Here is a 49,569-nt window from a genome sequence, read left to right as displayed (position 1 = left end):
CGGACGGTCCGGCGGCGCTCACGGCGTGGCGGCTCGCGTCGCTGGCCTCGTGGCGGGCGGAGGTCGCCGCGACCCTGGCGGGGGCGCCGTCCGGGGGAGCGCCGGTGCTCGGCCGACTCGACGTCGCGCTCGCGGACACCCGGGTGCGCGACGCGGTGCTCGTGAGCCTCGTGCCCGGCCCGCAGGACCTGCCGGAGCGGTCGCTGCGCGAGGCGCCCGGTGCGACCGACGCGCTCGTCGCCGAGGCGGTCGCCGGGATCGTCGACCAGCATCGCGGCGTCGTCCCGCCGCCGGGGCTCACCGCGGCGCACGTGACCGTGCTCGAGCGCGTCGTCGGGCACGGCCGGCGCGGCGCCCAGGCGCCGGCGTGCACCCTGCTCGCCCTCCTCGCGTGGTGGCAGGCCGACGGGGCGCGCGCGGGCCTGCTGCTCGAGCGCGCGCTCACCGAGGACCCCGACCACCGGCTCGCCCGGATCCTCGACCGCACGCTCGCGGTCGCGATGCCCCCGGGGTGGGTCCGGCGCGCCGGTTGACCAGGTGCGTCGTCCGGGGTGCGTTCGTCGCGGGGCCTGCGCTCCGGTAGCGTCACGGCAGGGGCAGGACGTCAGTGCGTCGAGAGCGGAGGACCGATGGGCATCGTGGTCGGGTACCTGGCAACCCCTGAGGGGCGTGCGGCGCTCGAGACGGCGTCGGGCGAGGCCGAGCGGCGTGGCGAGTCGCTCGTCGTGGTCGTGAGCGAGCGTGGTGACGAGACCGACGAGCACCGTCAGGAGACCCAGACGGCGCTCGACGCGGTCCGGTCCGAGCTGACGTCGCGCGGCATCGAGCACGACGTCCGCGTCCTCGCCCGGGGGCGCGACGTCGCGGAGGACCTCATCGGCACGGCCGAGGAGGTCGGTGCGGGGCTCATCGTCATCGGGCTGCGCCGCCGCAGCCCCGTCGGCAAGCTCATCCTCGGCGCGAACGCCCAGCGCATCCTGCTCGACTCCCCGTGCCCCGTGCTCGCGGTGAAGCCCGCCGCGAGCTGACCGCCGCGGTCGCCCGACCGAGGTCGCCCCGCGTCGGGCGGCGGGACCGCGTCGACGGCGCCCCCGGCGGGCGTTCGTCGGACGACGCCGCAGCGACGTGCCCCGCACCGCCCGGAGCGGGGGACGGTGCGTCCCTGCGGGAATCATTTCCGGCACCCGCACGTTGTCACCCTCGTCAGTCTCGAGAGAGTGGCGGGCACCGGGCCCGCGCACGATCCTCGAGCGTCGCGTCTCCGCGCCGTCTGCGCCGGGACCCCGCCCACGCTGACCCGAACGGCCCTCTCGGCCCGCTGTGCCGAGGTGCGGCCGGTACAATATGGGAGCACCCGCCGATCTGATCCGGGTCTCTCGCTGCCGAAAGGTCGTTTGTGTCGCTCCAGCCTTCGCACCCCGCACTCCCGCGTGAGTTCGAGCATCCCGCCATGCAGGAGCTCGTCCGTCGTGGCCGGACCCACGGAAGCGTCGACGCGGTCGCCCTGCGCACGGCCTGCGAGCAGGCCCAGGTCCAGGACGCCAAGCGTCTCAAGGCCGTCGTCCGCGGCCTTGCGACCGCCGGGATCGCCGTCGAGGAGCCGGTCCCCGCTGCGCGCGCCGTCGCCGCCACGAGCGCGAAGACGCGCCCCGCCGCCAAGGCCGTCGTCGCCGACGGATCCACCGAGGCCCCCGCTGCGCGCAAGCCGGCCCGCGCCAAGTCCGCCCCCAAGGCTGCGCCCGCCGCCAAGGCCGCCGCCGGCGCCAAGGTCGCGTCCGCCAAGGTCGCCGCACCGAAGACCGCCACGCCCGACGGCGAGGTCGCCGAGGACGAGGTCGTGCTCGAGGACGTCGAGCTCGAGGACGTCGAGCCGGCCGTCGCCGAGGTCGAGGCCGTCGCCGGCGAGCTCGAGGAGGACGCCGACAAGCCGGCGAAGCCCGCGGCCGCCGCCGACGAGGCGACCGAGGAGAGCGTCGGCTTCGTCTACTCGGACGCCGACGACGACGACGCCCCCGCCCAGCAGGTCGTCACCGCGGGCGCGACCGCCGACCCGGTCAAGGACTACCTCAAGCAGATCGGCAAGGTCGCGCTGCTGAACGCCGAGCAGGAGGTCGAGCTCGCCAAGCGCATCGAGGCCGGCCTGTTCGCCGAGGAGCGCCTCAACGCCGGCATCACGATGGAGCCCAAGCTCCGCCGTGAGCTCGAGTGGATCGCGTCCGACGGCCGCCGCGCCAAGAACCACCTGCTCGAGGCCAACCTGCGCCTCGTGGTGTCGCTCGCCAAGCGGTACACGGGTCGCGGCATGCTCTTCCTGGACCTGATCCAGGAGGGCAACCTGGGCCTCATCCGTGCGGTCGAGAAGTTCGACTACACCAAGGGCTACAAGTTCTCGACGTACGCGACGTGGTGGATCCGTCAGGCCATCACTCGCGCGATGGCCGACCAGGCCCGCACGATCCGCATCCCCGTGCACATGGTCGAGGTCATCAACAAGCTCGCGCGCGTCCAGCGCCAGATGCTCCAGGACCTGGGTCGCGAGCCCACGCCCGAGGAGCTCGCCAAGGAGCTGGACATGACGCCCGAGAAGGTCGTCGAGGTCCAGAAGTACGGTCGCGAGCCCATCTCGCTGCACACGCCGCTCGGCGAGGACGGTGACAGCGAGTTCGGTGACCTCATCGAGGACTCCGAGGCCGTCGTCCCGGCCGATGCCGTCAGCTTCACGCTCCTGCAGGAGCAGCTGCACCAGGTCCTCGACACGCTGTCCGAGCGGGAGGCCGGCGTCGTCTCGATGCGCTTCGGCCTGACCGACGGCCAGCCGAAGACCCTCGACGAGATCGGCAAGGTCTACGGGGTGACGCGCGAGCGGATCCGGCAGATCGAGTCCAAGACGATGTCGAAGCTGCGTCACCCGTCGCGCTCCCAGGTGCTGCGCGACTACCTCGACTGAGTCCCGCCCGCAGCAGGGACGACGAAGGCCCGGTGCACGCGCACCGGGCCTTCGTGCTGCCGGGACTCCCGCGCGTCAGCCCGCCGGCTCGCAGTGCTCAGCCCGCCGGCTCAGCCAGCGGCGGGGCCCTGACCGGGGCGGAGGAGCGGGCGCAGGTGCTCGTGCGCCCAGGCGGCGAGCGTCGTCGGCGTGGTCGTCAGCGCCGAGCGGCGGTCCTCGGGGACGAAGTCGCCGCGCAGCCCGCGGGACATGCCCACGACCGCGTCGACCTGGGCGTCGGTGAGGCCGAACCCCCGGAGCTCCCCGGCGACCTGCTCGTCGGTGACCCGGGTCGCGACCACGGTGTGTCCCGTGGCGTCGGTCAGGACGCGCGCGACGTCGTCGAACGACAGGTCGGCCGGCCCGTGCACACCCTGCGTGGTGCGTCCCGCCCACGTGGTCGAGAGCACGCGTGCCGCGGCGACGTCGCCGATGTCCCGGGGGTCGACCCAGGGGAGGGGCTGGTCCAGCGGGAGGGTCGTCGTCAGCGTCCCGGACCGCAGCCCGTCGACGTCCATGAGCAGGTTCGTGAAGAAGTAGCCGCATCGCAGGTGGGTGACGTGCGCGCCGGTGGCGTCGAGCAGCTCCTCGGTGCGCGCGAGGCCGTCGATGTCGCCGAAGCCGTGCCGGGCCTCCGCGCCGACGCTGCTCTGCAGCACGACGCGCGGGATGCCGTTCGTGCGGACCGCGTGGGCCGCCGAGGCGCCCATGCGCTCGTGGCCGGCGACCGGGTCGTCGTCGGTCGTCGGAGGGTCCACCCAGTACAGGGCGTCGGCCCCGGCCGTCGCACGCGCCACCGCGTCCGCGTCGCCGAGGTCGAGCTCCACCACGTCGCAGAGCTCACGGAGCCCGGCGTCGAGCCGGGTGCGGTCCCGCAGCAGGACCGTCGGGCGCTCGCCGGCCTGGGCGAGCAGCGTCGTCACGCGGGAACCCACGTGGCCCGTCGGTGTCGTCACCACGATCGTCATCGGTCCGCCTCTCGTCGCCGGGTGCGTACCGCACGATCGTCGCGCGAGGCACCGACATCGCCGCCGGCGTCACGCACCTCCGCGGGGCCGGGCGCACCGGCAGCGCGCTCGGCAGGGGACGGACGGGGCCGACGTCCCGGGGCAGCATGACGAGAGGGCGCCGCCCGGGGTGTCCCGGTCGGCGCCCTCTCGAGGGTCGAGGTCAGCGCGCGGCTGCTGCTCCTGCACCTGCTCCATGCTCGGCAAGAAGGCGGTCGGTCTCGTCCTGCACGTGAGTCGCCACATCGGCGAACTTCGGCGCGTGCGCGCGGTAGTGGTGCGCGCAGAAGAGCAGCTCGCCCACGGGAAGCAGCACACGGACGTAGGCCTGCGCGCCACAGCGGTCGCAGCGGTCGGCTACGGTCAGCGGTTCGGTCGTCGTCACATAGACATACAACCATCCGGACCGGGGAAACTTCCCCTCGAGGGCGGGTGGTTCGCTCCCCGCGTACACGACCCCGCCCGGGAACACCCCAGATGTCCCGGAACGGGCGGGGTCGACGGCCCGGCGTGCGGCCGGTGTGGGCCCTGACGGTTAGCATCGGGCCTCGTGTCGACAGCATCCGCGGAGTCCAGCTACACGGCGCGCCACCTCTCGGTCCTCGAAGGGCTCGAGGCGGTGCGCAAGCGCCCCGGCATGTACATCGGGTCGACCGACTCGCGCGGCCTCATGCACTGCCTGTGGGAGATCATCGACAACTCCGTCGACGAGGCCCTCAGCGGCCACGGCGACCGGATCGAGATCGTCCTGCACGCCGACAGCTCGGTCGAGGTCCGGGACAACGGCCGCGGTATCCCCGTGGACGTCGAGCCCAAGACGGGCCTGACGGGCGTCGAGGTCGTGTTCACCAAGCTCCACGCGGGCGGCAAGTTCGGCGGCGGCTCCTACGCCGCGTCGGGCGGCCTGCACGGCGTCGGCGCATCGGTCGTCAACGCGCTGTCCTCCCGCCTCGACGTCGAGGTGGACCGCGGGAGCAAGACGTACCGGATGACCTTCCACCGCGGCGAGCCCGGCACGTTCGCGGACACCGGTTCGCCGAGCCCGGAGGCGCCGTTCGAGCCGTTCGTGTCGGGCTCCGAGCTCGCGGTCGTCGGCAAGGCGCCGCGCGGGCGCACCGGGACCCGCGTGCGGTACTGGGCGGACCGCCAGGTCTTCCCGACGAGCGCGGTGTTCTCCTACGACGAGCTCGTCACGCGCGCCCGCCAGACGAGCTTCCTGGTGCCCGGGCTCGCGATCACGGTGCGCGACGAGCGGCGGGTCCCCGGCACGCCGGGGGAGCACGGGCCGCACGAGGAGACGTTCCTGCACGCCGGCGGGACGGTCGACTTCGTCGAGCACCTCGCGCCCGACGCGCCGGTCACCGACGTCTGGCACCTGACGGGCGAGGGCACCTTCACCGAGACGGTCCCGGTGCTCGACGGGCGCGGCCACATGTCCCCGCAGGAGGTCGAGCGCCGCTGCGAGGTCGACGTCGCTCTGCGCTGGGGGACCGGGTACGAGACCGAGGTCCGCACCTTCGTCAACATCATCGCGACGCCCAAGGGCGGCTCGCACCTCGCGGGCTTCGAGACGGCGCTCCTGCGGACGCTGCGCAAGCAGGTCGAGGCGAACGCGCGCCGGCTCAAGATCTCGACGCGTGACACGAGCGAGCGCATCGAGAAGGAGGACGTGCTCGCGGGGCTCACGGCCGTCATCACGGTGCGGCTCGCCGAGCCGCAGTTCGAGGGCCAGACCAAGGAGGTCCTCGGGACCGCCCCGGTGCGCGGCATCGTGGCCAAGGTCATCGACACCGAGCTCGGCGCGATCTTCACGTCGACGAAGCGCGAGCACAAGGCGCACTCGGCGCTGCTGCTCGACAAGGTCGTCGGCGAGATGCGGGCCCGGCTGTCCGCGCGCAAGCAGAAGGAGATCTCCCGCCGCAAGAACGCGCTCGAGTCCTCGTCGCTGCCCGCGAAGCTCGCGGACTGCCGCAGCGACGACGTCGCTCGCAGCGAGCTCTTCATCGTCGAGGGGGACAGCGCGCTCGGCACCGCCAAGCTCGCGCGCAGCTCGGACTTCCAGGCGCTCCTGCCGATCCGCGGGAAGATCCTCAACGTCCAGAAGGCCTCGATCACCGACATGCTGAAGAACGCCGAGTGCGCGGCGATCATCCAGGTTCTCGGGGCCGGGTCGGGGCGCACGTTCGACCTCGAGGCGGCGCGCTACGGCAAGGTCGTGCTGATGACCGACGCCGACGTCGACGGCGCGCACATCCGCACCCTGCTGCTCACGCTGTTCTTCCGGTACATGCGCCCGCTCGTCGAGGCCGGCCGGGTCTTCGCCGCGGTCCCTCCGCTGCACCGCATCGAGACGGTCGCCGTGGGCAGCCGCAAGGGCGAGTACCTGTACACGTACTCCGAGGCCGAGCTCGCTGCGACGCTCAAGAAGCTCGACAAGGCCGGGCGGCGGTACAAGGACGACATCCAGCGCTACAAGGGCCTCGGCGAGATGGACGCCGACCAGCTCGCGGAGACCACGATGGACCCGCGCCACCGCACGCTGCGCCGCGTCACCGTCGAGGGTGCGCAGCGGGCCGAGGAGGTCTTCGAGCTGCTCATGGGCTCCGACGTCGCGCCGCGCAAGGACTTCATCATCGCGGGCGCCGACGAGCTCGACCGGAGCCGCATCGACGCGTGACACGGCGCGGCGGACGCAATCGTCTTGCCCGTCGACGGGCAGCACCGGCATCGTGGCGCGGTGAGCACTCTGTCCCTCGCCCCGATCGCCGTCCGTGCCGCTGCCCCCGCGGAGCCGCCCCGGCCCCCAACTGAGCTCGGCCTCACGTGGCGTGCGCTGACGCCCGACGACGCCCCCGCGCTGTTCGAGCTCGTCTCCGCGGTCGAGGAGGCCGACGCGCTGCCGTTCCGGCGCTCCCTCGAGGAGGTCGTCGAGATGTTCGAGGGCGACTGGAAGGACCACGCGCGCGACACGCTCGTCGGTGTCGACGACGCCGGTGTGATGCGCGCCTACGCGCAGGCCACGACCGCGCCGGGTGACGAGTCGCTCGTGCGGGCGTTCCTGCTCGGCGGCGTGCACCCCGCGTGGCGGGGACGCGGGGTCGGTCGGGCCGTCGTCGCCTGGCTCGAGGGGCGCGGCCGGCAGCTGCTCGCCGAGTCGGGCAAGGACGTGCCGGGCCGGCTGGCCGCCTACCTCGAGGACGCCGCGCCGGTCTCCGCCCGCGTCTACGCGCACGCGGGCTTCGCGCCGGTCCGCTACTACTCCGAGATGCGGCGCCCGCTGCGGGACGGGGTGCCCGCCGTGCCGCACGTCGACGGCGTCCGGATCGTGCCCTGGGCGCCGGAGCTCGACGAGGCGGTTCGCGTCGCGCACAACGAGGCGTTCGCCGACCACTGGGGCAGCCAGCCGCGGAGCGCCGAGGCGTGGAGCCACGGCCGGAGCATGTTCGCCCCGTCGTGGAGCTTCGTCGCGGTCGACGACGCGACCGGGGAGGTCGCGGGGTACCTGCTCTCGGGCCGGTACGAGCAGGACTGGGCCGTCGCCGGGTACCCGTCGGGGTACACCGAGCTGCTCGGCGTACGGCGCGCGTGGCGCGGGCGGGGGCTGGGCGTCGCGCTGCTCACCGCCGCGATGCACGCGTACGCCGCGGACGGCATGCACTACGCCGAGCTGGGCGTCGACACGGAGAACCCGTCGGGCGCGCACGGGCTCTACGCGAGCCTCGGGTACGAGGTCTTCCAGGGCTCGACGATGTGGTCGATCGAGCTCTGACCGCAGGCTCGTGCGCGGAAGGCGGGCCCCGCGACGCCGCGGGACCCGCCTCGGGCTCTGCCGCGGAGCATCAGCCGATCGCGTGCACCGGCGCCGCGAGGGGCACGCCGGACCCGTCGCGTCGCGTGTCGACCGCGGGCAGCTCGACCGGCTGGCCCGCGGACGTCGTCGCGTGCGGCGGCACGGGGCCGACCCACGCGAGCAGCAGCGTGTCCTCGCCCTTGAGGAAGCGGTGCGCGCGGACCCCGCCCGTCGCGCGTCCCTTCCCGGGGTAGACCTCGAACGGTGTCGTCTTGACCGAGCCGGCCTGCGTCCCCGGCAGGGCGGTCGACGTGCCGGCGATCGTCACGACCGCGGCCTCGACCCCGGGTCGCACCGCACCGAAGTGCACGACGCGCTGCCCGGCCGCGAGCTTGATCCCGGCCATGCCGCCCGCCGAGCGGCCCTGCGGACGCACGGACGACGCCGCGAAGTGCAGGAGCGAGGCGTCGGACGCGACGAGCACGAGCTCGTCGGCGTCGGTCACCTCGACGCAGCCGACGACCTCGTCGAGCTGCCTGAGGGCGATGACCTCCCACGCGTCCCTGTTGCCCGGGACGTCGCCGGGGGAGACGCGCTTGACGACGCCCTGCGCGGTCCCGAGCGCGAGGGTCGGCGCGTCGGGCGCGAGCGAGGTGAGCCCGACGACCCGCTCGCCGGCCTCGAGCGTGACGACCTCCGCGAGCGGGACACCGCCCGAGAGCGTCGGTGCGCCGTCGGTCGGCGGGAGCGAGGGCAGGTGCAGCACCGACACGCGCACGACGCGGCCGCGCGACGTCACGGCACCCACCTCGGCGCGGGCCGTCGTCGCGACCGCGCCCCGCAGCACGTCGTGCTTGGCGCGGCGCACCCCGGCCTCGGCACGCAGCGGCGCGTCCGGACCCGTGGTGCGGGCCAGCAGACCGGTCGCGGACAGCAGCGCCCAGCACGGCGAGTCCTCGATCTCGAGCGGCGTCGCCGAGCGGGACGCGGCGGCGGCGCCCGTCACGCTCGTGCCCCCGGCCGACTCGAGCAGGACCGTGCGGCGCGGGGTCCCGTAGGTCGCGGCGACGTCGGCCATCTCCTCGGACACGACGCCGCGCAGGCGCTCCTCGTCGGCCAGGATCGTCTCGAGGTCCGCGATCTCGCGCTGGAGCTGCTCCTGCTCCTTCTCGAGCTCGATGCGCGAGAACTTCGTCAGGCGACGCAGGCGCAGCTCGAGGATGTACTCGGCCTGCGGCTCCGACAGGTCGAACACGTCGCGCAGCCGGGTGCGCGCGGTGTCCGAGTCGTCGGAGGTGCGGATGACCTGGATGACCTCGTCGATGTCGAGGATCGCGACGAGCAGGCCCTCGACGAGGTGCAGGCGCTCACGACGCCGGGCGAGGCGGAACGTGGTCCGCCGGCGCACGACGTCGATGCGGTGCGCGACCCACACCTGGAGCAGCTCGCGCAGCCCGAGCGTGCGGGGCTGACCCTCGACGAGCGCGACGTTGTTGATCGAGTACGAGTCCTCGAGCGGGGTGTACCGGTAGAGCTGCTCGAGCACCGCCTCGGGGTTGAAGCCGGTCTTGACCTCGATGACGAGCCGCAGGCCGTGCTGACGGTCGGTGAGGTCGACGGCGTTGGAGATCCCGGAGAGCTTCTTGGACTGCACGCCCTCCTTGATCTTCTCGATGACCTTCTCGGGGCCGACCGTGTACGGCAGCTCCGTGATGACGATGCCCTTGCGCTTCGCGGTGACGTTCTCGATGCGCGCGGTGGCCCGCGTGCGGAACGCCCCGCGGCCCGTGCGGTACGCGTCACGCACGCCGTCGAGGCCGACGATCTTGCCGCCCGAGGGCAGGTCGGGGCCAGGGACGAAGCGCATGAGGTCGTCGAGCGTCGCGTCGGGGTGCGCCACCAGGTGACGTGCCGCGGCGACGACCTCGACGAGGTTGTGCGGGGCCATGTTCGTCGCCATGCCGACCGCGATGCCGCTCGCACCGTTGACCAGCAGGTTCGGGATGGCGGCCGGGAGGACCTCGGGCTGCGTGAGCTTGTTGTCGTAGTTCGGCACGAAGTCGACGACGTCCTCGTCGAGCCCGGTCGTCATGGCCGCCGCCGCGGGGGCGAGGCGGGCCTCGGTGTACCGGGGCGCGGCCGGGCCGTCGTCGAGCGAGCCGAAGTTGCCGTGGCCGTCGACGAGTGGCAGCCGCAGCGAGAACGGCTGGGCCATGCGGACCATCGCGTCGTAGATCGCGGTGTCGCCGTGCGGGTGCAGCTTGCCCATGACCTCGCCGACGACGCGCGCCGACTTCACATACGGGCGGTCCGGGCGCAGGCCCATGTCCGCCATCTGGTAGAGGATCCGGCGCTGCACGGGCTTGAGGCCGTCGCGGGCGTCGGGCAGGGCGCGCGAGTAGATGACCGAGTAGGCGTACTCGAGGAACGAGCCCTCCATCTCGGTCGCGACGTCGATGTCGACGATCCGCTCGACGACGTCCTCGGCCGGGACGTCGGGGGTCGCGTTGCGTCGCGCCATGGGTGAGCGGCTCCTCGGGGGGACGTGCGGACGGGCGGGTCGTGCGCGGGCGTGCGGGTCCAGCGGGGTCGTGCGGCGTGCCGGCCGGCGGCGCACGTGCGCACGCGGCGCCGCCATTGTCGCGCGTCGGGCGGCGTGCACGAACCATGCCACGCGGGTCGGACACCCGCCGCGCGGCGGGCGACGGGCCGGGTCCGGGCGTGCGGCGGAGGTCCACCCGCGGTCCGCGGCGCCCGCGCACTAGCCTGGACGCCATGGCTGAGGTGACCGGCGGCGACGCGGCCGCGACGTCCCCCGTGCCGGCGCCGGCGTACCCGGCCGGCTGGGAGGCGGACGTCGTCCTGCGGGACGGGTCGACGACGCACGTGCGGCCGATCCGGCCGAGCGACGCCGAGGCGCTGCAGGCGTTCCACGTCGCGCAGTCCGAGCGGTCGACCTACCTGCGGTTCTTCGCCAACCTCGACCGGCTCTCGGACCGCGACCTCGCCCGGTTCACCGTCGTCGACCACGCCGACCGCGTCGCGCTCGTCGCGGTCACCGCGGACGACGAGATCATCGGCGTCGCGCGGTACGACCGCATCGCTCCCGACGCCGCCGAGGTCGCGTTCAACATCGCGGACGCCCACCACGGGCGCGGGCTCGGGTCGGTGCTGCTCGAGCACCTCGCCGCGGCCGCCCGGGAGCGCGGGGTCCGGCGGTTCACCGCCGAGGTGCTGCCGCAGAACGGCCGCATGATCGCGGTCTTCCGCGAGGCCGGGTACGCGGTCCGGCAGTCGCTCGAGGACGGCGTCGTGACCGTCGAGTTCGACATCGACCCGACCGGGCGCTCGCTCGCCGTGATGGCCGACCGCGAGCACCGCGCCGAGGCCCGCAGCGTGCAGGGCCTGCTCTCGGCGCGCTCGGTCGTCGTCGTGGGCTCCCCGGACGTCGCGCGCGGCTCGATGGACGACCTGCTCGCGCGGCGCGTCGTGGCGGACCTCGAGGCCGGCGCGGACGGTGACCTCGGGCTGCACGTCGTCGCGCTGCCGCCGGACGACCCGGACCACCTGGACCTCCCGGGCGGCCCGGGGCGCGCGCCGGGCGTCGCGACGCAGCACTGGCCCGACGTCGCGTCCGTGCCCGGACCGGTCGAGCTCGCGGTCGTCGCGGTGCCCGCGGCCGAGGCCGTGGCCGCCGTCCGGGCGCTCGCGCGGCTCCAGGTCCGCGGCGTCGTCATCCTCTCGGACGGGTTCGCGGAGACCGGCCCCGAGGGGCTCGCGCTGCAGCGGGCCCTGCTGCGCACCGCGCACGCGGCGGGCATGCGCGTCGTCGGGCCCAGCTCGTACGGCGTGCTGTCCTCGACCGGGGGCCGGGTGCTCAACGCGTCCCTGGCCGCCGACCCGCCGCCGCCCGGCACGATCGGGCTGTTCTGCCAGTCGGCGCCCATGGCGGTCGCGCTGCTCGGCTCGGTGCGCCGGCGCCGCCTCGGCCTCTCGCACTTCGTCTCCGCGGGCCACCGGGCGGACGTCTCGGGCAACGACCTCATGCAGTTCTGGCGCGACGACGACGCGACCGAGGTCGTCGGGCTCTACCTCGAGTCGATCGGCAACCCGCGCAAGTTCTCGCGCGTCGCCCGGCGGCTCGCGGCGGTTAAGCCGGTCGTCGTCGTGACCGCGGGCCGCTCGGGGCAGGTCGTGCCGCCCGGGCACGCGGTGCGCGCCACCCGGGCCCCGCGGCGCACGCTCGAGGAGGTCATGCGCCAGTCGGGCGTGATCCGGGTCGAGAACACCCACCAGATGCTCGAGGTCGCCCAGGTGCTCGCGCTCCAGCCGCTGCCCACGGGCCGGCGCGTCGCGATCGTGGCGAGCTCGGCGCCCATGGCCGCGCTCGTCGCCGAGGCCGCCGCCGCGGTCGGGCTCGTCGTCGGGGGGCAGGCCGCGATCGTCCGGGAGGACGCCGAGGACGAGGCGCTCGCCTCGACGCTCGCGAGCCTCTACGAGGACCCGGCCGTCGACGTCGTCGTCGCGGTGCACGTCCCGACCGTCGGGCACTCGCAGGTGCGGGTCTCGCGCGCTCTCGCCGCCGTCGCGGCCGGCTCGGGGCGCACGACCGTCGCGTGCATGCTCGGGCTGCACGGCGCGACCGACGACCTGACCGCCGAGGACGACGACGGGCGGCGCTGGACCATCCCGGCGTACACGACCCCGGAGGACGCGGTCCTCGCGCTCGGGCAGGCGGAGCGCTACTCGGCGTGGCGCTCGGCGGACCGCGGCACCGCGGTGCAGCCCGCCGGCGTCGACACCCGGGCGGCGCGCCGGCTGGTCGCCGCGCGGCTCGCGGGCGTGACGCCGGGGGACGTGGTCGACCTGAGCCCCGCCGAGACCGCCGAGCTCCTGGCCTGCGCCGGGGTCGCGGTGCTCGAGTCGGTCCCGGTCGCGACGCCCGACGAGGCCGTCGAGGCCGCGCACCGCATCGGCTGGCCCGTCGCGCTCAAGACGACCGTCCCGGCGCTGCGCCACCGCGCGGACCTCGGTGGGGTGCGGCTCGACGTGCACGACGAGGCGGAGCTGCGCGCCGACGTCGAGCAGGTGCTCGCGCTCGCGCAGGGCCACCCGCTCGAGCCCGGGCGCGCGCCGCTCGAGGTCCAGCGCATGGCCCCGCTCGGTGCCGCGTGCGTCGTCCGGTCCGTCGAGGACCCGCTGTTTGGGCCGGTGCTCAGCTTCGGCCTCTCGGGCGACGCGTCGGACCTGCTCGGGGACATCAGCTACGCCGTGCCCCCGCTCACCGACGTCGACGTCGCCGAGCTCGTGCGGGCCGCGCGTGCCGCACCCCGCCTGTTCGGGTATCGCGGGCTCCCGCGGCTCGACGTCGACGCGCTCGAGGACGTCATCGCGCGGCTGTCGGTGCTCGCGGACGACCTGCCCGAGCTGCGCAGCCTCGAGCTCAACCCGGTCGTGGTCTCCGAGCACGGCGCCACCGTGCTCGGCGCACGCGCCCAGCTCGGGACCGCCGACCGTGCCGACGGCTCCCGGCGCGCGCTCCCGACGTGACGACGGGCCGGCGGGGCCGCGCGGGGTGGGAGGATGGACCCGTGCCCGCTGCGTTCACCGAACTCCGCCACGACCTCCACCGGGCCGGGTACTACCCGGACCTCGTCGCCGACGTGCTCGACGTCGCGCTCGCCGACGAGCCGGTCGTGGCGCACCTGGTCCATCCCGAGACGACGTTCGACGACGCCGAGGTGCGCCGGCACGTCACGGTGCTCGTGCTGACGCCGTCGCGGCTCGTCGTCGCGCACGTCGACGACCACCCCGCGGACAGCGAGAACCCGTCGGCGAGCGCGTCCGCGACGACCGAGTCGGTCCCGCTCGCCGAGCTGCGCTCGGTCGCCCTCACGCACGTCGTCGCGAAGCCCGAGAAGCACCGCACGGGCGACGCGGCCTCCGAGCTCACGCTCGCGATCGGGTGGGGGGCCGTCTCGCGCGTCGACCTCGAGCCCGCGACGTGCGGGGACGCCGGCTGCGAGGCCGACCACGGGCTCACCGGCACGCTCACGCCCGACGACGTCGTCGTGCGCGTCTCGGCGGTCGCCGAGGGTGCGGGCGCCGTCCGGGCCGCCTCGACGTTCGCCCGCGCGCTGTCCGCCGCGACGTCCCGCCCGCGATGACCGAGCCCTCCTCGTCGCCCCTGACGGGCGCGACGCCCGCTGACGCGCCCGCGCCGGACGCGCGGGTCGACCCCGCCGCCGAGGTCGGTGCGGCGCTGTCGACCGCGGGGCTGCTCGCGCCGGCGTTCCCGGGCCGTCACCTCGGTGCGGTGCTCCCGGCGGTCGCCGCGGCGATCGGGGCCCGCGGTGTGCGCGGTTCCGCCGACGCGCGCGGCCGGCTCGGGCTGCCCGGTGCCCGGCGCGCGTGCGTCGTGCTGGTCGACGGGCTCGGCCGGAACAACCTGAGCGAGCGCGCGGGCCACGCGCCGTTCCTGCGCTCGCTCCTGCAGGGCTCGCCCGCGCTGCGGTCGGGCTTCCCGTCGACCACGGCGGCGTCCATCGCGTCGTTCGGGACGGGGACCCCGCCCGGGCGCCACGGGCTCGTCGGTTACAGCGTGCGTGTTCCGGCGACGGGGGCGCTCGCGAACATGGTGTCCTGGAACGACGGGGTCGACCCGCACGCGTGGCAGCGCGAGCCCACGGTCTTCGAGCAGCTCGGGGACGCCGGCATCCCCGTGACGAGCGTCGGGCCCGCGCGGTTCGCCGGCTCGGGGCTCACCGAGGCCGCGCTGCGCGGCGCGCGCTACGTCGGCGCCGAGTCGCTCCCGGACCGGGTCGACGCCGCGGCGTCCGAGCTCGCGGGCACGTCGCTCGTCTACCTCTACTGGGGCGACCTGGACAAGGCCGGGCACCACCACGGCTGGGGGTCGAGCCAGTGGGGTGACGAGCTGAGCGCGGTCGACAGCGAGCTCGCGCGCCTCGCCCGGTCCCTGCCGCGCGGCACGTCGCTGTACGTGACGGCGGACCACGGCATGGTCGACGTCGACCCGGCCCGGCGCTGGGACGTCGCCGCGACGCCCGCGCTCGCGGACGGCGTCGTGGTCGTCGCGGGGGAGCCGCGCGCGCTGCACCTGCACGTCACGCAGCCGGGCGAGGACGTCGGGCCGGACGAGGTCGCGGTGCGCGCCCGCGGGGTCGCGGCGCGCTGGCGCGAGACCCTCGGGCCCGCGGCGGTCGTCGTGACCGGGGCCGACGCGATCGCGGCCGGGTGGTTCGGGGACGTCGCGGCGCATGTGCGCCCGCTCATCGGCGACGTCGTCGTCGCGATGGCCGGCCGTGCGACGGTCGTCGACTCGCGCACCCAGAGCCCCGGCTCGCTCGAGCTCGTCGGGGTGCACGGCTCGCTCACGCCGCACGAGGTCGTCGTGCCGTTCCTCGCGGTGCACGCGTGAGCGGGGCGGTCCGTGGCTGAGCTCGCGTTCTTCTCGGGGACGATGGACTGCGGCAAGTCGACCCTCGCGCTGCAGATGCACCACAACCACGACGCGCGCGGACGCGACGGGGTCCTGTTCACCCGCAACGACCGGGCCGGCGCCGCACGGCTGTCGTCGCGGCTCGGGCTCAGCGTCGACGCGCACGAGGTCGGCGACACGACCGACTTCTGGGCCGAGGTCGTCGCGCGGCGCACCCACGGGCGTGCCGTGGACTACCTGATCTGCGACGAGGCCCAGTTCTACACGGCCGCGCAGGTCGACCAGCTCGCGGCGGTCGTCGACGAGCTCGACGTCGACGTCTTCGCGTTCGGCATCACGACCGACTTCCGCACGCGCCTGTTCCCGGGCTCCGCGCGGCTCGTCGAGCTCGCGGACCGCATCGAGGTGCTCCAGGTGCGCGCGCTGTGCTGGTGCGGCGCGCGCGCGACCCACAACGCCCGGACGGTCGACGGGGTCATGGTCGTCGAGGGCGAGCAGGTCGTCGTCGGCGACGTCGAGGCGGACGCCGACACGGTCGGGTACGAGGTGCTGTGCCGGCGCCACCACCGGCACCGGCTCACCTCGGTGTCGGCGCGCGCGGCGTCCCCCTCGCCGCAGACGCTCGGCGTGCTGCCCGACGACGTCCCGGCGGCACGGGCCTGACGGCCGGCGCCGGGCGTGCCACGTCGGCGTCCGCGCCGCGGGGTCGCCGCTGGGGTCCCGGGCGGGCGGGAATAGCGGCGCGCACCCGGTGTTGACGACGGTCGTGAGCACTCCTGTGACCGTCCACGTCTGGTCCGACATCGCCTGCCCGTGGTGCTACATCGGCAAGCGGCGCCTCGAGCGGGCGATCGAGCAGTTCGACGGCGAGGTCGAGGTCGAGTACCACGCCTTCGAGCTCGCCCCCGACACGCCCGTCGACTTCGAGGGCACGGAGGTCGACTTCCTCGCCGGTCACAAGGGGCTGCCCGCCGCGCAGGTCGAGCAGATGCTCGCGCAGATGACCGCGCTCGCCGCGGGCGAGGGGCTCGCGTACGACTTCGACGCGCTCCGGCACACCAAGACGCTGCTCGCGCACCAGGCGGTCCACCACGCGCGGGCGCACAACCTGCAGGGCGCGCTCGTCGAGCGGCTGTTCCGGGCGTACTTCGAGGAGGGCCGGCACGTCGGGCGCGTCGACGAGCTCGTGGCGCTCGCGGCCGAGGTCGGGCTCGACGCCGACGAGACCCGCGCGGCGCTCGACTCGGGCCGGTACGCCGACGCGGTCCAGCAGGACATCGCCGCCGCGCAGGAGATCGGCATCCGCGGGGTGCCGTTCTTCGTCGTCGACGGCCGCTACGCCGTCTCGGGGGCGCAGGCCCCCGACGTGTTCCTGTCCGCGCTCGAGCGGGTGCGCGACGAGCGGGCGGTCGCCCGGTGAGCGGCGGGACGCCCACGCCGGCCTCGGAGCCCGTCCTCGCCGGGCTCGCGCTCGTGCCGCTCGGCGACGAGGACGCCGGCACGTGCGTCGACGGGGTGTGCGTGATCCCCGGTGCTGCGGAGCCCGGGACGCCCCGCACCTGACCACTCCGGGCGCCCGTCCCTGCCGTGGCGTCGCGCACCGGCATGCGCTTCAGTGGGGGCATGGGCGAGTCGCTGGTGTTCGGGGCCATCGCCTCGAGCGCGCTCGTGATCGGCGCGCTCGTCGGCGGCTGGGTCACCGTCCCGAAGCGCGTGCTCGCGGGGATGCTCGCGTTCGCCGCGGGGGCGCTCATCACGGCGCTCGCGTTCGAGCTCTTCGAGGAGTCCTACGAGCGCGGCGGCCTGTGGCGCGCCGTCGCCGGCCTCGTCCTCGGGGCGGTCGTGTTCACGGTGCTCAGCGCGCAGCTCGACAAGGCCGCGCGCGCCGGGTCGCGGACGCAGGAGGGCGACGAGGCGAGCGACAAGCTCGACGTGGACGCCGCCGCGTCCGACCGGCCCGCGTCGTCGGCCTCGAAGCAGGGCGCCGCCGGGCTCGCGCTGCTCGCCGCGGTCACGCTCGACGGCGTCCCCGAGAACCTCGCGCTCGGCGTCTCGCTCGGCGAGGGCACGGGCGGCCTCGCGCTGCTCGCGGCGATCTTCGTGTCGAACTTCCCCGAGGCGCTCGTCGGCGCCGCGTCGATGCGCGCGCAGGGCCGCTCGCACCGGTACGTCGTCGGGCTGTGGGTCCTGTGCGCGGTGCTGCTGACGCTCGCCGTCGTGCTCGGCGCCGGCCCGCTCTCGCAGACGTCGCCCGAGACGATCTCGCTGCCGCTCGCGTTCGCCGCGGGGGCGGTGCTCGCCTCGCTCGCCGACACGCTCATGCCCGAGGCGTACGAGCGCGGTGGCCCGCTCGTCGCCCTCAGCACGACCGGCGGGTTCGTGCTGTCGTTCGCGCTCTCGCTCGCCTGACCCCCCGCTGTGCTCGCCCGCGCCGGACGGTGCGCCGGCCGAGCCGGACGGTGCGCCCGCCCGTGCTCGGGCGGTGCACCGCCGAGATGCGCGGCGGCCCCGCGCTGGTGACAGTAGAGGCACACCGCATGCCCCGCGACGACGAGAGCGAGACCACCATGACGCAGCAGGTCCACGAGGCACGCGCCACCGCATCCGCGAGCCGGGTCAGCACGCCGGACGGCAGCCTCGACGTCGGCCTCGCCGTCGCGGGGGACGCCGACGGGTCGGACGGCGCGACGTCGCCCGAGCACCTCATGGCGGCGGCGCTCGCGGGCTGCCTGCACCAGGCGCTCCAGGTCGCGGCGAGCTCGCAGGGCGCGTCCGCCGTCGACGCCCACGTCGAGGCGACGGTCACCCTGGAGTCGGGCGACGGCTCCGGGTACACGTCGTCGTTCGTGCTCGAGGTCACGGGCCTGCCCGCCGAGACCGCGGACCGCGTCCTCGAGCAGGCCGCCGCGCTGTGCCCGTTCACCAAGGCGCTCGCGGGGGAGCGGCTCACGCTGCGCACCGCCTGACGCGGACGCGCCGGGACGAGCACCGCCCGATCGGACCAGGCCGGGGTGGCGCACCGCCCGAAGGGGACGCGCGCCGGGGCGGTGCACCGCCCGACCCCGGGGCGCACCCTGGCGGCGCACCGCCTGACCCGGGGCGCACCCCGGCGGCGCACCGGCGTAGCCTCGGGAGGACCCGGCCCGACGCGGTGCCGGTACCGTCCTCGCCGGCGACCGGGAGGCAGCCCATGGCGGACGACGTCTCCGTCGCGGAGCTCGTCCTCGCGGCGCGCGGAGGGCAGCAGACGGCCTGGGACGAGCTCGTCGTGCGGTTCACGCCGCTCGTGCACGGCATCGTGCGGCGCTACCGGCTGCAGGGCTCGGACGTCGAGGACGTCGTGCAGACGCTCTGGCTGCGGCTCGTGGAGCACCTCGACGACCTGCGCGAGCCCGCCGCCCTGCCGGGCTGGATCGTCGCCACGGCACGCAACGAGTGCCTGCGCCTGCTGCGCGCACGCCGGCGCACGCAGCCGGTCGACCCGCTCGGCCCCGGGATCGACCACGAGCCGCCCGCGACCGCGCGGCTCGACGAGGAGGTCGTCGAGGACCTCGACCAGGCCGGCCGCCACGAGCTCCTCCTGCGGGCGTTCGCGGAGCTGTCCGAGCAGCACCGCGAGCTGCTCCTGGTCCTCGTGCAGGACCCGCCGCCGAGCTACGCCGAGGTCAGCGCACGGCTCGGGATCCCGATCGGGAGCATCGGGCCGACGCGCGCGCGAGCCCTGCAGCGCATCCGGGAGAACCCGGCCGTCGCCGCGTGGATCGCCGCGGCGGCGGACGTCTAGGTCCGCACCCAGTCGGTCACGACGGTCGCGGACGGCGTGGTGCAGCGCAGCCGGATGCGGGTGCCGGGCGGCGCGGCGACGGAGAAGCAGCCGGCGTCGTCCGCCGGCACGGGCGACTCCCGGCCGTCGGCGGTCTGCAGCACGACGTCGCCCGGGCCCGGGGGCACGAGCTGGCCGACGAGGCGCTCGCCGGTGACCTCGAGCTCGACCGTGAGGTCGGGGGCGTCGAACACGAGGCTGCGCGGCGCCGTGGCCGCTCCGCGGACCAGGACGCGGTCGTCGAGCAGCGAGTCGTAGCTCAGGGTCGCGAGCTCGGCGTCGACGGTCCGCCACGTGAACGCGGCCCGTGCCCCCTCGAGCTCGCGCGCGCTCGCCGGCGTGGCGCGGCCCAGCGCGGCGCGCAGGTCCGCGAGCAGCTCGTCGTCGTCGGTCCATCGTGGCTGCGTCATCGTCGTCCCCGTCCGCTCGTCCGCGGGGCCCGTGGCGCGTCGCCGGTGCCGGAGCCCCGGTCCCAGCGTCCCACCGCGGTGCGCTCGGCGCGCCCCTGGTGCAGGTGCACCACCCGGGGGAGCGTCGACCGGCGGCGCTGATACACCGGACGCGGCGTGCTGCCCGTCGGGGCAGCCGTGCTGCTCACCCGGGCAGCCCGGCGGCGACGGGCGTGGCTGCCGCGAGGTCGGCGTGCCTCGGCAGCGTCACGTCCACCCCCGGGACGCGCGGCGGCCCGGTGGGTCCGGAGCCGGGCCGGTCGCCGTGCCCGAGCACCACGAATCCCGCCGCGGCCGCCCGGGACTGCTCGTCCGAGCCGGCGAGCGCGAGCTGGGCGTGCGCGAGCGCCTCCGCGGGCGTACGGCCGCGGCCGAGCTCGCGGTGGTACGCCACGACGAGCGTGACCGTCTGGGCGTCCGCGACGGGGACGACGGGCGCGACGAGCGTCGCCGTCCCGCCCGCGAGCAGGGCCGCGGTGAACCCCAGGATCTCTCCGCCGCCGACGACCTCGGACCGGGCGGTGTCGCACGCGGCCAGCACGACGTGGTGCGGCGCGCGCGGGACGCGCTCGAGGTCGTGCACCGTGAACGGGCCGTCCGCGAGGGTCAGCGCGGAGAACATCGGGTTGTCCGAGCGCAGCCGCCCGTGGGCCGCGAGGTGCACGAGCGCCGCCCCGTCGATCGCCGCCGCGACGGGTCCTGCGGCGGCGTCGGGCCCGACGAGCACACGTGCGCCCGGGTACTCGGCGGCCACCGCGTCCGCCTCGGCCCGCGCCCCCGGCAGTCCGGGGCCGGCGACCACGACGACCCGCCCGTCCCCGGGCGCGCTCCGACCGGCGGCCGCGTGCCACAGCGTCGCCGAGGGGCTCACGCTCACGGCGCGGCCGCGGCACGAGGGGAGCACCGACCACGGCACCTGCTGCAGGACGCCGACCGGGACGACCACGAGCGGCCGGTCGCCGAGCGCGCCGCGCAGCGGGAGCGCGAGCAGCGCGTCGAGCCGGTCCCCGGCACGGGCGAGCACCGTCTCCGCCGCCGCGAGGCTCGCCGGGCGTGCGGTCCCCGCGGCGAGCCGGCGCAGCGCGAAGCCCACGAGCTCGACCTGCGCGCGGACCTCCTCGACCGTCGCGAGCGCGTGCAGCCGGACGTGCCCCGCGGTCACGGTCACCGCGAGCAGCCGGCCGTCGTGCTCGACGTACTCCACGAGGGCCGCACCGCGCAGCGCGTGCTGCAGCTCGGGGACCGGTCGTGGGCGCACCGGCACGTCGCCGTCGCGTCCGGGCAGCTCGCGGCAGCGGTCGCGGATCGTGCGCTCGAGCCCGACCTGCTGCGCGACCGCGGCGGACGCCGTGACCCCCGCGGTCCGCCGTTCCTCGATCGCGGTCATCGTGGCGCGCAGCCGGGCGAGCAGGTCCGCGAGCGCCGCGTCCTCGGGCGGGTGCGCACGGCGCAGCAGCGTCGCGGTCGCGCGGTTGCACTCGGCCCACCACAGCACGTGCCGCGCGTCGCGGTCCTCGAGCGCGAGGCGCAGGCCCATCCGGGCGATCGCGCCGCGGTGCACCGTGACGTGCGCGCGCAGCTCGGTCGCGCCGAGCGTCGCGCGGTGGTCCTCGACGACCCGCAGCCCGGCGCGCAGGGCCGCCACGGCGCCGTGGCGGTTGCCGGTCTGCTCCCGGAGCATCGCCTCGGCGAGCCACGCACGGGCGCGCGCGTCCGCGGGTCCTGCGCGCCGCGCCCGGCCGGCCTCCGCGAGGTCGCGGCGCGCCCCGGCGGCGTCCCCCCGGCGCAGGGCGAGCCGGGCGGCGAGGATGCGGGCCTCGAGGGCCGGGACGGCCCAGCCCGACTGCGCGAGCGCCTCGGCGACGCGCCGGACCTGCGCCGGGGTCACGGCCCGGTCCGCCTCGACGAGCGCCTGGACGCGCGCGTACCGCGCGAGGGTCGTCCACTCGGTGCGGCCCATCCGACCGAAGTCGTGCATCGCCGTCTCGGCCGCCGCCCGGGCCTGCTCCGCGTCGCCCTGGACGAGCGCGATCGTCGAGAGCAGGAGCCGGGCCTCGGGCAGGTGGTTGCGCCGCCCGTCCCGCTCGTCGGCCGCGACGGCCGCCTCCGCGGTCGCGCGTGCCTCGTCGACGAGGCGCACCGAGAGCAGCAGCTCGGCACGGTCGGTGAGGATCGACCCCGACGCCAGCCCCAGGCCCGTGAACGCGGCCTCGGCGGACGCCAGGTGCCGCAGGGCGGCGGGGACGTCACCGCGCTGCGCGTGCACCCACCCGAGGTTGTGCGCCACGATCGCGCCGGGCAGCCGCAGCCCGTGCTCGGTGCACAGCCGGCCCGCGGCGACGAGGTCGGCCTCGGCCGCGGCGAACTCGCGCCGGGCCGTGTGCAGCAGCCCGCGGTTGGACAGCGCGCGCGTCGCCCACTGGACATCACCCGCTCGCCGCAGCACCGGCAGGGCGCGGCGCAGGTCGTCGAACGCGTCGTCGAGGCGGCCGAGCTCCTGGGAGATCGCGGCGCGCTGCGTCAGTGCACGGGCCGCTGCGACGCCGTCGAGGTCGGCGAGCGCGCGGCCGATCTCCTGCGCGGACTGCCGGGGCCGGCCACGGAGCATGAGCGCGGACGCGAGGCTCATCCGGGCCTCGCCGGTCAGTCGGGCGTCGGCCGCGCGGCGCCCGGCCCGGACCGCCGCCCGCAGGTGCGCGAGCGCGTCGTCGAGCCGGGACTGCTGCATCGCGGCGACGCCGAGCGCCCGCTCCGCGACGCACGCGGCCGCCCACGCACGCGCCGCACGGGCCGCCGGGGCGACGTCGCCCGCGAGCAGGACCGCGGCCGCGGGGTCGACCCCCGCCAGCCGCAGCGCCTCGTCGGCGTCGACCCTGAGCTCCGTCACGTCACTCGCCTCGTCCCGGCCGTGCGCACGTCCTGCTCCGACGGTCGCGCGCGCGGACCGCTTCGTCAACGGGCAGACCTCGTCCCTTCCGGGCGGAGGGGGCCGCTGCGAGACTGGGCGGATCCCGCCGGGTACGGAGGCGCACATGTCCGAGCAGACCCCGAGGCGCCCCACCGCGACGCCGTCCGCGACCGTGGACCTGCTCGTCGCCGGCGAGCACGACGGGCTCGTCCGGGCGACGCTCGACCGCTGGGGAGCCGCCGGCTACACGCACGAGAGCGACGCCGACCTGGGCCTGAGCCGGATCGCCTACCCGCGCGAGCACCTCGAGGCGCTGCTCGACGGGTGGCGGCGCGAGCGGGCGCAGCGACCGGCGCCGGGCGCGGGGGCGGCCGTGCCGGACGACGGGACTCCACCCGGTCTCCGGGAGACGTACGTCCGACCCGCGCGCCGGGCCGCCGACGGCGGGCTCGAGCCGGACGACGCCGACGAGCTCCTCACGCTGCTGCGGACCTCCCTGGCCGACCGGTACTCCGGCTGGTTCCCGACGATGGGCAAGAACCGGTTCCTCGGGCTCGTGACCAACGGCGGCGGGACCGTCTCGCACGGCGGCGGGCCGCCCCCGGTCCGGACGGACGACGTCGTGCGGCTCGACGGCAGCGGCGGTGCGGGGATCACGGTCGGCGTGCTCGACACCGCGGTGCTCGCGCACCCGGCGCTCGCGGGCCGCTACCTCGCGGACGAGTCCGACCGGCTCGTGCCGGGCGACGGGCCGCTCCCGGTCGCCGCCGGGCACGCGACGTTCGTGACCGGGCTCGTGCTGCAGCGCGCGCCGGGCGCGACCGTGCGTGTGCGACGGGTGCTCGACGACCGCGGTGCGGCGTCGTCGTGGGACGTCGCGCGCGGGATCGTCGCGCTCGGACGCAGCGGGATCGACGTGCTCAACCTCTCGCTCGTCTGCTACACCTCGGACTCCCGCCCGCCGCTCGCGCTCGCCGCCGCGGTCGACCGCCTCCCGCCCGAGGTCCTCGTCGTGGCCTGCTCGGGCAACCACGCGGACCCGCTCGTGGCCCAGCAGCTCGCCGGCGAGCGACCCGACGGGGAGCTGCGCGTGGACGCGCGCGAGCCGGCGTGGCCCGCCGCGCTCGACGACGTCGTCGCGGTCGGCTCGGCACGGGTCGCCGCGACGAAGAAGAGGTCCCGCTCGGCGACGCTCGCGCCGTTCACGCCGCCGGACGCGCCGTGGATCGACGTCGTGGTGCCGGGGGAGAACCTGCTGAGCACCTACCTGACCGGCACGGTCGAGCTCGACGACGGGACGACGACGGAGAAGCCGTTCGGTGGCCAGGGGCGCTGGGGCGGCACGTCGTTCTCGGCCGCGCTGCTCGCCGGCCACGTCGCACGGCGCGCCGCCACGAAGGGCGTCCCGGTGCGCGCGGCCTGGTCGTCGCTCCTGTCGAAGGCCGACCGGACGCGCGGCGAGGGTCGACTCCCCCCGTTCGTCGACATCCCGCTCTGACGCGGGCCGGGCCACCGCGACGGCCCGCCGCCACGCCGCCCCCGGGTCATGAGCCGGGTGGGCGGCGCGGCGACGGGCCGTCGCGGGGCGTCAGCGGGGGAGCGACACCTCGGCCTCCACGGTGCCGGGGGTCGTGAGCGCGAACGACGCCGCCGCGTCGCCGGACGAGACCCGGTAGTCGCCGAGGAACCCGCGGACGGCGACCCGGCCCGACGCGTCGGTGCGCAGCGTCGTCGGCCCGTGCCACCACTCGCCCCGGACCAGCCCGCGCAGCGCGTCGTACGACGGCTTGGGGGTGCCGTCCGTGCGCACGAGCCCGACGGGTGCACCGAGCCAGGCGCCCTCGTCGGAGATCCCCCAGTAGTTCACGGCCTGCACCGCGGGGTGCCCGACGAGCGTGCGGTAGTGCCGCACGATCTCCTCTGCCTGCCGCTCCTCGCCCTCCGGCGTCGAGGGCCACGACGGGACCTGGTAGTCGTTCAGGTCCTTGATGTGCGCCGGCATGAGGTCGCCCGAGAGCAGCGTGCTCTCGGTCAGGTGCAGCGGCAGCCCGTACCGCGCGAAGCGGTCGAGGATGCGCAGCGTCTTCTCCTCGCCCCAGTAGCCCTGGTGCATGTGGCTCTGCAGCCCGATCGCGTCGATCCGGATGCCGGCCTCGAGCACGCCCTCGATGAGGCACTCGTACGCCGTCGACAGGTCGAAGTCGTTGAGCAGCAGCGTCGCGCGGGGGTTGGCCACGCGCGCCTCCTCGAACGCCATCCGGATCGTCGCGATGCGCCCCCGCTCGTAGCAGAGCCGCGTGATGCCGTTGCGGTGCTCCTCGTTGTCGAAGACGGGCATGATCACGACCTCGTTGATCGCGTCCCACACGTCCACGACCCCCGCGAAGTCGGTGACCTCGCGCCGGATCCGGGCCCGCTGCGCGGCCTCGACCTCGTCGGTCGAGAGCTCGCGCAGCCAGTCGGCGGTGACCGTGTGCCAGACCAGCGGGTGGCCCTTGACCGTGACCCCGCGCTCGGCGAACCACTGCGCGGTGCGCAGCAGCCGCGCCGTGTCCGGCTCGCCCCGGCGCGGCTCGAAGCCGCCCCAGTAGAACGGCAGGGTCACCGTGTTGAACACGTCGAGGAACAGGTCCGCGAGCCGTGCGGCGCTCGCGGGCGGGGCGCCCCCGAACGGGCTGTCCGGGAGCGCCTCCGTCTCGTCGTTCGCGAGCCCGATGAAGTCGAAGCCGATGTTGCCGAACGAGAACGCGTGACGCGTCTGCTCGACGACGACCTCGGTGTCGGCCAGGGGCCGCCCGCCGGCGCCACGCACGGTCAGCGTGGCGTCGGCGGTGCGGTGCCCGGGAGCGGTGGTGCTCAGAACGGCCACCACCCCCACCACCAGGACGGCTTGGCGAGCTGGACCGTCACCGTGGTGTCGGCCGTGACCTCGCCGGAGGTGCCGCGCAGCGTGTACTTGCCCGGCAGGACCCCGCGCGGGACCCGCACCTCGGTCGTCGCGGAGCCGTCCGCGCCGACCGTGACGTCGCCGAGGTCGACGCGTGCGACGACCCAGCGCCCGATACGCCGCTCGAGCACGAGGTCGACCGTGCTGCTCGGGAGGTAGCCCTCGAGCGTGACCTCGAGCTGGTCGCCGGCCCGGACCTTCCGGTCCGCGGTGACGCTCGGGTCGGGCTCGGGGACGACGACCGCGGGGACGAGCTCGGCGACGCCCCAGCGGGCCGTGCTCTGGTAGCCGCGACCCGTCGGGTCCGCCCACGCCCGCACCGCGGTGCGCGCGCCGGCCGTCGCGTCGTTGACCTGGAAGTCCAGGCCGTGGAACGTCCCCACGCCGCCAGCCTCGAGCAGGCTGATCGACGCCTCGACGACGTAGCCGCCCGCGACCGTGCTGGTCTGGCTCACGAGGCGGTTCTGCTGGAACGCCTCGTCACCCGTCCCGAACGACGCCTCGTTGAGGTAGCTGATGCGGATCTGCGTGTCGTCGTAGCGGTAGGGGCCGTTCTTGACGTTGCCCGCGTCGAGGAAGATCTCGAGCGAGTCCTGGACCCACGGGTCGGAGCCCGTGGCGTCGAGCGTCGGGTCCGTGACCTCGGCGAGCACGTAGAGGGTGTTCTCGCGCCAGAGCGTCCGCACGTTCGCGGTCGCGCCGCCCTCGCCCTCGATCTGCTTGTCGGTCGTGACGGCGTTCGCCGACGCCCACGCGGCGTCGACCTGGCCGTCGATCACGGGAGCCCCCGCGGCCTCGACCACCTGGGTGGTGGACAGGGCCTCGACGAGCGTGAGCGTCCCGAGCACGCCCGGCTGGTTCCACGCCGCGCTGCTCTCGCCGTCGGTGACCCGGACGTCGAAGCTCACCTGGTCGCCCTCGGCCGAGGTGCGGGGCAGGTGCGCGACGACCGCGTACCCGCCGTCGACCGCCTCGACGACGGCCTCGACCTCGGCCTCGCCGTTGCGCCCGACGGTGTACGACTCCTCGCCGACGACGAACGTGACCGCGTCGGACGCGTCGACGGTGGCGTCGGTGACCCGGGCGTAGACCGACAGGTGGTCGGCCTCCCAGCGCACCGAGAAGCCGGCGACGTCCTCGACCGTCTGCAGCGGCAGCTGCCGCCACTCGACCGCGCCCGTGGCGCCCGCGGCGACGGCGACGTCCCCACGGAACGCGTTCGCCGCACGCTGGCGGGCCGAAAGCTCGCCGTCGACCGCGCCGTAGTACGCCGGCTTGGCCTGCAGCGCGTCGTCGAACAGCAGCGGGGCGCCCGAGTCGACGCGCCAGCTGCGACCGTCGGTCAGGCCCCACACCGTCACCGAGAACAGGTCCTCGGCGTGCTCGCGGAAGATCCGGAACGCGTCGCGGTAGTAGTAGCCCTGCTCGATGAGGCTCGCCTGCGTGACCGGCGTGCCCGTCGTGACGTCGAGCTCCGAGACGACCTGCGTCAGGCCCAGGTCGTCGAACGCGACGATCGCGTCCTCGAGGGCCTGGACCGGCATGGCCAGGCTCACGTGGAACTGGTGGCCGACCGCGTCGACCGGGACGTCCCGGGCGAGCAGCCGCTCGACGAGCGCGTGCAGGCGCTGCTGCTTGCCGACCTGCTCGGTGTTGTAGTCGTTGATCGTGAGCGTCACGGGACGCTCGCCCTCGACCGCGAACTCGCCGTTGAACGCCTCGTCGGCGTACCGGAACGCGAGGTCGATGAACTCCTCGCCGAGCACCCGGTACCACTCGCTGCGGCGCAGCCCGTCCTCCTCGCTGCGGCCGTCGGAGACGACCTCGTTGACCACGTCGAACGCGACGACCGGGTTCGTCTCGCTGCCGAAGAGGCCGTAGCCGCCGCCGGTGCTGAGCGCCTCGGCGACGTCGAAGATGTGCGTCCGCATGCGCATCCGCAGCTCCTGCTTGTCGGCTTCGCTCGTGGTGAGCGGCGTGCCGTCCTCGTGCGTGAAGAACCACGCCGGGGTCTGGCTGTGCCACACGAGCGTGTGCCCGTAGACGCGCACGTCGTTCTCCTGCGCGAACTCCATGAGCGTCGTGGCCTCGGGGTGCGTGCGGAACTCGCGCGCGTCCGTGTACCAGGCCTCGGGCTTCATGTGGTTCTCGCCCGTGATCTGGTCGAAGTGCCGCAGGAGCAGCTCGGCCGCGGGGCCGGTGGTCTCGCGGCTGTCGATCGCGACGCCGACCGGGAAGTCGACCGTGTCCTGCAGCGGCGTGAGGTCCTGGACCTCGCTGGGCTGCTTCGCGGAGATGACGACGTCGTCGACCAGGAGGTCGGCCGCCGAGCCGTCGGGGTAGGAGGTCTCGAGGTAGAGGAACGCGGACTCGGCCTCGGGCATCTGGTACGTCGCCCGGATCTCGTGCCACGCACCGGAGGTCACGCCCGTGAGCTGCGCGACGGTGTCGTACGTCGTCGCGCCCTCGCTCGTGCGCTGCAGGCTGAGCCAGACGTCGTCGGTCGGGGCGCCCTCGCCGAACCGGACCCAGGCGCTGATGTCGTAGGTCGTGCCCGCCGTGAGCAGACCCGTGACGTCGCGGCCGATGCCGTCGCCCTGGGTCGTGCGCCCGGTCACGAGCGCCGCCTGCGTGCCGCCGTGCGCCTGCGTGGTGGTGACCTCGACCGTGGGGTCGCCGTCGGCGTCGCCGCGCGGGACCCAGCCGTCGAGGCCGTCCTCGAAGTCGCTGCTCAGCGACGTGACGGTCGGAGCGGCGCCGCCCGTGGGCAGCGTGAACGTCCAGCCCTCCGCGAGGCGCTCGCCGAGGACGGTGCGGACGGCTGCGATGCCGTTCGCGCGGTCGCCGCCGCCGTCGTGCACCAGCACGACCGCGCCGGGCGTGACGGCTGCGCGCAGGTTCGCGGTCAGCGTCTCCTCGGACAGGTCGTTGCCGTCCCAGTCGGAGATGACGTTGCCGAGGCCGAGCGGCTGCATGCCGAGCTCGACGGCGACGGCCGGGGTCGCACCCCAGCTGCCGTTCGGCGCGCGGAAGTACGGGACCTCGAGCTCGGGGTCCCCGGCGGCCTCACGGATGATCGCGAGGTTCCGGGCCAGGTCCGCGCGGATCTGCTCGGGCGTCCAGCTGCCCATGTCGGCGTAGGTCGTCGTGTGGTTGCAGACCGTGTGGCCCTCGTCGACGATCCGGCGCAGCAGCGCGGCGCCGCCCTCGGCCTGGACGTTCTGGCCGATGACGCAGAACGTCGCGGTCAGGTCGTTCTCGGCGAGGAGGTCGAGCAGGTCGTCGGTCTCGCCGGGGTTGGGGCCGTCGTCGAACGTCAGCGCGGCGACGTTCCCGGTGCCGCGCGCGGTCGTCACCGGGGTCGGCACGGGGTTGACCGCGCCGCCCGGGACCACGTCGGGGTCGGGCTCGCCGCCGCCTCCGCCGGCCGCCGTCAGGACGAGGTCGTCGACGAGGTAGTCGTACGGCGCGGCGAGGTCGCCGGTGCCCAGGTAGACCTGGAGCGTCGCCGGGTCGGCCGCCGCGGGCGCCGTGAAGGAGCCGGTCACGGTCGTCCACGCGTCGGCGGTCATCGTCGTGTTCCCGACCCACGTGTAGTCGGGCTTGACGACGAACCGGATGCCCGCCGAGCCCTCGGTGCCCTCGGCGAGCCGGGCCCGCATCGAGAACGTGTAGGACGCGCCGGGCTCGAGCAGCCCGGTGGGGGACTGGATGCCCTCGTAGTCGGCCGCGCGGCCGCTCACGAGGAGCGCCTTGCCGCCGTCGACGTCGACGACCGAGAGCGGCGCCGCGCCGCTCTGCGTCCACGGGGCCCAGGTGCCGTCCTCGAAGTCGGTACCGAGGACGACGACGGGCTCGTCGGCGGCCGCGGCCAGGTCGGTGGTGGTCGAGGCGGCTGCCGCGCCCGGGGCCACGGCAGCTGCCATGACCACGGCGAGCAGAGCCGCCCCTCGTGCTGTCCAACGCGCGGGTGAACGCGTCATCTATCGCCCCTTTGCGACTGATTCCGGGTGGATGCGCCCTCACCGTAAGCGGTGCGGAGCGCGGCGTACAGAGGTGGAGAACGATTTTTGTAAAACGGTATCGACATCCTTACCGAGTGGTCGCGCTCCCGCACTAGCGGGGGGTAGGAGACGTACGTGAGAGGCCCCGGGGAACCCGTCGCGAGGTCGTGGGGGACCGTCCCGACGGGTGATGCCCGGGTCGCTCTCGGCTGGGCGTATCACCGGACGGTCGCGGGCTCTCCTCCGGTGGTGCGACCCCGACGGGCGGGGGAGCCGACGCCGCGACGGCGACGCGACGACCAGCCAGCGCGACCCGGGTGCGCCGACCCGGACCGGGAGTGCGTCATGGCCGAGCTCCGCATCGCGACCTTCAACGTCGAGAACCTCGACGAGACGCCGCCCGGCGCGCGCCCGTCGCTCGCCGAACGGGTCCTCCTCATGCGCCCGCAGATCGCCCGGCTGCGGGCGGACGTCCTGTGCCTCCAGGAGGTCAACGGCCAGGAGCGCGACAGGCAGCCGCGCGGGCTGCACGCCCTCACCGAGCTGCTCCGCGGCACCGCGCTCGAGGGCGCCACCATGACGAGCACCCGCACGCAGGGCGGCGAGGTGTTCGACGAGCGCAACCTCGTCGTGGTCAGCCACCTGCCCGTGCTCGCCGTCGAGCAGCTGCGCAACGACCTCGTCGCGCCGCTGACGTACCGGCGCCTGACGGCCGTGCCGCCCGACGCGGCCGCCGTCGTCGTCGGGATCGAGCGCCCGATCCTGCACGTCGTCCTGCAGCTGCCCGACGGCACAGCCCTGCACGTCGTGGACGTGCACTGGAAGTCCAAGCTCGCGACCGACATCCCGGGTCAGCGCGTCGACAGCTTCACGTGGCGCACCGCGGACGGCTGGGCCGAGGGGTCGTTCCTGTCGGCCATGAAGCGCATGGCGCAGGCGCTCGAGACGCGCCGGCTCGTCGACCAGGTCCTCGACGCGGACCCCGGCGCGCGGGTCGTGGTCGCCGGCGACTTCAACGCCGGGCCCGACGAGGTGTCGGTGCTCGCCGTGCGCGGCAACGTCGAGGACACCGGCAACCCCGAGCTCGTGCACCGGGTCCTCGTCCCGATCGAGAACACCGTCCCCGAGTCCTCGCGCGTGACGCTGTACCACCAGGGGCGCGGGCAGATGCTCGACCACATGCTCGTGACGCGGAACCTGCTCGAGCACTACCGCGGCTCGGAGATCCACAACGAGGTGCTGCACGACGAGTCGGCGGCGTTCGCGGTCGACCGCAAGTACCCCGAGTCGGACCACGCGCCGGTCGTCGCGACGTTCGACCTGGCGTGAGCGAGCACCGCCCACCGCGAACGGGGTCCGCCCCGGCGCCGGGAGTGGACCGCCCGGTCAGACGACGATCGTCGAGCGCGTGGCCGGTCGGTCGGGCTCGAGCCACGCCGCGACCGCCCGGGCGATCTTGCGCCCCCCGTGCGCCGACGGCTCGATCGGGTTCGCGAAGTCGGCGTCCTGCGCGCACACCAGACGCAGGTCGAGCACGCCGACCCCGCGGGCGAAGGCGGCGCGCGTGATCACGTCGTTGAACAGCGCGAGGGCGCCGCGCACCACGGCGTGGCTCGGCTCCGCGAGGCGCGTGTCGTAGATCGTGCACACCGCGGTCGGCAGTCCCGTCGCGAGCACGACGTCGAGCATCGCGTCGTACCGCTCGGCGAGCTCGGCCTGGGCGCCCGCGAGCAGCTCCACCCCGGCGGCCACCGACGTGACGCCGGCCCCGAGGAGGTACGCGGAGCCCAGCGCGTCGTTGCCGCCCACGCTCACGACGAGGTGCGTCGCGCCGCCCGGCAGGCCCCGCAGCTGACGAGCGACGCCGTCCACCACGTCGCCGTCCACCGCGAGCAACGTCGCCGCCCACGCCGGCCCGAGCTCCGCCCGCAGCTGCGCGACGACGTCCGGCTCGCCCGGGACGTACGCGCCGTTGTCGAGCACCGAGTCGCCGAGCAGCACGACGTGGCCGGGCACGGCAGGCCTGCCCGTCGCCGTCACGCGCCGTCGCCCCCGGGGACCGCCAAGGCCCGCACCGTGTCGATCGTGTCCGCGTCGCCCGCCGTCTTGTCGTCGCGGTAGCGGACGACGCGGGCGAACCGCAGCGCGAGCCCGCCGGGGTAGCGGGTCGAGCGCTGCAGGCCGTCGAACGCGACCTCGACGACCTGCTCGGGCCGCAGCCGCACGGTCCACCCGTCGTCCTCGACCGCGAGCTCGCCGAACCGTTGCGTCTGCCACGCGAGCATCTCGTCGGTCATGCCCTTGAACGTCTTGCCGAGCATCACGAACCCGCCCGACCCGTCGCGCGCGCCGAGGTGGATGTTCGACAGCAGCCCGCTGCGCCGGCCCGAACCCCGCTCGACCGCGAGCACGACGAGGTCAAGCGTGTGACGGGGCTTGACCTTGACCCACGCGGACCCGCGACGGCCCGCCTCGTACGGCGCACCGAGGTCCTTGACGAGGACGCCCTCCTGCCCGGCGGCGACCCAGCCGGTGAACGCGGCCTGCGCGGCCTCGGTGTCCTGCGCGACGACGCGCTCGACGACGTGCGCCCCCGCGACGGCGTCGAGCACCTCGAGGCGCTCCACGAGCGGGGCGTCGAGCAGGTCCCGGCCGTCGACGTGCAGGACGTCGAAGAAGAACGGGCGCAGCTCGACCTCGGCGGCGAGCTCGGCGTCCCGGGTCGCGCTGCGCGACGCGGTCTCCTGGAACGGTCGCGGGCGGCCCGTCGCGTCGAGCGCGAGCGCCTCCCCGTCGAGCACCACCGTGCGGACCGGGAGCGTGCGGGCGACCGCGACGAGCTCGGGCACGCGCGCGGTGATGTCGTCGAGGCTGCGCGTGAACACCCGGACCTCGTCCCCGTCGCGGTGCACCTGGACGCGGATCCCGTCGAGCTTGGCGTCGACCACGACGGGCCGGCCGTCGAAGCCCGCGACGGCGGCGGGCACGTCGGGCGCCGAGGCCGCGAGCATCGGGCGCACGGGCCGCCCGACCGCGAGCCCGAACCCGCCGAGCGCGGCGAGCGCCTCCTCGGGAGACCCGGCCCCCAGCGCCGCCGCCGCGACCGGCTCGGTGCTGCCCGCGAGCATCGCCGCGCGGCGGACCGCCTCGGGCGGGACCCCGGCGGCGTCCGCGACCGCGTCCAGCAGCAGCGCGTCGAGCGCCCCCTGCCGCAGGTCGCCCGAGACGAGGCCGCGCAGCAGGCGCTGCTCGGGCTCGGTCGCCGCCGCGAACAGCTCCGACGCGAGCGCGGTGCGGGCCGTCGTCGACCCCGGCCCCGACAGGCCCGCCATCTCCTCGAACGCGGCGTCGACCGCGGTGACCTCGAGCGTCGGTTCCGCGGCGGGGGCCGGCAGCGACGCGAGGGAGCGCCAGCCGAGCCCGGTGCGGCGCTGGCGCAGCTCCCCGGCAAGGTAGCGCGCGACGACCGGCACCTCCGCCGGTGCTGTCCGGCGGAGCAGGTCCACGAGCAGCGCGCGCTTCCCCAGGCGCGAGCGGGTCGCGGCGAGGGCCGTGGACGTGGCGGCGACGTCGGCGAGCAGCACGTCGCCATCCTGCACCTCGGGGCGGTCCCGCGCGGCTCGGCGCCCTCGGGGCCGCGGCCGGTGTCGCTCCGGGCGATCCGGGCATATGTTCGCCTCAGAGCACGATCACGCCGACGGGGGAGAGTGATCGCCGTGGCCACTCCGGCAGCGGTCGCACCGCAAGGTGCCGAGAGCGCGAAGGCGCCTCTGGTCGATCGTCGGCTTCGGGTCCCGTTCTTCCTCCTGCTGCTGTGCTTCGCGGCCTGGGGCGCGGCGGCGAACCTCACGGACGTCCTCGTCGGGGTGTTCCGGAGCATCTTCGACATGTCGAACTTCCAGGCGTCGCTCGTGCAGTTCGCGTACTACGGCGCGTACTTCCTGCTCGCGCTGCCCGCCGCGTTCATCAACCGGCGGTACGGCTACAAGGCCGGGGTGCTGACCGGGCTCGGGCTCGCCGCCGTGGGCGGGTTCCTCTTCGTGCCTGCGAGCCAGGCCCTGGTGTACGAGTTCTTCCTCGTCTCGCTCTTCGTGCTCGCCGCCGGGCTGTCGATCCTCGAGACGTCGGCGAACCCGTTCGTCATCGCGATGGGTTCCGAGCGCAGCGCGACGCAGCGGCTCAACCTCGCGCAGGCCTTCAACCCCGTCGGCGCGAACGTCGGGGTCCTGCTCGGCGCGGTGCTGATCCTGCCGGCGCTGACGTCCGAGGCCGCCAAGGTGATCATGACGCCCGACGAGATCCGGGCGAGCCAGGAGCAGGACCTCGGCCTCGTGCTGGGTCCGTACGTCGGCATCGCGGCGGTGCTCGTGCTCATCTGGTTGCTCATCGCCTTCCGGAAGATGAGCGTGCCCGTCGAGGAGGACGCGGACGCGCTGCCCCGCAAGGGCGTCGGCCGGCGCCTGTGGCGCAACCGGCACTACCGCTTCGGTGTGATCGCGCAGTTCTTCAACGTGGCGGCGCAGACGTGCGCGTGGACGTTCACGATCATCTACGCCCAGGACGTCGTCGGCTTCGAGCCGCACGAGGCCGGCTGGTTCCTGCAGGCGAGCCTCCTGGTGTTCCTCGTCGCCCGGTTCGTCATGGTGTACCTGCTCGGGATCTTCCGGCCCGCGATGCTGCTGCTCGTGATGGCCGTGTTCGGCGTCGTCTGCTGCCTCGTCTCCGTCGTCGCGCTCAACATCGTCGGCCTCATCGCGGTCGTGGCGATCTCCGCGGCGCTGTCCCTGATGTTCCCGACGATCTACGGCGTCGCGCTGCGTGGGCTCGGCGACGACGCCAAGTTCGGCGCCGCCGGCCTCGTCATGGCGATCCTCGGCGGCGCGCTGCTGCCGATGGTCCAGGGCGCGGTCATGGACGCCTCCGGGCGCACGTCGCTCGGCTTCGTCGTCCCCGCGGCGTGCCTCGCGGTCGTCGCCGCCTACGCCCTGTTCGACCTGCGCACCACGCGCAGCGAGGACGCGCACCAGCTCGCTCCCGCCCTCTGAACCGAGGAGAGACCATGCGCACGCGACGTCGGCCCGGGCCGCACCCGCGGCACCGCTGGTCCCGCCCGCTCGCGCTCGGCGTGGCGTGCACGCTCGTCGCCGCGCTCGCGGCCTGCAGCGACGGCGGGGAGCAGGACGTGACGGTCGGGCTCATCACGAAGCAGGAGACCAACCCGTTCTGGGTCGCGATGAAGAACGACGCGCTCGACGCCGCCGACGACCACGACGTCGACCTCGTCACCGCGACCGGCTCGTCCGACGTCGACGTCGAGTCCCAGGTCGAGGCGATCCGCCGGATGACCGCGGACGGGGTCGACGGGATCCTCGTCGCACCCACCGACTCGCGGGCCCTCGTCCCGGCCATCGAGGAGGCGCGCGCGGCGGGCGTGATCGTCATCGCGGTCGACACCCCGACCGACCCCACGAGCGCGGTCGACGCCGTCTTCGCGACCGACAACCGCCGCGCGGGCGCGCTCGTCGGCGGCTACGCGCGCGAGAAGGTCGACCAGCTCGGGATCACGCCACGGGTCGCGCTGCTCGACCTCGCGCCCGGCATCGCGTCCGGCGAGCTCCGCCGCGAGGGGTTCCTCTCCGGCTTCGGCATCGAGGAGGGCGACCCGGTGATCTCCGGGTCCGTCGACACCGAGGGGGATGAGGACCTCGCCCGCGTCGGGATGCGCGAGCTGCTCGCGGAGGACCCCGGGATCAACGTCGTCTACACCGTGAACGAGCCCGCGGCGCTCGGCGCGATCGCGGTCATGCGCGACGCCGGGATCGACATGGCGGGCGTCGTGGTCGTGTCGGTCGACGGCGGGTGCGCCGCGATGAAGAGCGCGGTGCGGCCCGGGGACCTCGACGCGACCGCGCAGCAGTACCCCGAGAACATGGCGGCCCAGGGTGTGCGGCAGATCGCCGAGGCCGTCCGCGGCGGCGACCGCCCGAGCGGCTACCTCGACACCGGCGTCACGCTCGTGACGCGCTACCCGATGCCCGGGGTGGCGTCGGAGAACGTGCCGTTCGGCGTGCGGAACTGCTGGGGCTGACGCCCGGTCCGGCGGCTGTGGCGGCGGGGCCGCGGGTCGGCGGCGACGCGGACGGCACCTGCCCCGCCGTGGTGCCCGGGGCGGTGCGTCCGGGGGCACGCCCGGCGCGGTCGTCGTAGCGTGGTCGGGAGGCCCCGAAGGGCCGCGTGACGACGACCGACGGCCCGCTGCGGGGGTGACCATGCAGGACCACGACCCCCAGCGCCGCGCACTGCAGTACCGGCTCGACCGGCTCGCCGAGCAGGAGCGGGACGCGGGCGCCGCGCTGGACGACGCCGCCGCGCCGGGTGACGGCGCGGGGTCCGAGGGGCGCGCAGGGGTCGACGACGGCGCGGTGCGCGGTGACGGCGCGGTGCGCGGCGGCGCGGCTGGTCCCGTCACCGGTGCACCCGCGACAGCACCACCGGCGCCGAGGCCGCCGAGCATGGCGGCGCGGGGCTCGTTCGCCGACGAGCTCGTGCGGCAGGCGATGGCCCGCGGCGAGTTCGACGACCTTCCCCTCGCGGGCAAGCCGATCCCCGGGATCACGGGCCGCCACGACCCGGACTGGTGGCTCAAGGCGCTCATCGAGCGCGAGCAGATCACCGGCGTGCTGCCCGAGGCGCTCCAGCTCCGCAAGGACGACGCGGCGCTCGACGACCGCCTCGACCAGGAACGCACCGAGGAGCGTGTGCGCGAGCTCGTCGAGGAGCTCAACGCCCGGGTCGTCGCGGCGCGCCGCCAGCTCCTCGGCGGGCCGCCGGTCGTCACGCCGCTGCGCGACGTCGAGTCCGAGGTCGCGCGCTGGCACGAGCGGCGGCGCGCGCGTCACGCGGAGGCGGCGGCGCGGGCGCAGGAGGAGGCCCGGTCCGCGGCCGCGGAGCACCGCACCGCCAGCCGGTCGCGGTCCTGGCCGCGCGTGCTGGGGCGGCTGCGCGGCGCGGCGCACGCGCGCGACCGCTCGTCGAGCGGCGGCCCGGGATGACGGCTGCCTCGGACGGGCTCGCGCTCGTCGACGCGCTGCGGGCCGGCGGGACGACCGAGCACGTGCTCGCGGTCTTCGACGCGCTCCCTCCGGTCGACGTGGGGGAGGTGCTCGGCGCCTGGCTCGGTGCGGGCGTCCCGACCGGGCACCCGTTCGACGGGCTGCTCGAGCGGCTCGGCTGGCACGGCAAGCGGTTCGCGGGGACGGAGGACGGGCACCCGCTCGTCTTCCGGGGTGCGCACGGAACGCTGTGGTCGGTCGACCCCGGACGCCTCCCGGTGGCGCTCCTCACGCGCCGGCCCGGTCTCGCGCGCCTCCCGCTCGTCGACCGGGCGTTCCGCGGCCTGCTCCCGCTGCTCGCGACCCGTGCGCCGCGCTCGCGGCTGCGGACCGTGGAGCACCGCGGGGTGCGCACCACCGCGATGGTCTACGACGCCGTGCCGATCATCGACGTGTTCCGCCGGGTCGACGACCGGACGCTGCTCGGCGTCATGGACCTGCGCGGGATGCCCCGGCCGTTCTTCTTCCTGCTGCGTCGCCCGCCCGCGTAAATGCCGTGCGCGTCCGCGCGGGGCCGTGGCAGGCTCCCGTCCGCGGTCGAGACGAGCCCGGTCCGGGCACGCGCACCGCGAGCACGCACGCACCGACCGGCCACCCGGCCGCGACGTCCCGAGCACGAGCACGAGGAGCACACGATGGACCGCCGCGCGATCCGCACGCACGAGGCCCCCGGCCTGCGCTGCGTCGCGCTCCCCGGCGCCGGTCCGTCGTACGCGAAGCCGTCCGCCGAGCGGCCCGGACCGATCGACCGCGCGATGCGGGAGCCCCGCGGAGGCCCCGTGACCTGACCCAGACACCGTCTGGCACAGCGTCGCGGAGCCGCCCCGGGAGTACTCCTGGGGCGGCTCCTCGCATGTCCGGGCGCGACCCGGTCGTGGGCGCGCCCGCCCCACCGCACGACCTGCGTCACCGCATGACCCCCACCACCGTAGGACCCACACCACCGCAGGACCCGCACCCCCGGTCACCGGGGCGTGCTCGTGAGCGTCACCCGGCCCCGGCCGGACGACGCCCTGACAGCTGCACAGCGAGAGAGGAACGACCGCGCACGCCGCCCCGCACGGGGTCGGCGGGGAGCGCGGCGTCCACAGCATGCGCCCGTAGCCCAACGGACAGAGCGCCGCACTACGGATGCGGAGGTTGGGGGTTCGAGTCCCTCCGGGCGCACCAGGTCGGCATGGCGACCCCCACCACCGTGCAGGTCGTCGGACCGCGAGGTCGACGACCCGAACGGGACGTGGGCCAGCGGCTAGGCCTCCTGCCTTGGGAGCAGGCGATCGAGGGTTCGAGTCCCTCCGTCCCGACGCACAGCACGACGACGCCCGCCAGCACACGGGGCGGCGTCGGCCCTGGGTAGCTCAGCGGTCAGAGCACCCCGCTCATATCGGGGAGGTCGCGGGTTCGAGACCCGCCCCAGGGACAGCGCGCGCCGACCCGTGGAGCTGGCGCGCGTCCACGCGCGCGTAGCTCAGCGGAGAGAGCGGCTGCGTCCGAAGCAGCAGGCCGGGGGTTCGAACCCCTCCGCGCGCACCCGTCCGCGGGTCGGTCGCACCGGCGGTGTCCCGACGCCGCACCGGCCCCGCGCCCTCAGTCCGGGGGTGCGACGTCGTGCTGACCCGCGTGCGCCGGACCACCCGCACGACCGGCGCCGTCGGCGCCGTGCGCATGACCGCCCCTGCCCGCGTGACCGCCCCGGCCCGCGAGCTCGGCCCGGAACGCCGCCGCGAGCGCGCGCGACTGCGCCTGCACGAGGTTGAGGAGGAACGCGTGCTCCGGCCCGTCGCGCTCGCCCAGCGGCCGCGCGAGGAGCCACGCGTCCCGGGCCGCGCGGATGTCGTCGTCGGAGACGGTGCCGGAGTCCATCCGCACACCGTGCACCCCACCACCCACACGCGCCCTAGGGCCCACACCCTCTCCCGCCCCGCACGCCGCCCCGCACGCCGCCACCCAGCCACCGCACGCACCACCGAACAGCACCACCCACCACGAGAGGAAGGACGGACCGTGAGCACCCGCAGCGTGCAGGTCCTCAATGCCGGCTACGAGCCCCTGCACCACGTGTCGCTCCAGCACGCCATCACGATGCTCGCCCGGGGCGTCGCGATCGTCGAGGAGTTCGTCGAGGGCGCGACGTTCGGACCGCACCCGCTGCCGACCAAGGTCCGCCTGCTGCGCTACGTCGCGATGGGCTGGCTGCAGCGTCGTGCGGAGGCGTGCACCAAGGCCGGCGTCCGGGCGCGCGACCGCCACCGGTGCGCGTACTGCGGCGGGCGCGCGGACACCGTCGACCACGTGGTGCCCGCGTCGCGTGGCGGGGCGCTGACCTGGCTCAACACCGTGGCGGCGTGCCGTGCGTGCAACAACGCGAAGGCCGACCGGACGCCCGCGGAGTGGGGCCGGCCGCTGCTCGTCACGCCGTACGTCCCGGAGCGGGTCGTCGCGCTCCGCCCGGCGTTTGCCCCGGCGTGACGGAGCACGTCGGCGCACCCGCCCGGCGTCCGCCCCTGCCCGTTGGGGGCGGACGCCGGTGCGGGCCCGTGACCGGTTGACGCGCGACCGGATCGCTGTGAGGCTCGGGAGGCAGGCGTCCGGTGGACGACGCTCCGGCGTCGCCCGGTCCTTGAGGGGAGCACACGCATGGTCGTGTCGAGGGATCAGCGCTCGATCTGGCGACGGATGCCCGTCGACCGGATGGACGAGGTGGAGAGCGAGAGCGGTGCGGGCCGGCTCACGAAGAGCCTCGGGCTGTGGCAGCTCACGGCGATCGGGGTCGGCGGGATCATCGGCGTGGGGATCTTCTCCCTGGCCGGGCTCGTCGCGCACGGCGACGCGGAGAACCCCGGGGTCGGCCCGGCGGTGCTGATCTCGTTCCTCGTCGCCGGCCTCGCGTCCGCGGCGGCGGCGCTGTCGTACGCGGAGTTCGCGGGCATGATCCCGCGCGCCGGGTCGGCCTACACGTACGGGTACGTCGCGATCGGCGAGATCGTCGGCTGGTTCATCGGGTGGGACCTGCTGCTCGAGTACATCGCGATCGTCGCGGTCGTCGCGATCGGCATCTCCGGCTACCTCGACGCGTTCCTCGCGGGGTTCGGCCTCGAGCTGCCGACGGCCGTCACGGCGAGCCCCGAGGAGGAGGGCGGCGTCGTCAACGTCCCCGCGTTGCTGATCTGCCTGCTCGTGACGTTCATCCTGAGCCGGGGCACGCGGACCTTCGGGCGCTTCGAGCTCGTCGCCGTCGCGATCAAGGTCGTGCTGATCCTGTTCATCATCGGGCTGGGCGTCTTCTACATCGACACCGCGAACTACGACCCGTTCCTGCCCAACGGCTTCGGCCCGGTCCTGACCGGCGCGGCGATGGTGTTCTTCGCGGTCTTCGGGTACGACGCGATGTCGACCGCCGCCGAGGAGGCGCAGGACGGCCGCAAGCACATGCCGAAGGCGATCCTCCTGTCGCTGATCATCGCGATGCTGCTCTACGTCGCGGCCACGCTGGTGCTCACCGGCCTGCAGAGCTACGAGGAGATCGACCCGACCGCGGGCTTCGCCTCGGCGTTCACCAACGTCGGGCTCCCGGTGATCGCGAGCATCATCTCCGTGTTCGCGGTGCTGTCGATCCTCACCGTCATGCTGACGTTCCTGCTCGGCGTGACGCGCGTGTGGTTCTCGATGAGCCGCGACGGGCTGCTGCCGACGTGGTTCGCGGGCGTCGACCGGCACGGGACGCCGCAGCGGGTCACCTGGATCGCCGGCATCGCGTCGGCGCTGCTGGCGGGCGTCTTCCCGATCCGGGCGGTCGCGGACCTGACGAACATCGGCATCCTGTCGGCGTTCGTCGTCGTGTGCGTCGCGGTCATCATGTTCCGCCGGACGCGCCCCGACGCCGAGCGCTCGTTCCGGCTCCCGCTCATGCCGTTCGTCCCCGCGTTTGGCGTGCTGGCGTCGCTGTTCCTGATCCTGCAGCTGCACTGGGAGACCTGGGTGCGCTTCGGGGTGTGGCTCGTGATCGGGCTCGTCCTGTACTTCGCGTACGGGCGCCGGCACTCGCTGCTCAACCCGGACAGCCCGCACCACGCGCGCAACGCGGCGCCGGGCGGCTGACGGCCGGCCCGGGCCGGCCGGGGACCGTGCTCAGATCCGTCCGCGCACCGGGGTCCGCTCCGCGGGGTCGGCGTCGTCGGGCATCACCATCTCGGCCCGCACCCCGAGCAGGCGGACCTCGCGCTCCTCGAGGCCTTCGGCGAGCGCGAGCGCCGCACGCTCGACCTCGGCGCCGTCGCGCGTGGGCGCGGCGAGCTTGCGGCTCACGACCTTGGTCTCGAACGGCGCGTACCGGACCTTGAGCGCGACGCGCAGGACCTCGCGCCCGTCCTCGACGGTGTCGGTGACGACCGCTCGGGCAAGCTCGCCGACCGCGTCCCGGACCTGCTCGGGCGTCGTGAGGTTCTGCTGGAACGTCGTCTCGCGGCTGTGCCCGCGCGGGACCCAGGGCCGGTCGTCGACCGTGGTGGGCCCGAGCCCGTGACCGAGCTCGTGGTACCAGACCCCCATGCGGGGGCCGAACTCCGCGACGAGCGCGTCGGTCGGGGCCGCGGCGAGCTCCGCGACCGTGCGGACGCCGAGGCCGGCGAGCCGGCGCGAGACCTTCGTGCCGACACCCCACAGCTCGATCGTCGGGCGCTCGCCCATGACGTCGAACCAGTTCTCGGCGGTGAGCCGGAAGATCCCGGCCGGCTTGCCGAAGCCGGTCGCGATCTTGGCGCGGACCTTGGTGTCGCCGATCCCGACTGAGCAGTGCAGGTGGGTCGCCGCGAGCACGGCGTCCTGGGCGGCGCGGGCGAGCGCCTCCGGGTCGTCGGTCGCCGCCCCGAGGAACGCCTCGTCCCACCCGAGCACCTCGACGAGCACGCCGGGCCCCCGCAGCGTGGTCATGACCTCGTCGGAGACCGCCTCGTACGCGGGCCCGTCGACGGGCAGGAACACCGCGTCGGGCGCCTTGCGGACGGCCACGCGCAACGGCAGCCCCGAGTGCACGCCGAGCTCGCGCGCCTCGTACGACGCGGTCGACACGACGCCGCGCTCGGTCGGGTCGCCGCGCCCGCCCACGACGACGGGCCGCCCGGCCAGCTCGGGCCGGCGCAGCACCTCGACGGCCGCGACGAACTGGTCGAGGTCGACGTGCAGCACCCAGGGTCTCGGTGCGCTCATGTGCCGAGTCTGGCGTCGCCGGGCGCCGGAGGCACGCGCACCGCACCATCGCGCGACCCGCGCCCGCCCGGGTCCGCGCCCGGTGGGGCCGTCAGGGCGTGCGCAGCCGGTGCAGCACCTCGCCGGCCTGGGGGACGACGAGCGTGCCCGGGTCCTGCGCCCACGCGTCGACGTCGACCTCGGCGGGGTCGAGGTAGTCGAGGTTCGCTGCGCGCACCACGTCCTCGGGGATGCCCGTCGCGAGCGTCACCGTGACGCGGCACCGCTCGCCGTGCACGTCGTCGTAGGTGCCCTGGCCGCGCAGGTGCGTCGAGTGCGCCAGGTCGCCCCACGGCAGGTGCGCGAAGCGGTCCCACTGCTTCACGAAGTAGTCGCGGCAGTGGTACCCGATCTCGAGGATCTGCGGGTGCATCACGGAGATCTCCGTGATGTGCGGCGCGTAGATGACGACCTGACCCCCGTCGGCGACGACCGGCTCGACCTTGTAGAAGCCCTTCGCGCCGGTCCACATGTCCTCGTACTTCGTGGGGATCACCGAGAGCACGCGGCGCACGGGCGCGTCGAGGTACCGGACGTGCGTCTCGGCCGAGACGTCCGCGGCGGCGGCCCACGCGTCCTCGGGGCTCCCGAAGCTTGCGGCGTGCAGCGCCCCGGTGCCGGACTGCGCGACGACGCACAGCGCGTACCGCTCCCCGGGGACGAGCGCCGCGGCCTCGTCGATCAGCGCCCGCACGGGGGTGATGCCGCGCGTGCCGATGATCTCCGAGCTGCTGATGAGCGCACCGAGCCAGTGCGAGACGTCGATGACGTCCTTCACGGCGACGCCCGGGAACAGGTACTTGTTGCCGCCCGAGAAGCCCACGACCTCGTGCGGGAACACCGGTCCGATGATGAGCGTGACGTCGTGCTCGACGACGGCACGGTTGAGCCGGACGTCGACGTCGCGCACGAGACGTCCCTCGGACAGCTCGGAGAGCCGCTCGGCGCTGATCGTCCCGACGGACACGAACGTCGCGTCGTCCCACCACGCGTGGTTGAGCACGGTCGTGCCGGGGTAGGTCCCGGCGACCTCGCCGGCGTCGTACCCGAGGTGGCGCGCGAGCTCGGGCTCGGCCATCGCGGCGTGCGTGCCGAGCGCGACGAGGAACGTCAGGTGCGCCGCGCCCGCGGCCGTCGACGCCTCGTGCACCGCGCCGAGCAGCAGGGGCAGGGGGCAGCTGCGCGTCCCGTCGGGGACGACGACGCACAGCGTCCGGCCCGCGAGGTCGATCTCGGCGAGGCGCTCGGTGACGAACGCGCGGACGGTGCCGTCGTCGAGGACCTGGCCGGGACCGCCGATCGACCGGGCGCCGACGCGGTCCGCGGGCTGCGTGAGGGCTGTCATCCGCCCACCCTGCGCCTCCGCGGCCCCTCGGGGCAACGGGGCGTGGCAACGTGCGGCAACGCCGGTGTCGAGGCGGCGGCCGACCCGTCAGCCGCGCGGTGGGTGTGTCGCCCGAGCGGCCCGTGCACGCGGCGCGTCAGGCAGGCGGGGAGTGCGCCGGCTGACCGGTCCGTGCAGGCGCGGCGGCCGATGCCGCGGACGACGCGGACGGGAACGCCGCCGTCGCGGCAGCCGCCGAGGCCGACCCCGACGCCCGTGCGGGTCCGGAGACCGGCTCCGGGGGCGCCGCCGCATCCTTCGTCCAGGCGTGCCTCCGTCGCCCGGGCTTGGCCGTCGAGCCGCGCACGACGAGCTGGGCGGGCAGCACCGTCGCGCGCACCGCGTGCGGGGTCGTGTGCCCGAGCTCGCGCAGCAGCGCCCGCACCGCGTGCGACCCGAGCGCACGCAGCGGGGCGGCGACGGTCGTCAGGGGCGGGCTGCAGAAGTCGGACCCGAAGATGTTGTCGAAGCCGACGACGCTGACCTCGGCGGGCACCCGGGCGCCCATCGACGACAGGCCGCGCATGAGGCCGATCGCGACGAGGTCGTTGTAGCAGACCACCGCCGTGGCGGGAGCGAGCGCGAGCGCGTGCGCGGCGTCCAGGCCTCCGCGCACGGTCGGCTCGAACCGGCCCAGGCGACGGACCTTGAGCTCGAGCTCGTAGCCGGCCTCGCGCATGCTCCGCCACCGCATCCCGTCGGCCCACGACGCCTCCGGCCCGGCGGCGTAGGCGACGGTGTGGTGGCCGAGCTCGCCGAGGTGCTCGACAGCCCGGCGCATGCCGCGCGAGTTGTCGGTCACGACGCTCGGCACCTCGGTCAGGACCCGGTTGAGCACGACCGTCGGGCGCTGCTTGGCCATGACGCGGATCGTCGAGTCCGACATGCGCGACGTCGCGAGCACGACCCCCTCGACGAGCGGCACCACGCGGTCGAGCGCCTGTCGCTCGGCCTGCGCCGACTCCTGCACGTCCGAGACGAGGACGGTGTACCCGGCCGCCGCAGCCGCCTGCTCCGCGCCGCGGATGATCTCGAAGAAGAACGGGTTGGTGACGTCGGAGACGATGAGCGCGAGCAGCGACGTGTGCCCCGTCGGCAGGGCCCGGGCCAGCGGGTTCGCGCGGTAGCCCATCGTCTCGGCGACCGCCCGGATGCGTGCCGCGGTCTCCGCGTTGACGCGACCCGGCCGGGAGAAGGCCCGCGAGACCGTGGACGGGGCGACGCCGCACTCGCGGGCCACGTCGTAGATCGTCGGTCCGCGGCGCTGCGGGCCCTGATCACCGGGCATACGTGCACCGTACGGTCGGCGACAACCGACGGCAACCGCTTGTCGCGGCGGCGCGCACGGGCGGTGAATGGGTGGACGCACCGCCCGCAACCGCCCCGCCGGCACGCCGGCCAGAGGAGGCACCCATGCTCCGCCCCCAGGACACCCGCACCCGTGAGCGCAAGTCCCTCACGGGCCTGTGGCGGCTGCGCCTCGACGCGGCGGGTGCGGGCCGCGGGGACCGCTGGTTCGCCGGGGAGCTCGACGACGCCGTCGACGTGCCCGTGCCCGCGAGCTACAACGACGTGCTCGCCGACGCCGCGGTGCGCGACCACGTCGGCGACGCCTGGTACCAGACGACCGTGCGGGTGCCGCGCGGGTGGGCGGGGGAGCGGGTCGTGCTCCGCTTCGACTCCGCGACGCACCGGGCCGTCGTGTGGGTCGGCGACACGCAGGTCGCCGAGCACGAGGGCGGGTACACGCCGTTCGAGGCCGACGTCACGCACCTCGCGGTGCCCGGCGAGGAGCTGCGGGTCACCGCGGTCGTCAACAACGAGCTCACGTTCGAGACCATCCCGCCGGGCGTCGTCGAGGACACCCCGCACGGACGCCGGCAGCGCTACTTCCACGACTTCTTCAACTACGCGGGGCTGCACCGCGCGGTGTGGCTCTACGCGACGCCGGCCACGTACGTCCGCGACGTCACCGTGGTCACGGACCTCGACGGGTCGACGGGCGTCGTGCGCTACTCGGTCGAGTCCGCCGGCGACGCCGCGCGCACGACGCGGGTCACGCTGCGCGACGCCGAGCGCCGGGTGGTCGCGACCGGCGAGGGCGAGCAGGGCGAGCTGCGCGTCGCCGGCGCGCACCGGTGGGCCCCCGGCGACGGGTACCTGCACGAGCTCGACGTCGAGCTGGTCGGCGACGACGGCGCGACGCTCGACAGCTACCTCCAGACCGTCGGGATCCGCACGGTCGAGGTCCGCGGGATCGAGTTCCTCATCAACGGCGAGCCGTTCCGCTTCACGGGCTTCGGCAAGCACGAGGACAGCGCCGTCCGGGGCAAGGGCCACGACGACGCGTTCCTCGTGCACGACTTCGCGCTGCTCGACTGGGTCGGGGCCAACTCGTTCCGCACGTCGCACTACCCGTACGCCGACGAGGTGTACGACTACGCGGACCGCCACGGCGTCGTCGTGATCGACGAGGTCGCGGCCGTCGGGCAGAACATGGGCCTCGCCGGCGGGATCTTCGGCACCCAGGGCTACACGACGTTCTCCCCGGAGACCGTCAACGACCGGTCCCGTGAGGTGCACGCGCAGGCGATCCGGGAGCTCGTCGCCCGCGACAAGAACCACCCGAGCGTCGTGCTCTGGTCGATCGCCAACGAGCCCGAGTCCGACACGGACGCCGCCCGCGCGTACTTCGAGCCGCTGTTCGCCCTCACCCGCGAGCTCGACCCGACGCGGCCGGTCGGCTTCGTCAACGTCATGCTCGCCCCGCACGGGAAGTGCCAGGTGTCCGAGCTCGGCGACGTCCTCATGCTCAACCGCTACTACGGCTGGTACGTCCAGAGCGGCGACCTCGTCGCCGCCGAGGCCGCGTGGCGCGAGGAGCTCGAGGCGTGGGCGGGCGACGGCAAGCCGATCATCATCACGGAGTACGGGGCGGACACGGTGCCCGGCCTGCACTCGGTGACGCCGACTCCGTGGACCGAGGAGTACCAGGTCGAGCACCTCGACATGAACCACCGCGTGTTCGACAGCGTCGACGCCGTCGTCGGCGAGCAGGTCTGGAACTTCGCCGACTTCCAGACGTCCTCCGGGGTCATGCGCGTCGGCGGCAACAAGAAGGGCGTGTTCACCCGGGACCGCCAGCCCAAGGCCGCCGCGCACGCGCTGCGCCGCCGCTGGACCCGCACGTCATGACGCGCACGCGGCGCCGGTCCCGGGCGGCGCACCCGCTGCCCCACGACTCCAGCGCGGCTAGGGTCGTCCGGGTCGCGAGGCGCGGCTCCGAGCGCGCGGCCGCCACCCGTCCCGACCCGGTCCAGGAGGCCTGATGCCCGAGCAGGTGGAGCGGCCGTGGCTACGGCTCCTCGATGACGCGGACCGCGACACGGTCCAGGACCTCATGACGGCGCTGCGGTCGGCCGTGCCCTCCGGCCGCGTCGGGGTCGCGTTCTCCGGCGGGGTCGACTCCTCGGTGCTGCTCGCGCTCGCGACGCAGGCGCTCGGCGCGGCCCGCGTCGTCGCCGTGCTGGGCGTCTCGCCGAGCCTCGCGTCCGACGAGCGGGCCGCGGCGCACGACGTCGCCCGGGTGGTCGGCGCGCCGCTCGTCGAGGTCGAGACCCACGAGGGCGACAACCCCGAGTACCGCCGCAACGGTCCCGACCGCTGCTTCTTCTGCAAGGACGAGCTGTTCACGCGCATCGGCGCCGACGTCGTCGCCGCGCACGGCCTGACCGCCGTGGCCTACGGCGAGAACGCCGACGACGCGCGCCGCCCCGACCGGCCCGGCTCGCGCGCCGCGACCGCACACCGGGTGCTGCGCCCGCTCGCCGACGCCGGCCTCGACAAGGCCGCGGTCCGCCGCGTCGCGCACGTGCTCGCGCTGCCGTCCGCCGACAAGCCCGCGGCGCCGTGCCTCGCGTCGCGGATCCCGCACTTCGAGGAGGTCACGCCCGAGAAGCTCGCGCAGGTCGAGGCCGCCGAGGCCGAGCTCCGGCGCCTCGGGCTCGGGGACCTGCGCGTGCGGCACCACGGCGACGTTGCCCGGCTCGAGGTCCCGGTGCGCGACCTCGCGGCCGTCGTCGGCGACGCGTTGCGCGAGGAGGTGTGGCGGGCCGTCCGCTCCGCGGGCTTCCGGTTCGTCGCGCTCGACCTCGCCGGCGTGCAGTCCGGCGCGTTCACGCTCCCGCTCGTCGGCGTGCGCGGTGCCTGAGCGCTGGGCGCCGCCGCCGGCGCTCGCGGACTTCGTCGAGCTCGACCACGACCGCGCGCAGCGCCGAGGCTTCCCCGAGGCCGTGCTGTGCGAGTCGAAGTCCGTCGAGCAGGTGCGCGTCATCGCCGCCCAGGTCCGTGGGCGCGCGGCGCGCACGCTGTTCACGCGCGTGACCGACGCCCAGGTCGGCGTGCTGCTCGCCGAGCTCCCCGACGCCGTGCACGACGCCGACGCCCGCCTCGTCGCGTGGCCGGGGGAGCCGCCCGAGCCGACCGGGGGCCTCGTCGTGGTGCTCGCCGCCGGCACGTCCGACCTCCCCGTCGCACGGGAGGCCGCGCTCACGGCCCGGCACCTCGGACGGCCCGTCGAGACGGTCGTGGACGTCGGCGTCGCGGGGCTGCACCGCGTGCTCGGCCACCTCGACCTCGTGCGGTCCGCGCGTGCGCTCGTCGTCGTCGCCGGGATGGACGGTGCCCTGCCCGGCGTCGTCGCGGGGCTCGTCGAGGCGCCCGTCGTCGCGGTGCCCACGTCGGTCGGCTACGGCGCGGCGTTCGAGGGGCTTGCGCCGCTGCTGACGATGCTCAACGCTTGCGCGCCCGGCGTCGCGGTGGTCAACATCGACAACGGGTACGGCGCGGGGCACCTCGCGGCGCAGATCGCGGCGCCGTGGGGGGACGCGGGCTGAGGCCCGGCGTTCGAGGCGGCCCGGGAGGCGTGGGTCGGCTCAGCGCGTCGCGGCGTCGTCGGCGGACGAGGTCCCGACGGCTGGCGTCTGCGTCTCGTCCCAGGGCACTCCGGCGAGGAGCCTGGCGCCAGCGGCGGCCGCGTGCGCGGCCGTGAGCACCTGGGCGACCGGCACGCCGGTCGCGTCGGCGAGGGCCGCGACGTCCTCGAACTCCGGCATCGCCTGGACGACGACGCCCCCCCGGTGCCCGACCTTGATCCGCACGGGGCTGCTCTCCCTCGGAGCGCCGAGCGGAACGTCGACGGACACCCACGCGCGGTCGAGCACGTCCTTCGTGACGGTGCTCGTGCGGATCCCGAGCGTCGTCGTGTGCGCCAGCACCAGTTCGCGCAGCGCGTCGGCCGCGAGCGGGTCGGCCAGGACGTGGAGGGTGTGCGCGGGGCGGCCCTTCTTCATGAGGATGGGCGTGAGCCACGCGTCGGACGCACCGGCGGCGAGGAGCCGCGCGAGGACCCCCGGCCACAACCGCGGGTCGAGGTCGTCGACGTTCGTCTCGAGCACGACGGCCGGCTCCTGCCGGGTGCGCACGTCGGCGTGCGGGGGGACGACGGCCTCGGTCCCCAGCGCGATCCGCACGACGTTCGCGCGGTCGGGCCGGTCCCGGGTGCCCGCGCCGACCCCCGTGCGCTCGACGCGCATCGCGGGGAGCGGTCCCGACGCCGAGGCGAGCGACGTCACGAGCGCGAGGCCCGTCGGTGTCGCGAGCTCACCCCGGCCGCCCGCGAGGACGTCCCAGCCGCGCGCGAGCTCGAGCACGGCGGGTGCCGGCACCGGCAGGGTCCCGTGGTGCGCGTCGATCGTGCCCGAGCCGAGCGCGACCGGCGAGACGACGACGCGCGCCGCGCCGAGGCTCGCGACCCCGGCGCACGAGCCGACGACGTCCGCGATCGCGTCGAGCGCACCGACCTCGTGGAAGTGCACGTCCTCGGCCGGGACGCCGTGCACGCGGCCCTCGGCGTCGGCGAGGCGAGCGAACGCCGCCAGGGCCGCGGCGCGGACGGCCGGGTCGAGGTCCGCGTCGCCGAGCAGGCCGCGGATCGTCGACCACGTGCGGTGCGGCGGGTCGTCGACGAGCACGTCGACCTCGACCTTGGTGGCGCGCAGCCCGGCACGGGTGACGGTCGCCGCCGTGAGCCGCACGGAGCCCGGGATCACCGCGTCGACGGCGGCCTGCAGCACGTCGAGCGGGACGCCCGCGTCGACGAGCGCACCGAGGAGCATGTCGCCCGCGACGCCCGCGGACGCGTCGACCCAGAGCACGCGGCCTGCGACCGTCGGGGCGGCGTGCGGCGCGTGGGTCATGCGGCCACCCTGCCGCGCAGCCTGACCTGCGGCAACGGCGCGAGGCGCGCGAGCTCCCGCGACCGTGCGACGCGCGCCCGCTGCGGGACGTGCGGCGGCTGCCGCACGTGCGTCGGTCGCGGGACACGCAGTGACCTCGGGCCGGTCGACGCCGTGTGGGTGTCGACCGGCTCGTGGGTGGTGTCGCTCACGCGGGGGT

General features: G+C 75.1%; 40 protein-coding genes and 4 tRNA genes. 30 read left to right on the top strand and 14 right to left on the bottom strand.

Annotation, left to right across the window (positions count from 1 at the left end; genetic code table 11):
- The 3 genes from CCE01nite_RS15295 to CCE01nite_RS15285 all read left to right on the top strand — a co-directional run.
- The coding region (locus CCE01nite_RS15295) for a DUF4192 family protein (protein ID WP_141372652.1) at positions 1 to 533 on the top strand (533 nt) is incomplete at its 5' end.
- A 96-nt stretch (positions 534 to 629) separates the two neighbouring features.
- Positions 630 to 1,028: a universal stress protein gene (locus CCE01nite_RS15290; protein WP_034633578.1), complete on the top strand. Its 399-nt coding sequence runs from the start codon at positions 630 to 632 to the stop codon at positions 1,026 to 1,028.
- A 422-nt stretch (positions 1,029 to 1,450) separates the two neighbouring features.
- Entirely contained in the window at positions 1,451 to 2,947 is a 1,497-nt protein-coding gene (locus tag CCE01nite_RS15285) for an RNA polymerase sigma factor (RefSeq protein WP_052104369.1), read from the top strand.
- Positions 2,948 to 3,057: 110 nt separating this feature from the next.
- On the opposite strand, the gene CCE01nite_RS15280 is transcribed toward CCE01nite_RS15285, so the two are convergent.
- Together CCE01nite_RS15280 and CCE01nite_RS15275 are read right to left on the bottom strand one after the other, a co-directional pair.
- The gene (locus CCE01nite_RS15280) at positions 3,058 to 3,954 is read right to left on the bottom strand and encodes an NmrA family NAD(P)-binding protein (RefSeq protein ID WP_034633589.1); all 897 of its coding nucleotides are present in this window, start codon (positions 3,952 to 3,954) and stop codon (positions 3,058 to 3,060) included.
- A gap of 202 nt (positions 3,955 to 4,156) precedes the next feature.
- Positions 4,157 to 4,378: a DUF7455 domain-containing protein gene (locus CCE01nite_RS15275; RefSeq protein WP_246056594.1), complete on the bottom strand. Its 222-nt coding sequence runs from the start codon at positions 4,376 to 4,378 to the stop codon at positions 4,157 to 4,159.
- A gap of 165 nt (positions 4,379 to 4,543) precedes the next feature.
- Between CCE01nite_RS15275 and CCE01nite_RS15270 the strand changes: the two genes are divergently transcribed.
- Both CCE01nite_RS15270 and CCE01nite_RS15265 read left to right on the top strand, forming a co-directional pair.
- Positions 4,544 to 6,670 carry a DNA gyrase/topoisomerase IV subunit B gene (locus CCE01nite_RS15270; protein ID WP_034633595.1) on the top strand — a complete coding sequence of 709 codons (2,127 nt, stop codon included), beginning with the start codon at positions 4,544 to 4,546 and terminating at the stop codon, positions 6,668 to 6,670.
- Positions 6,671 to 6,730: 60 nt separating this feature from the next.
- Entirely contained in the window at positions 6,731 to 7,762 is a 1,032-nt protein-coding gene (locus CCE01nite_RS15265) for a GNAT family N-acetyltransferase (protein ID WP_034633598.1), read from the top strand.
- Positions 7,763 to 7,832: 70 nt separating this feature from the next.
- Here CCE01nite_RS15265 and CCE01nite_RS15260 read toward each other — a convergent pair whose 3' ends face one another.
- Entirely contained in the window at positions 7,833 to 10,304 is a 2,472-nt protein-coding gene (locus CCE01nite_RS15260) for a DNA gyrase/topoisomerase IV subunit A (RefSeq protein ID WP_034633600.1), read from the bottom strand.
- Positions 10,305 to 10,558: 254 nt separating this feature from the next.
- Between CCE01nite_RS15260 and CCE01nite_RS15255 the strand changes: the two genes are divergently transcribed.
- The 9 genes from CCE01nite_RS15255 (at position 10,559) to CCE01nite_RS15220 (ending at position 19,026) form a co-directional block, all read left to right on the top strand.
- The gene (locus CCE01nite_RS15255) at positions 10,559 to 13,333 is read left to right on the top strand and encodes a bifunctional acetate--CoA ligase family protein/GNAT family N-acetyltransferase (RefSeq protein WP_034633603.1); all 2,775 of its coding nucleotides are present in this window, start codon (positions 10,559 to 10,561) and stop codon (positions 13,331 to 13,333) included.
- A gap of 41 nt (positions 13,334 to 13,374) precedes the next feature.
- Entirely contained in the window at positions 13,375 to 13,950 is a 576-nt protein-coding gene (locus CCE01nite_RS15250) for a DUF5998 family protein (RefSeq protein ID WP_034633606.1), read from the top strand.
- Entirely contained in the window at positions 13,947 to 15,221 is a 1,275-nt protein-coding gene (locus CCE01nite_RS15245) for an alkaline phosphatase family protein (protein WP_141372651.1), read from the top strand. Before CCE01nite_RS15250 ends, CCE01nite_RS15245 begins: the two co-directional genes overlap by 4 nt.
- Before the next feature lie 12 nt (positions 15,222 to 15,233).
- On the top strand, positions 15,234 to 15,905 hold the full coding sequence (locus CCE01nite_RS15240) for a thymidine kinase (protein ID WP_141372650.1): 672 nt from the start codon (positions 15,234 to 15,236) through the stop codon (positions 15,903 to 15,905).
- Positions 15,906 to 16,008: 103 nt separating this feature from the next.
- The gene (locus tag CCE01nite_RS15235; protein WP_141372649.1) at positions 16,009 to 16,662 is read left to right on the top strand and encodes a DsbA family oxidoreductase; all 654 of its coding nucleotides are present in this window, start codon (positions 16,009 to 16,011) and stop codon (positions 16,660 to 16,662) included.
- On the top strand, positions 16,659 to 16,805 hold the full coding sequence (locus CCE01nite_RS21410; RefSeq protein WP_170223981.1) for a hypothetical protein: 147 nt from the start codon (positions 16,659 to 16,661) through the stop codon (positions 16,803 to 16,805). Before CCE01nite_RS15235 ends, CCE01nite_RS21410 begins: the two co-directional genes overlap by 4 nt.
- A 60-nt stretch (positions 16,806 to 16,865) precedes the next feature.
- The gene (locus CCE01nite_RS15230) at positions 16,866 to 17,651 is read left to right on the top strand and encodes a ZIP family metal transporter (RefSeq protein ID WP_141372648.1); all 786 of its coding nucleotides are present in this window, start codon (positions 16,866 to 16,868) and stop codon (positions 17,649 to 17,651) included.
- A 128-nt stretch (positions 17,652 to 17,779) separates the two neighbouring features.
- Complete coding sequence (locus CCE01nite_RS15225) at positions 17,780 to 18,208, top strand: OsmC family protein (protein WP_170223980.1); 429 nt, start codon at positions 17,780 to 17,782, stop codon at positions 18,206 to 18,208.
- Positions 18,209 to 18,432: 224 nt separating this feature from the next.
- Positions 18,433 to 19,026, top strand: coding sequence for an RNA polymerase sigma factor (locus tag CCE01nite_RS15220; RefSeq protein WP_141372646.1), 594 nt, complete (start codon positions 18,433 to 18,435; stop codon positions 19,024 to 19,026).
- Here the strand turns inward: CCE01nite_RS15220 and CCE01nite_RS15215 are convergent.
- Positions 19,023 to 19,475 carry a hypothetical protein gene (locus tag CCE01nite_RS15215; protein ID WP_141372645.1) on the bottom strand — a complete coding sequence of 151 codons (453 nt, stop codon included), beginning with the start codon at positions 19,473 to 19,475 and terminating at the stop codon, positions 19,023 to 19,025. The two genes, CCE01nite_RS15220 and CCE01nite_RS15215, sit on opposite strands and share 4 nt — an antisense overlap.
- Before the next feature lie 184 nt (positions 19,476 to 19,659).
- Positions 19,660 to 22,401, bottom strand: coding sequence for a CHAT domain-containing protein (locus CCE01nite_RS15210; RefSeq protein ID WP_141372644.1), 2,742 nt, complete (start codon positions 22,399 to 22,401; stop codon positions 19,660 to 19,662).
- A gap of 145 nt (positions 22,402 to 22,546) precedes the next feature.
- Between CCE01nite_RS15210 and CCE01nite_RS15205 the strand changes: the two genes are divergently transcribed.
- On the top strand, positions 22,547 to 23,920 hold the full coding sequence (locus tag CCE01nite_RS15205) for a S8 family peptidase (RefSeq protein ID WP_034634577.1): 1,374 nt from the start codon (positions 22,547 to 22,549) through the stop codon (positions 23,918 to 23,920).
- A 90-nt stretch (positions 23,921 to 24,010) separates the two neighbouring features.
- On the opposite strand, the gene CCE01nite_RS15200 is transcribed toward CCE01nite_RS15205, so the two are convergent.
- Both CCE01nite_RS15200 and CCE01nite_RS15195 read right to left on the bottom strand, forming a co-directional pair.
- A complete protein-coding gene (locus tag CCE01nite_RS15200) occupies positions 24,011 to 25,291 on the bottom strand; it encodes an endo-1,4-beta-xylanase (RefSeq protein WP_034634581.1) in 1,281 nt (426 codons plus the stop codon).
- Positions 25,279 to 29,295: an endo-1,4-beta-xylanase gene (locus tag CCE01nite_RS15195; RefSeq protein WP_169744054.1), complete on the bottom strand. Its 4,017-nt coding sequence runs from the start codon at positions 29,293 to 29,295 to the stop codon at positions 25,279 to 25,281. The genes CCE01nite_RS15200 and CCE01nite_RS15195 overlap by 13 nt, the downstream gene beginning before the upstream one ends.
- 423 nt (positions 29,296 to 29,718) lie before the next feature.
- Here CCE01nite_RS15195 and CCE01nite_RS15190 point away from each other — a divergent pair, with 423 nt between their 5' ends.
- Complete coding sequence (locus CCE01nite_RS15190) at positions 29,719 to 30,702, top strand: endonuclease/exonuclease/phosphatase family protein (RefSeq protein WP_034634575.1); 984 nt, start codon at positions 29,719 to 29,721, stop codon at positions 30,700 to 30,702.
- Positions 30,703 to 30,759: 57 nt separating this feature from the next.
- Here CCE01nite_RS15190 and CCE01nite_RS15185 read toward each other — a convergent pair whose 3' ends face one another.
- Positions 30,760 to 31,389: an SGNH/GDSL hydrolase family protein gene (locus CCE01nite_RS15185; RefSeq protein WP_034634574.1), complete on the bottom strand. Its 630-nt coding sequence runs from the start codon at positions 31,387 to 31,389 to the stop codon at positions 30,760 to 30,762.
- Between the two features lie 20 nt (positions 31,390 to 31,409).
- Positions 31,410 to 32,957 (bottom strand): ATP-dependent DNA ligase, encoded by a 1,548-nt coding sequence (locus CCE01nite_RS15180; protein ID WP_141372643.1) that lies wholly within the window; start codon positions 32,955 to 32,957, stop codon positions 31,410 to 31,412.
- A 132-nt stretch (positions 32,958 to 33,089) separates the two neighbouring features.
- Between CCE01nite_RS15180 and fucP the strand changes: the two genes are divergently transcribed.
- The 9 genes from fucP to CCE01nite_RS15140 all read left to right on the top strand — a co-directional run bounded on the left by fucP (position 33,090) and on the right by CCE01nite_RS15140 (position 38,015).
- Complete coding sequence (gene fucP, locus CCE01nite_RS15175; protein WP_141372642.1) at positions 33,090 to 34,418, top strand: L-fucose:H+ symporter permease; 1,329 nt, start codon at positions 33,090 to 33,092, stop codon at positions 34,416 to 34,418.
- A gap of 14 nt (positions 34,419 to 34,432) precedes the next feature.
- Entirely contained in the window at positions 34,433 to 35,461 is a 1,029-nt protein-coding gene (locus CCE01nite_RS15170) for a substrate-binding domain-containing protein (protein ID WP_141372641.1), read from the top strand.
- A gap of 181 nt (positions 35,462 to 35,642) precedes the next feature.
- A complete protein-coding gene (locus tag CCE01nite_RS15165; RefSeq protein WP_141372653.1) occupies positions 35,643 to 36,425 on the top strand; it encodes a DnaJ family domain-containing protein in 783 nt (260 codons plus the stop codon).
- Positions 36,422 to 36,976, top strand: a complete 555-nt coding sequence (locus CCE01nite_RS15160) for a DUF4334 domain-containing protein (protein WP_034633865.1) — start codon at positions 36,422 to 36,424, stop codon at positions 36,974 to 36,976. Before CCE01nite_RS15165 ends, CCE01nite_RS15160 begins: the two co-directional genes overlap by 4 nt.
- A 144-nt stretch (positions 36,977 to 37,120) precedes the next feature.
- The gene (locus CCE01nite_RS21405; RefSeq protein WP_157464208.1) at positions 37,121 to 37,273 is read left to right on the top strand and encodes a hypothetical protein; all 153 of its coding nucleotides are present in this window, start codon (positions 37,121 to 37,123) and stop codon (positions 37,271 to 37,273) included.
- Between the two features lie 306 nt (positions 37,274 to 37,579).
- Positions 37,580 to 37,655 (top strand) — tRNA-Arg (locus CCE01nite_RS15155).
- A gap of 61 nt (positions 37,656 to 37,716) precedes the next feature.
- A tRNA-Pro gene (locus tag CCE01nite_RS15150) sits at positions 37,717 to 37,789 on the top strand.
- A gap of 43 nt (positions 37,790 to 37,832) precedes the next feature.
- Positions 37,833 to 37,905: transfer RNA gene (locus CCE01nite_RS15145), tRNA-Met, on the top strand.
- 37 nt (positions 37,906 to 37,942) lie between these two features.
- Positions 37,943 to 38,015, top strand: a tRNA-Arg gene (locus CCE01nite_RS15140).
- A 57-nt stretch (positions 38,016 to 38,072) separates the two neighbouring features.
- On the opposite strand, the gene CCE01nite_RS15135 is transcribed toward CCE01nite_RS15140, so the two are convergent.
- Positions 38,073 to 38,348, bottom strand: a complete 276-nt coding sequence (locus CCE01nite_RS15135) for a hypothetical protein (protein ID WP_034633868.1) — start codon at positions 38,346 to 38,348, stop codon at positions 38,073 to 38,075.
- 141 nt (positions 38,349 to 38,489) lie between these two features.
- Here CCE01nite_RS15135 and CCE01nite_RS15130 point away from each other — a divergent pair, with 141 nt between their 5' ends.
- Together CCE01nite_RS15130 and CCE01nite_RS15125 are read left to right on the top strand one after the other, a co-directional pair.
- Positions 38,490 to 38,954, top strand: a complete 465-nt coding sequence (locus CCE01nite_RS15130; protein ID WP_034633872.1) for an HNH endonuclease — start codon at positions 38,490 to 38,492, stop codon at positions 38,952 to 38,954.
- Between the two features lie 168 nt (positions 38,955 to 39,122).
- Positions 39,123 to 40,583, top strand: coding sequence for an amino acid permease (locus CCE01nite_RS15125; protein ID WP_034633876.1), 1,461 nt, complete (start codon positions 39,123 to 39,125; stop codon positions 40,581 to 40,583).
- A gap of 30 nt (positions 40,584 to 40,613) precedes the next feature.
- Here the strand turns inward: CCE01nite_RS15125 and CCE01nite_RS15120 are convergent, their stop codons facing one another.
- The 3 genes from CCE01nite_RS15120 to CCE01nite_RS15110 all read right to left on the bottom strand — a co-directional run bounded on the left by CCE01nite_RS15120 (position 40,614) and on the right by CCE01nite_RS15110 (position 44,401).
- Positions 40,614 to 41,690 carry a DNA polymerase IV gene (locus CCE01nite_RS15120; protein ID WP_174774701.1) on the bottom strand — a complete coding sequence of 359 codons (1,077 nt, stop codon included), beginning with the start codon at positions 41,688 to 41,690 and terminating at the stop codon, positions 40,614 to 40,616.
- A gap of 91 nt (positions 41,691 to 41,781) precedes the next feature.
- Positions 41,782 to 43,074: a lactate racemase domain-containing protein gene (locus CCE01nite_RS15115; protein ID WP_034633881.1), complete on the bottom strand. Its 1,293-nt coding sequence runs from the start codon at positions 43,072 to 43,074 to the stop codon at positions 41,782 to 41,784.
- Between the two features lie 136 nt (positions 43,075 to 43,210).
- Positions 43,211 to 44,401, bottom strand: a complete 1,191-nt coding sequence (locus tag CCE01nite_RS15110) for a LacI family DNA-binding transcriptional regulator (protein ID WP_084142893.1) — start codon at positions 44,399 to 44,401, stop codon at positions 43,211 to 43,213.
- Between the two features lie 125 nt (positions 44,402 to 44,526).
- Here CCE01nite_RS15110 and uidA point away from each other — a divergent pair, with 125 nt between their 5' ends.
- From uidA to larB, 3 genes are all read left to right on the top strand, one after another.
- Positions 44,527 to 46,308, top strand: coding sequence for a beta-glucuronidase (gene uidA, locus CCE01nite_RS15105; RefSeq protein ID WP_034633884.1), 1,782 nt, complete (start codon positions 44,527 to 44,529; stop codon positions 46,306 to 46,308).
- Between the two features lie 133 nt (positions 46,309 to 46,441).
- Positions 46,442 to 47,323 (top strand): ATP-dependent sacrificial sulfur transferase LarE, encoded by an 882-nt coding sequence (gene larE, locus CCE01nite_RS15100; RefSeq protein ID WP_034633887.1) that lies wholly within the window; start codon positions 46,442 to 46,444, stop codon positions 47,321 to 47,323.
- Positions 47,316 to 48,008 (top strand): nickel pincer cofactor biosynthesis protein LarB, encoded by a 693-nt coding sequence (gene larB, locus CCE01nite_RS15095; protein WP_034633891.1) that lies wholly within the window; start codon positions 47,316 to 47,318, stop codon positions 48,006 to 48,008. The genes larE and larB overlap by 8 nt, the downstream gene beginning before the upstream one ends.
- A 39-nt stretch (positions 48,009 to 48,047) precedes the next feature.
- Here larB and larC read toward each other — a convergent pair whose 3' ends face one another.
- Entirely contained in the window at positions 48,048 to 49,370 is a 1,323-nt protein-coding gene (gene larC / locus CCE01nite_RS15090; RefSeq protein ID WP_052104384.1) for a nickel pincer cofactor biosynthesis protein LarC, read from the bottom strand.
- Between the last annotated feature and the right edge of the window lie 199 nt (positions 49,371 to 49,569).

It is taken from the genome of Cellulomonas cellasea (assembly GCF_006538745.1).
GTDB lineage: Bacteria > Actinomycetota > Actinomycetes > Actinomycetales > Cellulomonadaceae > Cellulomonas_A > Cellulomonas_A cellasea.
This window is presented reverse-complemented; position numbering and strand designations above follow the sequence as displayed.

Excerpts from the sequence above, each read along its gene's own strand:
- CCE01nite_RS15290 (WP_034633578.1), top strand. The coding sequence starts at position 630 with ATGGGCATCGTGGTCGGGTACCTGGCAACCCCTGAGGGGCGTGCGGCG.
- CCE01nite_RS15285 (WP_052104369.1), top strand. The coding sequence starts at position 1,451 with ATGCAGGAGCTCGTCCGTCGTGGCCGGACCCACGGAAGCGTCGACGCG.
- CCE01nite_RS15280 (WP_034633589.1), bottom strand. The coding sequence starts at position 3,954 with ATGACGATCGTGGTGACGACACCGACGGGCCACGTGGGTTCCCGCGTG.
- CCE01nite_RS15260 (WP_034633600.1), bottom strand. The coding sequence starts at position 10,304 with ATGGCGCGACGCAACGCGACCCCCGACGTCCCGGCCGAGGACGTCGTC.
- CCE01nite_RS15255 (WP_034633603.1), top strand. The coding sequence starts at position 10,559 with ATGGCTGAGGTGACCGGCGGCGACGCGGCCGCGACGTCCCCCGTGCCG.
- CCE01nite_RS15245 (WP_141372651.1), top strand. The coding sequence starts at position 13,947 with ATGACCGAGCCCTCCTCGTCGCCCCTGACGGGCGCGACGCCCGCTGAC.
- CCE01nite_RS15230 (WP_141372648.1), top strand. The coding sequence starts at position 16,866 with ATGGGCGAGTCGCTGGTGTTCGGGGCCATCGCCTCGAGCGCGCTCGTG.
- CCE01nite_RS15225 (WP_170223980.1), top strand. The coding sequence starts at position 17,780 with ATGCCCCGCGACGACGAGAGCGAGACCACCATGACGCAGCAGGTCCAC.
- CCE01nite_RS15220 (WP_141372646.1), top strand. The coding sequence starts at position 18,433 with ATGGCGGACGACGTCTCCGTCGCGGAGCTCGTCCTCGCGGCGCGCGGA.
- CCE01nite_RS15215 (WP_141372645.1), bottom strand. The coding sequence starts at position 19,475 with ATGACGCAGCCACGATGGACCGACGACGACGAGCTGCTCGCGGACCTG.
- CCE01nite_RS15205 (WP_034634577.1), top strand. The coding sequence starts at position 22,547 with ATGTCCGAGCAGACCCCGAGGCGCCCCACCGCGACGCCGTCCGCGACC.
- CCE01nite_RS15195 (WP_169744054.1), bottom strand. The coding sequence starts at position 29,295 with ATGGCAGCTGCCGTGGCCCCGGGCGCGGCAGCCGCCTCGACCACCACC.
- CCE01nite_RS15190 (WP_034634575.1), top strand. The coding sequence starts at position 29,719 with ATGGCCGAGCTCCGCATCGCGACCTTCAACGTCGAGAACCTCGACGAG.
- CCE01nite_RS15170 (WP_141372641.1), top strand. The coding sequence starts at position 34,433 with ATGCGCACGCGACGTCGGCCCGGGCCGCACCCGCGGCACCGCTGGTCC.
- CCE01nite_RS15165 (WP_141372653.1), top strand. The coding sequence starts at position 35,643 with ATGCAGGACCACGACCCCCAGCGCCGCGCACTGCAGTACCGGCTCGAC.
- CCE01nite_RS15160 (WP_034633865.1), top strand. The coding sequence starts at position 36,422 with ATGACGGCTGCCTCGGACGGGCTCGCGCTCGTCGACGCGCTGCGGGCC.
- CCE01nite_RS21405 (WP_157464208.1), top strand. The coding sequence starts at position 37,121 with ATGGACCGCCGCGCGATCCGCACGCACGAGGCCCCCGGCCTGCGCTGC.
- CCE01nite_RS15135 (WP_034633868.1), bottom strand. The coding sequence starts at position 38,348 with ATGGACTCCGGCACCGTCTCCGACGACGACATCCGCGCGGCCCGGGAC.
- CCE01nite_RS15125 (WP_034633876.1), top strand. The coding sequence starts at position 39,123 with ATGGTCGTGTCGAGGGATCAGCGCTCGATCTGGCGACGGATGCCCGTC.
- CCE01nite_RS15120 (WP_174774701.1), bottom strand. The coding sequence starts at position 41,690 with ATGAGCGCACCGAGACCCTGGGTGCTGCACGTCGACCTCGACCAGTTC.
- CCE01nite_RS15115 (WP_034633881.1), bottom strand. The coding sequence starts at position 43,074 with ATGACAGCCCTCACGCAGCCCGCGGACCGCGTCGGCGCCCGGTCGATC.
- CCE01nite_RS15110 (WP_084142893.1), bottom strand. The coding sequence starts at position 44,401 with ATGCCCGGTGATCAGGGCCCGCAGCGCCGCGGACCGACGATCTACGAC.
- uidA (WP_034633884.1), top strand. The coding sequence starts at position 44,527 with ATGCTCCGCCCCCAGGACACCCGCACCCGTGAGCGCAAGTCCCTCACG.
- larE (WP_034633887.1), top strand. The coding sequence starts at position 46,442 with ATGCCCGAGCAGGTGGAGCGGCCGTGGCTACGGCTCCTCGATGACGCG.
- larC (WP_052104384.1), bottom strand. The coding sequence starts at position 49,370 with ATGACCCACGCGCCGCACGCCGCCCCGACGGTCGCAGGCCGCGTGCTC.